Annotated in this window: 53 protein-coding genes (2 of these 53 cut by a window edge); 25 read left to right on the forward strand and 28 right to left on the reverse strand. The window is 29.3% G+C overall.

The features are described 5' to 3' along the window. From AQ1689_RS04105 to AQ1689_RS04125, 5 genes are all read left to right on the forward strand, one after another. Positions 1 to 736 carry the 3' portion of a hypothetical protein gene (locus AQ1689_RS04105; protein WP_058883975.1) on the forward strand. The gene continues 350 nt to the left of window position 1, outside the view, so only the last 736 of its 1,086 coding nucleotides appear in the window; its start codon lies off the left edge, out of view; its stop codon occupies positions 734 to 736. 183 nt (positions 737 to 919) lie between these two features. Next, the gene (locus AQ1689_RS04110) at positions 920 to 1,486 is read left to right on the forward strand and encodes a hypothetical protein (protein ID WP_101955271.1); all 567 of its coding nucleotides are present in this window, start codon (positions 920 to 922) and stop codon (positions 1,484 to 1,486) included. A 161-nt stretch (positions 1,487 to 1,647) separates the two neighbouring features. Next, positions 1,648 to 2,259: a hypothetical protein gene (locus AQ1689_RS04115; RefSeq protein WP_101955272.1), complete on the forward strand. Its 612-nt coding sequence runs from the start codon at positions 1,648 to 1,650 to the stop codon at positions 2,257 to 2,259. A gap of 214 nt (positions 2,260 to 2,473) precedes the next feature. Beyond that, positions 2,474 to 2,767: a type II toxin-antitoxin system HigB family toxin gene (locus AQ1689_RS04120; RefSeq protein ID WP_101955273.1), complete on the forward strand. Its 294-nt coding sequence runs from the start codon at positions 2,474 to 2,476 to the stop codon at positions 2,765 to 2,767. A gap of 2 nt (positions 2,768 to 2,769) precedes the next feature. Then, the gene (locus AQ1689_RS04125; protein WP_101955274.1) at positions 2,770 to 3,135 is read left to right on the forward strand and encodes a helix-turn-helix domain-containing protein; all 366 of its coding nucleotides are present in this window, start codon (positions 2,770 to 2,772) and stop codon (positions 3,133 to 3,135) included. A 23-nt stretch (positions 3,136 to 3,158) separates the two neighbouring features. On the opposite strand, the gene AQ1689_RS04130 is transcribed toward AQ1689_RS04125, so the two are convergent. The 8 genes from AQ1689_RS04130 to AQ1689_RS04165 all read right to left on the reverse strand — a co-directional run bounded on the left by AQ1689_RS04130 (position 3,159) and on the right by AQ1689_RS04165 (position 17,295). Next, on the reverse strand, positions 3,159 to 4,016 hold the full coding sequence (locus AQ1689_RS04130; RefSeq protein ID WP_101955275.1) for a DMT family transporter: 858 nt from the start codon (positions 4,014 to 4,016) through the stop codon (positions 3,159 to 3,161). A 67-nt stretch (positions 4,017 to 4,083) separates the two neighbouring features. Further along, complete coding sequence (gene mfd / locus AQ1689_RS04135; protein ID WP_101955276.1) at positions 4,084 to 7,416, reverse strand: transcription-repair coupling factor; 3,333 nt, start codon at positions 7,414 to 7,416, stop codon at positions 4,084 to 4,086. A 96-nt stretch (positions 7,417 to 7,512) separates the two neighbouring features. Then, positions 7,513 to 9,597, reverse strand: a complete 2,085-nt coding sequence (locus AQ1689_RS04140; protein WP_101955277.1) for a coiled-coil domain-containing protein — start codon at positions 9,595 to 9,597, stop codon at positions 7,513 to 7,515. A 6-nt stretch (positions 9,598 to 9,603) separates the two neighbouring features. After that, positions 9,604 to 10,074, reverse strand: a complete 471-nt coding sequence (locus AQ1689_RS04145; RefSeq protein ID WP_101955278.1) for a hypothetical protein — start codon at positions 10,072 to 10,074, stop codon at positions 9,604 to 9,606. A gap of 2 nt (positions 10,075 to 10,076) precedes the next feature. Next, positions 10,077 to 11,189 carry a serine protease family protein gene (locus tag AQ1689_RS04150; RefSeq protein ID WP_101955279.1) on the reverse strand — a complete coding sequence of 371 codons (1,113 nt, stop codon included), beginning with the start codon at positions 11,187 to 11,189 and terminating at the stop codon, positions 10,077 to 10,079. A gap of 5 nt (positions 11,190 to 11,194) precedes the next feature. Then, positions 11,195 to 12,244 carry a ComEC/Rec2 family competence protein gene (locus AQ1689_RS04155; RefSeq protein ID WP_101955280.1) on the reverse strand — a complete coding sequence of 350 codons (1,050 nt, stop codon included), beginning with the start codon at positions 12,242 to 12,244 and terminating at the stop codon, positions 11,195 to 11,197. Positions 12,245 to 12,416: 172 nt separating this feature from the next. After that, a complete protein-coding gene (locus AQ1689_RS04160) occupies positions 12,417 to 16,070 on the reverse strand; it encodes an AAA family ATPase (RefSeq protein ID WP_101955281.1) in 3,654 nt (1,217 codons plus the stop codon). A 22-nt stretch (positions 16,071 to 16,092) separates the two neighbouring features. Continuing rightward, positions 16,093 to 17,295: an exonuclease SbcCD subunit D C-terminal domain-containing protein gene (locus AQ1689_RS04165; RefSeq protein ID WP_101955282.1), complete on the reverse strand. Its 1,203-nt coding sequence runs from the start codon at positions 17,293 to 17,295 to the stop codon at positions 16,093 to 16,095. A gap of 355 nt (positions 17,296 to 17,650) precedes the next feature. On the opposite strand from AQ1689_RS04165, the gene AQ1689_RS04170 reads away from it, so the two are divergent. After that, positions 17,651 to 18,085 carry a TerB family tellurite resistance protein gene (locus tag AQ1689_RS04170; protein ID WP_101913991.1) on the forward strand — a complete coding sequence of 145 codons (435 nt, stop codon included), beginning with the start codon at positions 17,651 to 17,653 and terminating at the stop codon, positions 18,083 to 18,085. Positions 18,086 to 18,126: 41 nt separating this feature from the next. Further along, positions 18,127 to 18,720, forward strand: a complete 594-nt coding sequence (locus AQ1689_RS04175) for a hypothetical protein (protein ID WP_101955283.1) — start codon at positions 18,127 to 18,129, stop codon at positions 18,718 to 18,720. An 86-nt stretch (positions 18,721 to 18,806) separates the two neighbouring features. On the opposite strand, the gene gltX is transcribed toward AQ1689_RS04175, so the two are convergent. Further along, positions 18,807 to 20,324 carry a glutamate--tRNA ligase gene (gltX, locus tag AQ1689_RS04180; protein WP_101955284.1) on the reverse strand — a complete coding sequence of 506 codons (1,518 nt, stop codon included), beginning with the start codon at positions 20,322 to 20,324 and terminating at the stop codon, positions 18,807 to 18,809. 161 nt (positions 20,325 to 20,485) lie between these two features. Here gltX and AQ1689_RS04185 point away from each other — a divergent pair, with 161 nt between their 5' ends. The 4 genes from AQ1689_RS04185 to AQ1689_RS04200 all read left to right on the forward strand — a co-directional run bounded on the left by AQ1689_RS04185 (position 20,486) and on the right by AQ1689_RS04200 (position 27,185). Further along, entirely contained in the window at positions 20,486 to 23,857 is a 3,372-nt protein-coding gene (locus AQ1689_RS04185) for a DUF4175 family protein (RefSeq protein WP_101955285.1), read from the forward strand. A 36-nt stretch (positions 23,858 to 23,893) separates the two neighbouring features. Further along, a complete protein-coding gene (gene ybeY / locus AQ1689_RS04190; protein ID WP_058883963.1) occupies positions 23,894 to 24,310 on the forward strand; it encodes an rRNA maturation RNase YbeY in 417 nt (138 codons plus the stop codon). Between the two features lie 29 nt (positions 24,311 to 24,339). Next, positions 24,340 to 26,217: a tRNA uridine-5-carboxymethylaminomethyl(34) synthesis enzyme MnmG gene (gene mnmG, locus AQ1689_RS04195; protein ID WP_101955286.1), complete on the forward strand. Its 1,878-nt coding sequence runs from the start codon at positions 24,340 to 24,342 to the stop codon at positions 26,215 to 26,217. 110 nt (positions 26,218 to 26,327) lie between these two features. Continuing rightward, on the forward strand, positions 26,328 to 27,185 hold the full coding sequence (locus AQ1689_RS04200; protein WP_232122521.1) for a class I SAM-dependent methyltransferase: 858 nt from the start codon (positions 26,328 to 26,330) through the stop codon (positions 27,183 to 27,185). Positions 27,186 to 27,364: 179 nt separating this feature from the next. On the opposite strand, the gene AQ1689_RS04205 is transcribed toward AQ1689_RS04200, so the two are convergent. Next, the gene (locus AQ1689_RS04205; protein WP_101913996.1) at positions 27,365 to 27,763 is read right to left on the reverse strand and encodes a DoxX family membrane protein; all 399 of its coding nucleotides are present in this window, start codon (positions 27,761 to 27,763) and stop codon (positions 27,365 to 27,367) included. Between the two features lie 131 nt (positions 27,764 to 27,894). Here AQ1689_RS04205 and AQ1689_RS04210 point away from each other — a divergent pair, with 131 nt between their 5' ends. Together AQ1689_RS04210 and AQ1689_RS04215 are read left to right on the forward strand one after the other, a co-directional pair. Further along, a complete protein-coding gene (locus AQ1689_RS04210) occupies positions 27,895 to 28,824 on the forward strand; it encodes an SPFH domain-containing protein (protein ID WP_101913997.1) in 930 nt (309 codons plus the stop codon). Position 28,825: 1 nt separating this feature from the next. Then, positions 28,826 to 29,143, forward strand: coding sequence for a heavy metal-binding domain-containing protein (locus tag AQ1689_RS04215; RefSeq protein ID WP_101955287.1), 318 nt, complete (start codon positions 28,826 to 28,828; stop codon positions 29,141 to 29,143). 77 nt (positions 29,144 to 29,220) lie between these two features. On the opposite strand, the gene AQ1689_RS04220 is transcribed toward AQ1689_RS04215, so the two are convergent. The 3 genes from AQ1689_RS04220 to rnr all read right to left on the reverse strand — a co-directional run bounded on the left by AQ1689_RS04220 (position 29,221) and on the right by rnr (position 32,464). Continuing rightward, positions 29,221 to 29,445 (reverse strand): Sec-independent protein translocase subunit TatA/TatB, encoded by a 225-nt coding sequence (locus AQ1689_RS04220; protein WP_058883957.1) that lies wholly within the window; start codon positions 29,443 to 29,445, stop codon positions 29,221 to 29,223. Between the two features lie 33 nt (positions 29,446 to 29,478). Further along, complete coding sequence (locus AQ1689_RS04225) at positions 29,479 to 30,159, reverse strand: head GIN domain-containing protein (protein WP_239786126.1); 681 nt, start codon at positions 30,157 to 30,159, stop codon at positions 29,479 to 29,481. An 88-nt stretch (positions 30,160 to 30,247) separates the two neighbouring features. After that, positions 30,248 to 32,464 carry a ribonuclease R gene (gene rnr, locus AQ1689_RS04230; RefSeq protein ID WP_101955289.1) on the reverse strand — a complete coding sequence of 739 codons (2,217 nt, stop codon included), beginning with the start codon at positions 32,462 to 32,464 and terminating at the stop codon, positions 30,248 to 30,250. 1,020 nt (positions 32,465 to 33,484) lie between these two features. Between rnr and rpiB the strand changes: the two genes are divergently transcribed. Then, the gene (gene rpiB / locus AQ1689_RS04235; RefSeq protein WP_101914001.1) at positions 33,485 to 33,925 is read left to right on the forward strand and encodes a ribose 5-phosphate isomerase B; all 441 of its coding nucleotides are present in this window, start codon (positions 33,485 to 33,487) and stop codon (positions 33,923 to 33,925) included. A 31-nt stretch (positions 33,926 to 33,956) separates the two neighbouring features. Next, the gene (locus AQ1689_RS04240) at positions 33,957 to 34,397 is read left to right on the forward strand and encodes a GNAT family N-acetyltransferase (protein ID WP_101955290.1); all 441 of its coding nucleotides are present in this window, start codon (positions 33,957 to 33,959) and stop codon (positions 34,395 to 34,397) included. A gap of 64 nt (positions 34,398 to 34,461) precedes the next feature. Here AQ1689_RS04240 and AQ1689_RS04245 read toward each other — a convergent pair whose 3' ends face one another. The 4 genes from AQ1689_RS04245 to AQ1689_RS04260 form a co-directional block, all read right to left on the reverse strand. Continuing rightward, positions 34,462 to 35,310, reverse strand: a complete 849-nt coding sequence (locus AQ1689_RS04245; protein WP_101914003.1) for an N-acetylglucosamine kinase — start codon at positions 35,308 to 35,310, stop codon at positions 34,462 to 34,464. 15 nt (positions 35,311 to 35,325) lie between these two features. Further along, the gene (locus AQ1689_RS04250) at positions 35,326 to 35,490 is read right to left on the reverse strand and encodes a hypothetical protein (protein WP_180947526.1); all 165 of its coding nucleotides are present in this window, start codon (positions 35,488 to 35,490) and stop codon (positions 35,326 to 35,328) included. 97 nt (positions 35,491 to 35,587) lie between these two features. Next, complete coding sequence (locus AQ1689_RS04255; protein WP_180947527.1) at positions 35,588 to 36,154, reverse strand: pseudouridine synthase; 567 nt, start codon at positions 36,152 to 36,154, stop codon at positions 35,588 to 35,590. A 7-nt stretch (positions 36,155 to 36,161) separates the two neighbouring features. Beyond that, a complete protein-coding gene (locus AQ1689_RS04260) occupies positions 36,162 to 36,953 on the reverse strand; it encodes an aldose epimerase family protein (protein ID WP_101955291.1) in 792 nt (263 codons plus the stop codon). A 137-nt stretch (positions 36,954 to 37,090) separates the two neighbouring features. Here AQ1689_RS04260 and recA point away from each other — a divergent pair, with 137 nt between their 5' ends. After that, positions 37,091 to 38,098 carry a recombinase RecA gene (gene recA / locus AQ1689_RS04265; RefSeq protein ID WP_101955292.1) on the forward strand — a complete coding sequence of 336 codons (1,008 nt, stop codon included), beginning with the start codon at positions 37,091 to 37,093 and terminating at the stop codon, positions 38,096 to 38,098. 176 nt (positions 38,099 to 38,274) lie between these two features. Here the strand turns inward: recA and dut are convergent, their stop codons facing one another. Further along, the gene (dut, locus tag AQ1689_RS04270; RefSeq protein WP_101914006.1) at positions 38,275 to 38,706 is read right to left on the reverse strand and encodes a dUTP diphosphatase; all 432 of its coding nucleotides are present in this window, start codon (positions 38,704 to 38,706) and stop codon (positions 38,275 to 38,277) included. A gap of 99 nt (positions 38,707 to 38,805) precedes the next feature. Between dut and AQ1689_RS04275 the strand changes: the two genes are divergently transcribed. The 3 genes from AQ1689_RS04275 (at position 38,806) to AQ1689_RS04285 (ending at position 41,994) form a co-directional block, all read left to right on the forward strand. After that, entirely contained in the window at positions 38,806 to 39,801 is a 996-nt protein-coding gene (locus AQ1689_RS04275) for an NAD(P)H-dependent glycerol-3-phosphate dehydrogenase (RefSeq protein ID WP_101914007.1), read from the forward strand. A gap of 227 nt (positions 39,802 to 40,028) precedes the next feature. After that, positions 40,029 to 40,688 (forward strand): hypothetical protein, encoded by a 660-nt coding sequence (locus AQ1689_RS04280; RefSeq protein WP_058886187.1) that lies wholly within the window; start codon positions 40,029 to 40,031, stop codon positions 40,686 to 40,688. 25 nt (positions 40,689 to 40,713) lie between these two features. Further along, complete coding sequence (locus AQ1689_RS04285; protein ID WP_101955293.1) at positions 40,714 to 41,994, forward strand: MFS transporter; 1,281 nt, start codon at positions 40,714 to 40,716, stop codon at positions 41,992 to 41,994. A gap of 9 nt (positions 41,995 to 42,003) precedes the next feature. Here the strand turns inward: AQ1689_RS04285 and AQ1689_RS04290 are convergent, their stop codons facing one another. The 5 genes from AQ1689_RS04290 to AQ1689_RS04310 form a co-directional block, all read right to left on the reverse strand. After that, positions 42,004 to 43,650, reverse strand: a complete 1,647-nt coding sequence (locus tag AQ1689_RS04290) for a glycerol-3-phosphate dehydrogenase/oxidase (protein ID WP_101955294.1) — start codon at positions 43,648 to 43,650, stop codon at positions 42,004 to 42,006. Positions 43,651 to 43,834: 184 nt separating this feature from the next. Further along, complete coding sequence (locus AQ1689_RS04295; protein WP_101914010.1) at positions 43,835 to 44,809, reverse strand: LuxE/PaaK family acyltransferase; 975 nt, start codon at positions 44,807 to 44,809, stop codon at positions 43,835 to 43,837. Positions 44,810 to 44,913: 104 nt separating this feature from the next. Continuing rightward, on the reverse strand, positions 44,914 to 45,222 hold the full coding sequence (locus AQ1689_RS04300; RefSeq protein ID WP_101914011.1) for a hypothetical protein: 309 nt from the start codon (positions 45,220 to 45,222) through the stop codon (positions 44,914 to 44,916). Continuing rightward, the gene (locus AQ1689_RS04305; protein ID WP_101914012.1) at positions 45,212 to 45,586 is read right to left on the reverse strand and encodes a hypothetical protein; all 375 of its coding nucleotides are present in this window, start codon (positions 45,584 to 45,586) and stop codon (positions 45,212 to 45,214) included. Before AQ1689_RS04305 ends, AQ1689_RS04300 begins: the two co-directional genes overlap by 11 nt. Before the next feature lie 25 nt (positions 45,587 to 45,611). Continuing rightward, positions 45,612 to 45,941: a roadblock/LC7 domain-containing protein gene (locus tag AQ1689_RS04310; RefSeq protein ID WP_101914013.1), complete on the reverse strand. Its 330-nt coding sequence runs from the start codon at positions 45,939 to 45,941 to the stop codon at positions 45,612 to 45,614. Between the two features lie 318 nt (positions 45,942 to 46,259). On the opposite strand from AQ1689_RS04310, the gene amaB reads away from it, so the two are divergent. From amaB to AQ1689_RS04325, 3 genes are all read left to right on the forward strand, one after another. Continuing rightward, positions 46,260 to 47,801, forward strand: coding sequence for an L-piperidine-6-carboxylate dehydrogenase (gene amaB / locus AQ1689_RS04315; protein WP_101914201.1), 1,542 nt, complete (start codon positions 46,260 to 46,262; stop codon positions 47,799 to 47,801). A 516-nt stretch (positions 47,802 to 48,317) separates the two neighbouring features. Next, positions 48,318 to 48,755: a hypothetical protein gene (locus AQ1689_RS04320; protein WP_144430083.1), complete on the forward strand. Its 438-nt coding sequence runs from the start codon at positions 48,318 to 48,320 to the stop codon at positions 48,753 to 48,755. Positions 48,756 to 48,765: 10 nt separating this feature from the next. After that, positions 48,766 to 49,527 carry a cyclase family protein gene (locus AQ1689_RS04325; RefSeq protein ID WP_101914202.1) on the forward strand — a complete coding sequence of 254 codons (762 nt, stop codon included), beginning with the start codon at positions 48,766 to 48,768 and terminating at the stop codon, positions 49,525 to 49,527. Between the two features lie 85 nt (positions 49,528 to 49,612). On the opposite strand, the gene AQ1689_RS04330 is transcribed toward AQ1689_RS04325, so the two are convergent. Together AQ1689_RS04330 and AQ1689_RS04335 are read right to left on the reverse strand one after the other, a co-directional pair. Beyond that, entirely contained in the window at positions 49,613 to 50,569 is a 957-nt protein-coding gene (locus AQ1689_RS04330; RefSeq protein WP_101955295.1) for a hypothetical protein, read from the reverse strand. A gap of 277 nt (positions 50,570 to 50,846) precedes the next feature. Continuing rightward, positions 50,847 to 51,317 carry a hypothetical protein gene (locus AQ1689_RS04335; RefSeq protein WP_101955296.1) on the reverse strand — a complete coding sequence of 157 codons (471 nt, stop codon included), beginning with the start codon at positions 51,315 to 51,317 and terminating at the stop codon, positions 50,847 to 50,849. Positions 51,318 to 51,393: 76 nt separating this feature from the next. Between AQ1689_RS04335 and AQ1689_RS04340 the strand changes: the two genes are divergently transcribed. After that, positions 51,394 to 52,503 carry an NAD(P)/FAD-dependent oxidoreductase gene (locus AQ1689_RS04340; RefSeq protein WP_101955394.1) on the forward strand — a complete coding sequence of 370 codons (1,110 nt, stop codon included), beginning with the start codon at positions 51,394 to 51,396 and terminating at the stop codon, positions 52,501 to 52,503. A gap of 28 nt (positions 52,504 to 52,531) precedes the next feature. After that, the gene (locus AQ1689_RS04345) at positions 52,532 to 52,990 is read left to right on the forward strand and encodes a GreA/GreB family elongation factor (RefSeq protein ID WP_101955297.1); all 459 of its coding nucleotides are present in this window, start codon (positions 52,532 to 52,534) and stop codon (positions 52,988 to 52,990) included. A gap of 72 nt (positions 52,991 to 53,062) precedes the next feature. Here the strand turns inward: AQ1689_RS04345 and AQ1689_RS04350 are convergent, their stop codons facing one another. From AQ1689_RS04350 to AQ1689_RS04360, 3 genes are all read right to left on the reverse strand, one after another. Then, entirely contained in the window at positions 53,063 to 53,815 is a 753-nt protein-coding gene (locus AQ1689_RS04350; RefSeq protein WP_101955298.1) for a YqjF family protein, read from the reverse strand. 105 nt (positions 53,816 to 53,920) lie between these two features. Next, positions 53,921 to 54,859, reverse strand: coding sequence for an ABC transporter ATP-binding protein (locus AQ1689_RS04355; protein ID WP_101955299.1), 939 nt, complete (start codon positions 54,857 to 54,859; stop codon positions 53,921 to 53,923). Between the two features lie 231 nt (positions 54,860 to 55,090). Further along, positions 55,091 to 57,247: a prolyl oligopeptidase family serine peptidase gene (locus tag AQ1689_RS04360; protein ID WP_101955301.1), complete on the reverse strand. Its 2,157-nt coding sequence runs from the start codon at positions 57,245 to 57,247 to the stop codon at positions 55,091 to 55,093. A gap of 170 nt (positions 57,248 to 57,417) precedes the next feature. Here AQ1689_RS04360 and trxA point away from each other — a divergent pair, with 170 nt between their 5' ends. Continuing rightward, on the forward strand, positions 57,418 to 57,671 hold the 5' portion of the coding sequence (gene trxA, locus AQ1689_RS04365) for a thioredoxin (RefSeq protein ID WP_101914021.1). It continues 106 nt past the right edge of the window; the window shows 254 of its 360 coding nt (coding positions 1-254); its start codon is at positions 57,418 to 57,420; its stop codon lies beyond the right edge, outside the window.

The following is a 57,671-nucleotide window of genomic DNA, read 5'->3' on the forward strand; positions in this document are numbered from 1 at the left end:
TATTTTAAACGATAATTACACCTATTTTTACGTTAAAAAAACCGATGCTTCTCGTATTTACGGCTTAGAATTAGAAGATATTTTATCGCCTTATAACTTAAATTTTTTAGTGTATAAAGACACCTTAATTGAAGAACATATTTCAGGAATTCCTGGGGATATTTTTATCAAAGATTATTTAGACGATTGTTTAGATATTGAAAAAGCGCAAATAGCCAAAGAATTTGTGAAGTTTAACGAGCGTTGTATGATTCGTTTATTGGGTGATATGCGTTCGTATAATTACGTAATTGTACCTACCCACGATTTTGAAAATGTGGTGTATAAAATTAGACCTATAGATTTTGATCAGCAATGTTATGAAGGAAAATTTAAGGTGTATTATCCGCAGTTTTTTAAAGAAAATTTAAAATTTGTAAAATTAGTAGCTCAAAAATTAACCTCCGATTCTATTGAACAATATCAATTAGAAGAACGCTCAATTGTGGCAAAACGTATTTTAGGTTCTCGTTCTCGCTTAAACAGGTTGCTTACCGCAATGAAATCTGACACTATTTCAATCCCAAAAAATATCGAAAAATTAAAAAAAGAAATTTTTGAGTTTACTGGCGATATTAATTTTAGAGATAGCGACGGAATGGGCGAAGTATTATACAATGCCTTAACCTTTATTCGCCGAAATTACGAAGATGTAACGCTTAAAAGTATCATTGAACAACAGCATAAAGGGTATTAGGTTTATTAAATTATGGATGAATTTAATACTAATTATTTCTTTTATTTTTGTAGTTTAGTACCACCTTTAAAAGGTGGTTAATATGCTTTTTATTAGAGGAGTTTAATAGCAAACTAGGTTTTTTTATTCTCTAAAAACGAATTATATGCGAGGAAATGACTATATCTATCAAAAAAACTAAATATGAATTATTCAACAGATTTTGCAACAGTTAACTTAATTCTAAAATCATCACTTGAAACTAGAACTGTTGATGCTTTCACTTTATCATTAATCAAGTCTGAAAAACAAATAAGACGGATTTTTACGTTTTTAATATTTCAACATAACTCATACTCTCTTGAAGATTATATAAGTTTAAGAAAGGCTTTAGCAAAGAATAAAAAAGTATATTTTAATGGTTTTATAAATGGAATAAATTTAATCCTTCCGAAAACTTTAAAAGAAATTTATGGTCAAGATTATGATAAAGACTTTCATTATTTAATTGAATTTACAAAAGATAGAAATAAGATTTTTCACGGACAAATAACCGAAAAAGGATTATCCAGAGAAGATTTGATTAAAAGAATTGAGCATATTAAAAAATGGTGTAAAACCCTTGGGGATAATATAAAGAACGAAATAGGTTATGACGGTTTTAGTGATTCTTTTAAAAAATCATCTTTAGAATTAACTTTGAATAATCTAAATAAATTTGACACAATAGATAATTACAAACTATTTATTAAAAAAGAATTAGAGAGATAGTATAAAAATAATAAAGGTTAAGTACTAAACCGAAAGTTAGCACATATTAATGAACTCCGAAAAGTTTACAATTTGAAGATTTAAAGAAACTAAGTACTAAAATCTGAAAGTAAGTGCATCTTTAATCCCTTACTATTCTTATAAAAACCATCGTAAGTAATATGAAAAAATATTTGTCAGGATTTGTAGAAAGATTAAAAAGACATAGTGATAAATTAGATAATTATGCTTTACTAACAGAACAACCATGGATTACCAAAACTGACGATAATAACGAACGATTTTTAATGATTTTTCGTCAAAAAGAAAATGAACTTTTGATTTCTTTAAACGGTAAAATAGAAAAAGCAAAATGGGATTATATACCATCAATGAATTCATTAGTGATTGAAAGAAATTCAGGTATAACTCTGTATAAACAAGGTTTTTTTGATGATTCAGTAATGATTCTAAAAGTTGATGGAACTGAAGATTATCAATTATTTGTAAATGAAAATAAAATTGATTCAACAATAGAAAAATTACTCGAAGAAACTGAAAATAAATACTTCAAAAAGAAAAAACTTATATTAGAAAAGAAAAAAAGCTATAATCAAATTATAAATAAAACTCTTAAAGATGGTAGGGATTTTAAGATTTATAGCTCTTTAGATTATGGTTATACTATTGGTGATAAAGTTACAATCAATGGAGAATTACCTATTGACGGTGAATATTCATTTGGTTGGTTTGATTCATTGTTAGTCATTGATGGAAAACTGAAAAGACTTTAAAAAATACGAATTATAAGACTATATCTAACTAATCACAAATCCTCACATACTTACCAAAATATGCGAGAATTTTTTATGCTATTTTATTAACTGAATTTAGTACTTAAACCACGTAACAAACTATATACAATATTATTGTAAATAATAAAAAAGCACATAAAAATACCAAAACGGGAACTTTTTGTTATATTTGCAGTATATAAAGAATAAATTTGTGAGAATAATATCAAGAAGAACACTACGAGAATTTTGGGAAAAACACGCTGATAGTGAACAACAATTAAAAGCTTGGTATCGAGAAACAGAAAAAGCATCTTGGAAAAACATCAATGAATTAAAAGTAGAATACCCAAGTGCTAGTGTTTTAAAAGGCAATAAAATAGTTTTCAATATTAAAGGAAATAATTATAGGCTCATTGTTAAAATGAACTTTGAATTTCAAATATCTTGGATTCTATTTATTGGAACTCACGCAGAATACGATAAAATTAATGCTAACAAATTATAATTATGCAAATTAAACCGATAAAAAACGAAACAGATTACCAAGAAGCTCTTCATAGACTTGAATTTATTTTTGATGCAATAAAAGGAACAGAAAAAGGAGATGAACTTGAAATCCTTACCATTCTAATTGATAAATATGAAAATGAAAATTTTCCAATTGAAATGCCTGACCCTATTGAAGCGATTAAATTCAGAATGGAGCAAATGGGAATGAAACAAAAAGACCTTGCAGAACTTGTTGGTTTTAAAAGTAGAGTAAGTGAAATTTTAAATAAAAAACGAAAAATGACTTTAAAAATGATTAGAAAAATTAGTGATTCATTGCATATTCCTACTGATGTTTTAATACAAGAATATGTAGCTGAATAAAACGTTATAAAACAACTTTTCAATCACCTCCTACTCCTCACACTCTCAATAACTACCGTTGCTAAAATTAAAGAACCACCAATAAAAGTATTCCAAGTAGGTATTTCATTTAAAAAGATAAATGCCAAAATAATCCCAAAAATAGGTTGTACGCTACTAATAATACTCGATGTTGAAACCGTAAAAAACTGTAAAGAATGTACCATTAAACTATGCCCAATTGCCGTAGTTAAAAGTGCTAATAATAATACATACGGATATTGGTTTTCAAAGCCTGAAACATCCATAAAAAACAATACAGGAAGCAAACAAACCGTAATAATTAACGTCTGATAAAACATCAACATAGTTCCGTTATATTGAATTACATATTGCTTTAACATCAAAATTCGGATAGCATAAAACAATGCGGAAAGCAATCCGAATAAAATCCCCTGAACATTCGAACTTTCTAAATTAAATTCAGGTGCTAAAATATAAAGCCCTAGCAATACCATACATCCTAAAACAATGTAAATCGGGTTGAATTTCACTTTTAAAAATAAGGGTTCTAAAAAAGCAATTATTACAGGAAAAGTATATAATGATAGCATTCCTATGGCAACATTCGATAATTTTAAGGCATAAAAATAGGTAATCCAATGCCCTGCCATAAAAATTCCGCTGACAATAAACGGAAAAATATGTTTACTTGATTTTATCGTTAAATCTATTTTTTTAAACTTACAGAAAGCCAATAAAATTAGCATCGCAAACACCGAGCGAAACCAAATAATTACTTCTGAAGGCATTGCAATATATCTTCCTAAAACACCTGATGTACTTATAAATAAAGTTGCTAATAATAAACCAGCTAAATTTTTAGTATGATTATTCTCCATTTTATATTTTTTTCAACAAAGGGCTTCAACCCCTTGCCTGACATTTATTTGATTTCACTTGACTTTTTTATATTTCTCGCAACAAGTTTAAAGCTGTTTTTACCGAATCTATTCGAATAAAAGTAACTAATAATCGTTTTCCATTTTTAGTATCTTTCTCTTTCATTACACAGCTTTTCGGATTTTTCTGTACATATTGTAACATCTTTGTAAAGCCTTCGGTTTCATAAAATGAACTTTGTTGATCAGATAAAAAGTAACCTACTAATCGTTTTTGTTTTAATATGATTTTTTCAAGCCCTAATTTTTTTGCTAGCCATTTTATGCGAACGCTGTCTAATAAATCTTGTACTTCTGCTGGATATTCGCCAAACCTATCAACAATTTGTTTTTCAAATGTTAATAACTCTTCTTCTTTTGTTAAATTTCCTAACTCATTGTACAAGCTTAATCTTTCGGTTACCGAATTTACGTAAGCATCAGGAATAAGAATTTCAAAACCTGTTTCAATTTGCACCTCTTTTACATATTCTTTCGGCGTATTTTCATCCGTAGGATATAATTCTTTAAACTCATTTTCTTTAAGTTCTTCAATAGCTTCTTGTAATATTTTCTGATACGTATCAAAGCCAATATCATTGATAAATCCACTTTGTTCACCTCCTAATAAATCTCCTGCTCCACGAATTTCTAAATCTTTCATGGCGATATTTAAACCACTTCCTAATTCTGAAAATAATTCTAAAGCCTCAATACGTTTCTTCGCATCTGTAGTCATCATATGATACGCTGGCGTAATAAAATAACAGAATGCTTTTTTATTTGAACGCCCTACACGACCTCGCATTTGATGCAAATCTGACAATCCGAAATTATTTGCATTGTTGATAAAAATAGTATTCGCATTTGGCACGTCCAATCCACTTTCAATAATAGTGGTTGACACCAATACATCAAATTCACCATTCATAAAAGCAAGCATTAATTCTTCTAGCTTCTTGCCTTCCATTTGCCCATGACCGATACAAATTTTAGCATTTGGAACTAAACGTTGAATTAAACCTGCTACCTCCTTAATATTTTCAATTCTATTATGGATAAAAAACACCTGTCCTCCACGAGAAATTTCATAAGAAATAGCATCTCTAATGGTTTCTTCGCTAAAGCGAATTACATTGGTTTCAATAGGATGACGGTTTGGTGGCGCTGTTTTTATGACTGATAAATCTCTTGCCGCCATCAGACTAAATTGCAAGGTTCTTGGTATTGGCGTGGCGGTTAATGTTAGCGTATCTACATTTTCTTTGATGATTTTTAGCTTGTCTTTTATAGCAACTCCGAATTTTTGTTCTTCATCAATAATTAGCAAACCTAAATCTTTAAATTGTATTTTTTTATTGGTTAATTGATGCGTTCCGATTACAATATCTACACTTCCATTTGCTACTCCTTCTAAAACAGTGTTTCGTTGTTTTGTAGTTCTGAAACGATTCAAATAATCAACCGTAACAGGAAAATCTTTTAAACGCTCGGTAAAAGTTTTAAAATGTTGAAACGCTAAAATAGTTGTAGGTACTAAAATTGCTACTTGTTTTCCGTTATCGACAGCTTTAAAAGCCGCACGAATAGCGACTTCTGTTTTTCCAAAACCAACATCACCACAAACCAATCTGTCCATGGGTTGGGCTTTTTCCATATCAGTTTTTACATCTTGCGTTGATGTAAATTGGTCAGGTGTATCTTCATAAATAAAACTAGCTTCCAACTCGTGTTGCATGTGCGTATCAGGAGCAAAAGCGTAGCCTTTTTGTAATTTTCTTTTGGCGTATAATTGAATTAAATTAAACGCAATATGCTTCACTCGAGCCTTGGTTTTCTGCTTTACTTTTTTCCAAGCACCCGAACCTAATTTATATATTTTAGGTGGTTTTCCGTCTTTTCCGCTAAACTTTGAAATTTTATGTAACGAGTGAATACTTACATATAAAATATCACGATCGCCATAAATTAATTTAATTGCTTCTTGTTTTTTTCCTTCTACATCAATTTTCTGAAGCCCTCCAAATTTTCCAATTCCATGATCGATATGTGTTACATAATCGCCAATTTCTAATCTGGTAAGTTCTTGTAAAGTGATGGATTGCTTTTTTTCATACCCATTTTTTAAACGAAATTTATAATAACGCTCAAATATTTGATGGTCAGTATAACAAACAATTTTATTTTGAATATCTACAAATCCCTGATACAAAGGAAAAACAATAGTTTCATAGGATACTTCGGCTTCATTATCATCAAAAATATCATGAAAACGTTGTGCTTGTTTATCATTAGAACAAAAAATATAATTGGTAAATCCTTTTGCTGAAAATTCGTTAAAATTCTGAATTAATAAATCGAATTTTTTATTAAAAGAAGGTTGTGCGTGTGTATCAAAAGTAATATTTGTTAGATTTTTGATACTAGATTTACTCATATTTACCGTAGTAAATCGTTGTAATTCTTGTTGAATTAAAGCACCATCACAAAATAACTCCGATGGTTTTGAATGTTTTATTTCTGTCGATAATTCATCAAATGAATCAGTTGCTTTTTTAAAAAATGTATCTAAATTTGTTGTAATTGTAGCTATATCTTTTACAAAAATTGCTGTTTTAGCCGATATATATTTTAAAAAACTTTCTCTATTTTCTTGTAGCCCTTTGTTTTCAACATTAGGCATAATACTTACTTTCTGTTGTTTTTCTTTTGATAACTGTGTTTCTACATCAAAAGTTCGGATGCTTTCTACTTCATCGCCAAAAAACTCCATTCGGTAAGGTTCATCATTCGAAAATGAAAAAACGTCAATAATTCCACCACGAACTGAAAAATCACCAGGTTCAGTAACAAAATCAACCCGATTAAACTGATATTCGAACAATACTTCGTTTACAAAATCTGGAGATAAATTTTCTCCAACTTTAATTTTCAAAGTATTTTTATCGAGTTCTTTTTTGGTGACTACTTTTTCAAATAAAGCCGTCGGATACGTTACAATAATTGCAGGTTTTCTTCTCGAATTAATCCGATTTAAAACCTCTGAACGCAATAAAACATTGGCGTTATCAGTTTCTTCAATCTGATACGGTCGGCGATACGAACCTGGATAAAACAACACATTTTTATCGCCTAATAATTGTTCTAGATCGTTTAAATAATAGGCTGCTTCTTCCTTATCATTAAAAATTAATAAGTAAGGTTTTTCGGCTTTTTTAAAGGTTTCAGATAGGACAAAAGACAACGAAGAACCAACCAAATTCGATATTTGAAAGTGGTTTTGTTCTTGTTGAAGCTCTTTAACAATCTGTTTGATAGTATCAGATTTTTGGTAATGGTTTACAATCAATTGTTTGCTCAACGTACAAGTATTTTATACAAATATACGTGGTTTATTTTTTTGGGGTGGAATGCTTTTTAAAAATATAGACTTACATTCGATGAATTGCTTTATTTACTATTTTGTAAGTTTTTGTATTACTTTATTTGTTTTATCTAATTCAATTAAATGATAATTCTCACTATTTAAATCTTCTGTCAATATTTTAATTTCTAATTTTTCTTTATCATTAATTTCTTTATCTATTGAAGTGAAAATAATTATTTGTTTATTTTTTATCTCTGAAGACTCTTTAAATAAAGATTTCAAACTACTAATATTAGTTCTATGCTGACCAGGTTCATCAAAAATAACTAAACCAGGATGATTACTTCCTACTTCAAGTAATGATAAGGTATAAGCCCAAATATTCCTTACAAAATCAGAAGCAGAAGAATTTATCCTAATTGATTGAGGTATTTCTGATTTATAAGCTCTATAAACAGGAAAGTATTTAAATGGTTCTTTTCTATTTATAGATATTTTCCATTGATCAGAATTACTGTCGTAACCAAATTTATAAAGCAAGTTTTTATATTTTTTCTCAAAATTAATTAATTTATTTTCATCTTCAATTTCAGAATCATTTAAATTTTCATACGCATTTTTATTATTTATATATTTATTTAATAAGTCAATTAATTCATTTTTTAATTCTGTAATCTTTAGTTCTAAAAATAAAAGATTTTCAATTTCTTTTTCTAGTTGTAATTTTTTTAAAATTTCAGCTTCTGAAAATGTTCTATCATCTGCAATTAAATCTCTTGATAGTGATTTTATTAAAGATTCTTTTTGTCTTAAATTTTCTTTAAAATACTGTAATAGTAATTTTTTTTCTGATGTCGAAACCTCTAATGATTTTGAAGATGTTTCAATCATTTTTTTTTGCCCTTTTAAGAAAGCTATAGTTTCTTCAATACTTAATATTGGTATCTCAATATCTGTATTTGAAAGTAAATCTGTTGATACAGTTTGAGAACATGTTGGACAATGATTTCCTTTTTTATTTAGAATGTTTTTACTAAATACTTTTTTTAAATTATTTTGATCTAGAATTTCTTTAGTTATTCTTTGAAACTGTTTCTTTAAATTACTTAACTGAATATTTTCAATAGCCAATTTACCTGCAAAATCCTTAATGTATTCTTTTAATTTAAAATATTCTTTCTCTTTTTCTTGATACTTTACAAGTAGTTCTTTTTTATTCTTTCCGATTTTAGATATCGGTTTATTTTTTAAAGTATTAAATGTGTTTTTTTGAGATTTTAAATATTTATCTAGTGAAATTTTTTCAGTTTCTGAAACTGAAAATAAAATATGTATATCATCAATTTTAGACCTATCTACCGTCAAATTATTTGGCAGTTCATTAAACGATCCATTAAATTGTTTAGATATAATATCGAAAGATTTAATCGTTTTAATCCATTTTTCTGATAGTTTTTTCTCTTCTTTTGATAAAACATCTTTTTTAGTTGAAAGCTCTAATTCATTAAGGTTTAATAAAAACTCAACATTTTTTTGTTTAGCACTTGGTATACCAAAAAAAGGCATTGTTGCAAAAAAATCAGACCAGCCTTTTGTTTGTTCAATAAACATTGTAGAAAAAATAATCTGTAAATAAAGAGGACTGTAATCATTCACTTTTGATGTATTACTTACAGTTGGTCTATTAATATTACAAAAATTAGCTAACCAGACATAAAATCCATTTTCACTTTCATTATTACCTGTACCATTAACAAAATAGTTCTCAGAAATAGTAGATTCCTCTGATATTTTAATATTAATTAGATTAGGTTTTAACTTTTCTTCACCAGCCTTAATATTTCGAGTTAAAATTGCAATTACTCCATTGTTCTCAATTTCTAAAATAACTCTAGAACGAATTATTTTATGATTTATATCTTCGGCTTTTTCTGATTTAATTGTAAATTCATCTTTGAGAGCTTTATCTAAAGCTTTTTCATTATGACCTCCTAATAACTCTTCCATTCCTAAGGCATAATAAATACAAGAATTTATTGTCGTTTTTCCTTTCGAATTATGTCCAGCAACTATATTTAACCCTATATTAAATTTATAATCAAATCCATAAATTTCTTTGGGATAACTTTTTTCATTAGATAAAATTTCAGCTCTTAATCTATTTATTTTTATCATATTTAGTTAAATAAGTGTCCATTTTTTATTTGCATTAATAATTCTACTTTTAGGAATTTTACCTAATTCTTTAATTTTTATTATATCTTTTCTAAATAAATTAAAATCATCTATTTTTTTTAAAATATCCTCTCCTTCATTCGTTATATTTATTTCTAAACTGTCGGAGTATTTACCATTCATTATAATTGATTTTTTACAAAAATTATTTATATAACAAAGTGCTAATATTTTATCAATTCCAATTTCAAAAGACCAAGGTGTAATAGTTTGTCTTCTTTTTTTAGAAAAATCATATAAAACTTGATAATTCCTGTTAGTTCTTAAACTCCAAAAAACTAAATGAATTAATTGTATTGATGCTTTTTTTCCATTAGCACAATACTTAACTATTGCGAGTAATATTATTAATTTATAATAAGCATTATGTCTTATTGGTTCAAAAATAGCTTTTGAAGTTAATTTAATATCAATCATTATTATCTATTTGTGAAGTTTAATGAACAATCCAACAACCATTTAATCACTTGAAAATCAGCTAAATCTATTTCTATATCATTAGGTATAATTTTTTCAAGTTCATATTTCAAATGATTTCTTAAATCTATTTTTGTGTTTTTTGCTTCATTATTATTTGTTACTGATTTAGAATAATCATCTTCAACTGCATCCTGAAATTTGTTTACAATATTTATAAATTTATTGTGTAAATGAGGATTATTAAAGCTTAGTTGGTCAATATTTTCTTGTAAAGAAAGATATTTTAAAAGTTGTTTTTGTGTATTTTTATTTGCTATTTCTTCTGTGTCATAAATTACTTTATTTTTTCTTTCTAGATACTTAAAATTCTTATTATTTAATAATCTATAATTTTCTAAATCTTTTATCGTCTTTTTCTTTTCTAAATTTTCTTCCCATTGCTTTAAAAAATATATATCAGACATATTATGAAAATGTTTAAATACCTTAGATAAGTTTTTTATCGAACAACAATTAATATCATCATTCCAAGCTGTTTCTGTATTAACAGCATTTAGTATTCCTATTAGAAAAAGTTCCTTGTTTTTTATTATATACACTCCACTACCCGAAAGTCCTTGAGCAACAAACTGACCCTCATTACCCCCTTGATCAAATGTGCCATCAATATTAATTTGAAAATTTAATTTATCATTTGATATTTGTAAAATCTTTCCTTCAAATGGTCTAAATTGATTTTTATAAATCCCTTGATAACCATAAAAAATAATATTTTCTTTTTTAATAAAACCATAGCCTAATTTGACTGCTTTTAAATTATTTACTTCTTCAATAAAATCAATTTCTAATAGAACCCAATCCTTATCCTTTTTAGGACTATTATCTACTATTGAAAGAACATCAATATTTTTAAATTCAGAATTATAACCATCTTGAGTTTCAATATAAATGTCATTTATATTCGGTAAAGAATCACCAAGACAATGAAATGCGGTTAGTACATAATAATTATTGTCATTAACTATAATTACACCACTTCCTTGATTTATATTTTTACCTTTTTTTTTTATAGTTATTCTAACACACGATTTTTCTAAAATATCAGTTATCATATTTTTTAGAATTTATTTTTATATTCAATTTTCCAATTGCCTTTTTCTAAATCGACTTCTGTTATAAAATCACCTATTTTATTTTTAATATCTTCTAAAGAATAGTTTGTAAAAATAGAAACTTCATTATCAAAATTTCTAGCTGAATTATAAACAATTCTAGCAATTGTTTCTCTTGATGGATGTTTATGATTACTCGAACCACCATTAGTAGATATAATAAAATTTGAACAATTAATTAATTCTAATAAACTACTAGAAGTATTGTTTTTACTACCATGATGAGATATTTTTACATAATCACAATTTAGTTTATTAGTGACTGTGTAATTTAACGCCTTTAATTCTTCTTCAATTATTTCAGCTCTTGAATCAGCAAGGAATAATATTTTTTTATCTAAACAATCTAAAATGAAAGAAATTGAAGAAGCATTTACAATATCACTTTTTATAGGACTATTAGGTTTAAAACTTGTTTTACTCAACTCTTCTAAGCAAATATTATAAGAATCTGTAATATTTTTAGATGATATATTTTCTTTTTGTTGTTGATTATTAGGTTTTAACTGCTCCCATTTATCATATAGTGAACTTAATATTTCTTTTGTAGGAGATAGAATTTTGAATTTTATTCCCTGTAAATTAATTTCCTTATCCTCATTTGTTATATTTCTAACTCTGACTTTTGGTTTTTTCTCTAAAATGAGTTTCTTTAAATCACTCCCTTGTTTAAAACTAATTAATTCACCTGCATTTATATCAAAAAGTTCTGGATGATTTACCCATATTTCTTCTATTTCTATTTTATCAATAATAGAATTTTTGAATAATTTTATTAAACCACCTATATGGTCAGAATCAATATGAGTCAGGATTAATAAATCAATTTTAGTAATACTTTTTAATTCTTGTTTTAAAAAATATTTAAATGTAGAAGATGTTCCTCCATCTAACAAAATAATAAACTCATTGTTATCAGAAGTATACGTTTTGATTAAAATACAATCTCCGTTATATGCTTTTAAAACTGAGAATTCTGTGATTTTTCTTTTCATTCTAATTTTTTTATAAAAACATACTATTATATAATTTATTAAGAGTATCTCTATTTTTTAACTATACATCCCACCATTAAACAATGGAAAACACATAGTAAATGAAGAGTTTTCCCTTTTTCAATTTTTCACCTATAAAACTACACAATTATTTAGATAAACCACCAACCACTTACACAACATCCAAAACACTAACCCCGTTACTTTTTTTGGTTATTTGTATTTGCGTCGGAATACGTTCTTTCAGGTTTTCGACGTGCGATATAATTCCAATCATTTTTCCTTGTGCTTGTAAAGTTTCTAAGGTTGAAATTACCGTTTCAAGCGTATTGCTGTCTAAAGTTCCGAAACCTTCATCAATAAAAAGCGAATCAATTTTCACATTTTTACTCGCCAAATCCGATAATCCTAATGCCAAGGCAAGACTAATAATAAACTTTTCGCCACCACTCGAAGTATCTACCAAACGAGCTTGATCGGTTTGATAATGGTCTATTAAATTAAAATTAAGCTCCTCTTTTGGCTTGTATAAATCCTCCATTTTCAAGGAATAACGCTTGTTTAATTTGTACAAATGCACGTTGGCGAGGTCTAATAAATGCTTTAAAGTCAAACGTTGTACATAGATATTAAACGCATCTTTTGAGTTCCCGATAATTTTAAATAACTCTTTCCAAACGTTACAAATAGCGGTTTGAGCATCAATTTTTTGACAAATATCCTGGTTTCTATCCTGTATTTCTTTGTCCTTTCTAAAAGCTTCTGAAATTTCTCCTTTTTCAGTTAAAAAATCTTTGTTTTTTTGTTGAAAATCAGCTAATTTCAGTTTGCTATCTTCCTCTGAAACTTCAAAATTTCTAGCAGTATTTAAAACTTCTTTTGCTTTTATATTCTCTTCTTTTAGTGTTTTTAATTCAACTTGTTTTTTGTTGATTTTCTCTTTATTCTCGCTAAATTTTAAAATATTTTCTTTCGATAACAACCCATTTTCAATTGCTTCTTTCGATTCAAAATCACTATTTTTTAGTTGCTTATTAAATTCAATTTCTAAACTTTTTATTTCTTCGGTTAAACCTTTTAAATCTTGATTATTTTTAACTTTTAACGCTTCTTTTACCGATTTAACATCTGATAATTTTTGACTATTTTTTTTACTAGCTTCTAGTTTTTCAAAAATATCTTTACGTGCTAATTGTAAATTTTCACGTTTATTTTCAACGGTAATTTCAGAGGGTAAAATACTATTTCGTTGTTCTTTTAAAAGCTTCGTATTATTTTCAGATGCTGACTTTTTTTGAAGAAACTCATTTTGCGTTTTTGTATAATTTTCTACTTGTTTTTTAGTGTTCTCTAAATCAAGGTTATTTACTTTTTCTTCGGATTTTAAAGCCTCTAAATTTTGTTGAATTTTTGAATATTCAGCAACAGATTTTTCAATAGTTTCAATAAACAAATCCGCCTGATTTATAGCTGGTAATTCATACTTAAATTCAGTCAACTTCGTTTTTAAAGTGTTTTCTAACTTGCTATAAGTAATCGTTAATTCATCCGTTATTTTTTCTTTGGATGTTATTTCAGTAGTGGCATTTTTATTTTTCTCGGTAAGTGTGGCAACGGCTGTTTTAAGTGTATTTATCTCGTTTTTCTTAAGTTCAATTATTTTAGATAAACGGTCTTTATCAATTTGTAATTCTTGTGCTATTTTCAGGTTTTTATCAAGTACTTTTAGTTCTTCCGATATTGAATTTAACGCTATATTAATTTCAGTAATATTTGTTAAATCAGAAGAAATTGGCAGTTCAGAAGCTTTTATTTTCAGTTTTTTTACATCTTCTAAAATTGAATTTAGTTGAGTTTCTAAAGCTTCAATATTGGTATTTAATTGTGTTTCTTTTATCTTTAAAGCTACTTTTGATTCTTCTAAATATTTTAAACTATTTTTTCTTTCGACAAGTATTTTTTCAGATTCTGAAATCCCAATAACTTCCAAATTTTCTGCAAACGGATGTTCTTCTGAACCACATAAACCACAAGGTTCACCTTTTTTTAATTTTTTACGGTCAGCTTCATAATTAGCGATACTTTTTTCTAAATTCAGAATTTTCTCGGCATCTTTAACTGCTATTTCTTGTTTTGAAATAGCTGCTTCAAACTTTTCAATTTCTAATTTACAATTGATTAATTCCGTTGATAAAGTTGCTTTTTGAGCTATTTTTTCAGTTTGTTCTTTATCATTTTTTGCAATTTCTTCGGATAAATTTTTAAATTCTTTCCAATTATTTTCTGATGTAGCAAGTTGTTTTTGTTTTGCAAATAAATCAGTACTATTATTTTTTGATAAGGTGGTGTTTACAGCTAAAATTTCTTTCTCAAGCTTTTCAATTTCGATATTTTCTTTAGATAAAAAATCAGTTTTTTCTTTTAAAGAAATCGTTGTTATTTTTACTTCTTCATTTTTATCAGCAATAAAAACAGCATTTTCTTTTAAGATTTTTTTATTTGATTTTAAAGTAATTAAATCTGAATTCCAACTAGAAATATGATTTTTAACTTCTAATAAAAAGTTGTTTTCAGTTAGATTTTTTTCATCAATTTTAATAGTTCCTTTTAATTTCTCTAAATTTATTTTTAGCTTATTTTCTTTAGTTTCAAAATTTGTAATTTCTACTTTTAAGTCTTTTAATTTTTCAGATGATTGAAAAGTAATATCAATTTCATTTTTTAATTGCGCATCTAACTTTGTAATTTTATCAAATTTCGGCAACCAAATAGCAAACTCTTTATCTGTATTTTCTAAAGCTGTTGTTTCATTTTTAACTTGATTTTTGAAGCTTTCAATTTGAGGATTCAACGCTTTTAATTCAACTTCTAAAACTTTTTCTTGATTAGTTTTATCAAGAATATTTTTCTCATTTCTTTTAAAATTTTGAATCAACTCTATAAAAGGAGCTGCTTTTTCATGTAAAGATAACAAGCTTAATTCTTGTTTATAATTATCAACAAAGAGAGAAAGTTTTTCAGTTTCTTTTTCGAGAGTTACCTCTTTATCAAGTAATTTTTGATAATTTATATACCAATTAATAACAGCTGTAATTTTTGTTATTTCTGCTTCATTTTTAGCAATATCGGTTACTAAAATTGCTGATTTTTCTAATAATGCTTCTTTTTCTTCTTTCGATAAAATATCATCCGCATTGATTTTTGCTTTAATTGTTGCTAATTTTTTTTCTTCGGATGATTTTCTATTTAAAATTTCTTCGCCAATTTTTTTATAGATTTGTTCGCCTGTAATTTGCTCTAATAATTTTCCTTTATCAGGTCCTTTTGCTGATAAAAAAGATGCAAATTCACCTTGCGCCAATAATACAGAACGTAAAAATTGGTCGTAATTTAATTGGGTTACTTTTTGAACCTCTTCAATATATTTTCTTTTTTGAGTGGCGATTATTTTATCCGTAGATAAATTTTTTAAGCTCACCTCTTCTTTTGGATTTGTATATTTTTTACCTGCTTTGTTTGCAAGTTGGATTCCCCAATATCCTTCATAAATAAAATTATTATTTTCGAAAGTAATGCGGGTAAAAGCATTATTTGCACCATGACTTACTACATCAATTAAAGATCCTTTTGTATCCTTAAAACGAGGGACTTTTTGATATAAAGCGATTGTAATGGCATCTAAAATAGTCGTTTTTCCTGCGCCTGTAACACCTGTTATGGCATATAAACCAACGTCTTTAAAGTTTTCATTTTCAAAATCGATAACAATTGGCGTTTCTGATTTTAACGAATTTATATTTTGTAATGCTATCTTTAAAATTTTCATAACGAATAAAGAATATTAATTTTTATTGATTTTTAACTGCTTGTAAAACTTCATTAAAAGCGTCCCAAACTTGCTGATTTTGGTCTAAATCAAAATCCATTTCTTCGCATTTTAATTTAAAAACTTCGGTAGGAACTAATTCTTTTATGGAGGTTGCATCGGCTAATAACTCTTCAATTCCTTTAATTTTTCGTTGATTTTTTAAGGTGATTTTTAATATTTCAAAATCGTATGCTAATGAAGTATCTTTTAACTCATCAGTTTGTATCGTATTATCTTGATCTAAAACAATTTCTACCCAAGGTTTTAATTGATACGAATTTGAAATAATACTCGGAAATTTAGCGATACACGCTTCCATACTTCCTTTTAATTTGTAAAATTCTCTAAAATTAGGAACGATAACATCCTCAATATTGCTGATTTTATTTGCTGATATTTCTAAAACAATGATTTTTTTATCATAATTAAGTTCACTGAAACTTAAAATATTTGGAGAACCTGAATATCTGATTTTATCATTTTCGCCAACTATTTGCGGTCTGTGTAAATGCCCTAAAGCCACATAATCAAAATACGTTGGAAAATCAGATGCGCCAATATGCCCTAAAGTTCCTACATAAATATTTTGCTCGCTATCAGAAACCGAACCACCGGTAGCAAATAAATGTCCCATAGCAATAACGGGCGCATTGCTGCTATTTATTTTTTCAGATTCAATAGCGATTTCTTGATAATGATTGATTAAAGCTTTTTTATATTTATCGGTTAAATCATCAAAAGATTCGCCTGCAACGGCACGCCTAATATCGCCATCACGCAAATACGGAACAGCGCCAATAAGTACTTTTTCATCATTTATATTTATTTCAAAAACTTCATCAGCAATCTTTTCGGTGGCTTTACCCACTACTTTTATTGATAAGGCATTTAATAATTCTTTGGGAGCATTTAAAGTTCCTGGCGAATCGTGATTTCCGCCTGTAATAATGATGTTTTTACACGAAGTTTTCTGGAGTTTTACCAAAAAATTATAATACATCGTTAAACTTTGGTTCGAGGGCGAACTGGTGTCAAAAATATCGCCTGAAATTAAAAGCAAATCTATTTTTTCATTGCTGATATAATTTTCTATCCACGCTAAAAACAACATTTGTTCTTCTAATTGCGAGTGCTCATGTAATCGATGTCCTAAATGCCAATCGGCAGTGTGAAGTATTTTCATGTGTTTTTTTAAGCGTATGTTATTTTTATAAATAAATGGTAAAATCACTATTTTTATACTAAAAGAAGTAATAAACAGGTTAATTTTAGCTGTTTTATATAAAAAGGTTAAAATAGCAGCGGTTTATTTTTTAAGGCTAAAAGTACACAATTGTTAAAATAAAAACAACAGATAAAAGAATAGTATGTGAGTATTTTATCAATAATATTTATCATTTAATTAAAACGGATAAAAAAATTCAATAGAAAATTATTCATATATTTCTTAACTTACATAAATTGTTTTTCGTGACTTTTTTTTCATCTTTGTATCCTAAATAATGAGTACCTAATTTTAATTATTAAAAAATAAAAAAATGTCAATATCAGATTTATATTCTACAGGAAAACACAAACAAGAAATAGGACACTTTGCAAGTATTGTAAAAATTGCAAAAACTGATGGCACTATTTCAGAAAAAGAGCAACAATTATTAGAAAGAGTTGCAAAAAGGTTAAACATTGACCAAACAGAATACACAGCAGTTTTAAAAAGCCCTGAAAAGTATCCTGTAAATCCTCCTGTAAGTTATGACGAGCGTATTGAGCGTTTATATCGTTTAACAAAAATGGTTTTTGCCGATGAGCATGTAGACAAAAAAGAAGTAACTCTTATGCGAAAAATTGCTGTTGCTTTACAATTTCCTACCGACAACGTAGAAAAAGTTTGCGATGAAGCAATTTACTTGGTAATGAACGATAATGATTTAGATAATTTTACAGCTGCAGTTAAAAAAGTAAACGCTGTTTAATGGTATTATAATTAATTTTTTTTAACAAATCCCCTCTTTAAATGATATATAAAATTATACTTGCTACACTGCTTTGTTTTTCGATCAATTTATGTTCACAAAATTTAAACGATTCGTGGCAAGTAGGTATTGGTATGGGTATTACACATTTTAATGAGTCGAATGCGGCTTTTATTGGTGATACCAATATGTTTCAAGTACCAGTACTTAATTTAACCGCGCCAATTAGTGAGCGTTTATCAGTTAATGGAGCGATGTCAGTAAATACGATTGACAATGTGGGTTTTATGGAAAATAGCGTTAAATATTTTTCTATGGATGCTTCATTGCGTTATAATTTTAATGCAATTTTTGATAAGTTTAGCCCCTATATTTTTACAGGTGGAAGTATTGTTGATGCTGAATTAAAAGCAACTCCTACCTTAAATATTGGAGCGGGTGGTATTTATTGGTTTACCGACAGAATTGGTTTAAATCCGCAACTATATTACAAGCATTCTTTTGATGGTTATCAAAGTATGCGTTCGCATATTCAGACTACTTTATCGGTTGTGTTTAACCTTAATTGGAACGCCAATAACCGTAATCGTAATGGGTCGCAATCAAGACCTGACTGTTATCACAATAAATATTAAGGATCAATATTAAGAACTATTTTTATACTAAAAAACGCCACTTTATTACAAAGTGGCGTTTTCTACCTATTTATTTTGATGTTTTTTTAAGACAATTTATCTATTGCATTTTTAATTCTTGCAATCGTATTTTCTTTTCCAATCATTGTCATGATATCAAATAAATCAGGACCTGCTAATTTACCTACTAAACTTAAACGAAGCGGTTGCATTACTTTACCAAAACCAATTTCTTTTGATGTTATCCATCCTTTAATTTCAGTTTGAGCGTTTTCTATGGTAAAATCTTCAATGCTAGAAATTACGGTAATTAATTCTTGCATTAATTCGCTAGTAGTTTCTTTCCATTGTTTTTTGGTTGCTTTTTCATCATATGCTGATGGGTTTTCAAAGAAAAAACTTGATAACTCCCAAAAATCAGCAACAAACGTAGCACGTTCTTTTATTAATGATACTATTTTTTGAGTGAAATTTTCATCCGCAGTAATTCCTTTTTCTTCAAGAATAGGAATATATAAAGCGGTTAATTCTTCATCAGATTTTGTCTGTAAATATTGCTGATTAAACCACTTTGTTTTGTCTGGGCTAAATTTAGCACCCGATTTACTAACTCTACTTAAATCAAAAGCTTCAACTAATTCTTCTAATGAAAAAATTTCTTGCTCCGTACCAGGATTCCATCCTAATAAAGCTAACATATTTATAAAAGCATCGTTAAAATAACCGTCTTCTTTATATCCTCTAGAAACATCACCAGTTTGCTCATTGGTATACTCTAAAGGAAATACAGGAAATCCTAATTTATCACCATCACGTTTACTTAATTTTCCTTTTCCTACAGGTTTTAAGATTAACGGTAAATGTGCAAATTTTGGAGCTTTCCAATCAAAAGCACGATATAATAAAATATGTAATGCCATTGATGGTAACCACTCTTCACCACGAATAACGTGCGAAATTTCCATTAAATGGTCATCAACAATATTTGCTAAATGATAAGTTGGCATTCCGTCCGATTTAAATAATACCTTATCATCTAAAACATTGGTATCAATTTTAATTTTCCCACGGATTTCATCCTCAAGTATTAAAGTTTCATCTTGTGGCGTTTTAAAACGAACGACGTATTTATCACCTGCAGCTAATTTAGCTTCAACTTCTTCAGATGAAAGTGCTAATGAACTGTTTAATTTTTGACGATTATGCCAATTATAAGTAAACGTTTTTCCGTTTTCTTCATGATTTTTACGATGAGCATCTAACTCTTCTGCAGTATCAAAAGCATAATATGCCCATCCTTTTTCTAATAAGATATTAGCATATTTTTGATATAATTCTTTACGTTCTGACTGACGATAAGGTCCGAATTTTTCATTATTATTTGGTCCTTCATCAAAAGGTATATTACACCATTCTAAAGCATCAACTATATATTGTTCGGCATTTTTAACATAACGAGTTTGGTCAGTATCTTCAATACGTAACACAAAAGTTCCGTTATATTTTTTAGCGAATAAATAGTTAAATAAAGCAGTTCTTACACCACCAATATGTAAAGGTCCTGTTGGGCTAGGAGCAAAGCGTACTCTTACGTTATCAGTCATTTTTTGTTGATTTGAAGCTACAAATATAGTTTTATGTTAACAGAATAAGAAAGAGAATAAAATAAAAAATTGTTTGATTATTTTATAGTCAAGAACTAAAAAATTTTACAAGAATATTTCAGTAAATTTTCTTTTTAAAAATAGTACTTTTATAAACTGATATGGAGAATTTTAGCAAAATAGAACAAAAATTACAACAGTTTAGTAAAAAATACTATACAAGCGAATTAATAAAAGGAAGTATTTTATTTATCTCATTAGGTTTATTATACCTACTATTTACTTTATTTATAGAGCATTTTTTATGGCTTAAACCCAATGCCCGAACTTTATTATTCTGGTTATTTATAATTGTACAATTATTTTTATTGATACGTTTTATCTGTTTTCCTATATTCAAAATTATAGGATTAAAACAAGGAATTTCTTTTGAAGAAGCATCAAAAATAATAGGAAATCATTTTCCTGAAGTACAAGATAAACTTTTAAACCTGCTTCAATTAAAACAAAATGATACTAAATCTGATTTATTAATAGCTAGTATTAATCAAAAATCAGAAGAAATACAGCCAATTTCTTTTAACAAAGCAATCGATTTTAAAACTAATATTCGCTATTTAAAATATGCTTTAATTCCGCTAATTATTTGGGGATTATTTTTTTTAACAGGTACTTCTAAACAATTATCTGAAAGTTTTAATAGAGTGGTAAATCATTCGGTTGTTTATAAAGCGCCTGCCGATTTTTACTTTAATATCACGGCAAAAAATTTGACTGTTATAAAAGGAAAAGATATTACTGTCTATATACAAACAACAGGAAAAGCTGTTCCTGAACAAGCAAAAATTCATTTTAATGAACAACAATATTTCTTCAAAAATGAAGGAAATGGTTTATTTTCTTACACTTTTACACAAGTACAAAAACCTGTTGATTTTTATGCAAGTGCAAATGCTATTACTTCGGATGTATTTAAAATAGCAGTCATAAATACGCCTTCGATTCAAAATATTTCAGTGCATTTAACCTATCCGAAGTATATCAAAAAGAAAAATGAAATCATTAAAAACACAGGAAACATAATTGTTCCACAAGGAACTCTTGTAAAATGGGCTGTTAAAACAAGTCAAACAGATAGTGTTCATTTTATTTCAAATAACAAACGATTTGCTTTTTTAAAAGATACTAAAAATAAATTTCAATTTAAAAAACAAGTAAAAAAAGCACTCAATTATCAAATTTCTACGAGTAATAAAAACTTAAAAGAGTACGAAAAATTACAATTTTCGATTGGAGTTACTAAAGATGAACATCCGACAATTCATGTAAAATCTAATATTGATAGCATATCACGAGGAAATGCACAGTTTGTAGGTCAAATTGCTGATGATTATGGTTTCAAAAAATTAGAATTGGTTTATTATGATAAAAATAATAGCCAACAAAATAAGCAATTCAAAAAAATTAAACTAACTAAAAACACCTTACAAACCTTCTTTTTTGAATTTCCTGATAGCTTGAATTTACAAAAAGGCATCGATTACGAACTCTATTTTCAAGTGTTTGATAACGATATTATAAACGGTAGTAAAAAGACTAAAAGTCAGAAATTTTCGTATCGACAAAAAACAAAAAATGAAATTGATACCGAACTTTTACAAGAACAACGTAATCATATTCAACATTTAGAAAATTCATTGAACAAGCAAGAACAACAGAAAAAATCATTAGAAAAAATTCAGTTTGAGCTTCAAAACAAGAAAAATGTAAGTTGGAATGATCAGAAAAAAATTAAAAATTTAATTAAGCGTCAAAATCAATATAAAAAAATGATGCAACGGCAAACTGATAATTTAAAGCAAAATTTCTCGGAGAAAAAAGAGAAAAATGAAGCCTTGCAACAAAAGAAAATCGACTTAAAAAAACGTATTGAAGAGCTTAAAAAATTAGACAAACAACAAAAATTATTAGACGAACTTAAAAAGTTAGCCGAAAAATTAAATAGAGAAGATTTACTCAAAAAAACCAAAGAATTAGCCGAACAAAACAAACAGCAAGAAAAAAGTTTAGAGCGTATTTTAGAAATGACCAAGCGTTTTTATATGGAACAAAAAATGCAAAAGCTTGCTGATAATTTAAAGGATTTATCTAAAAAACAAAAAGATTTAAGTGAAAAAGAATCGCCTAAAGAAGCTGATAAAAAAGCTTCCGAAGAAAAAATAAAAGAAGAACAACAAAAAATAAACAACGGTTTTCAGAAAGTTAAAAAAGAATTAAACGATCTTAAAAAAGATAATAAAAGTTTAAAATCTCCGATGAAAATTCCTGCTATGGATACTTTAGCGAAAAAAACGCAAGAAGAATTAAACAAAGCTGAAGAAAATTTAGAAAAGAAAAACGAACCTGAATCGAAAAAAAATCAGAAAAAAGCTTCTGATAAAATGCAAGAAATGTCTCAAAAAATGCAAAAATCAATGCAACAAATGAGCGCCGAAAATGACCAAGAAAACATGGAAGGTTTGCGTCAGGTTTTAGAAAATTTAATTATGTTTTCTTTTAACCAAGAAGCCTTAATGACTGTGTTTTCAAAAAGTAATTCTTCGCACCCGAACTTTGGTAAAAACTTGCAAAAACAGCATCATTTAAAAACTTATTTTGAACATATTGACGATAGTTTATTTGTTTTATCGATAAAAAACCCAAAAATAACTTCAAAAATTCAAGATCAACTTTCATTGGCACATTATAATTTAAACGAATCTCTAGAAAGTTTTGCCGATAATAAATTTCAACAAGGTATTACAAGTCAGCGCTATATTATGACTGCCGCAAATACCTTAGCCGATATGCTAAGCAACGCGCTTGACGCCATGAAAAACCCAAAACCTGGCAGCGGAAAAGGGAAGGGAAAAGGAAAATCTTTTAGCCTGCCCGACATCATTAAAAAACAAAGCGAGTTAATGAAAAAGATGCAAGACGGAATGAAAAAAGGAGGAAAACCTAAAGATGGAAAAGGAGGCAAAAAGAAAGGAAATAAACCTGGAGAAAAAGAAGGTGGAAATAAAAAAGGCGAAGGACAAGGTGAAAAATTAAATGGAGAATTATATCAAATTTATAAAGAACAAGCCCAATTAAGACAGCAATTAGAAAAGGCGCTTCAAGAACAGAAAAAACAAGGAGCAGGGCATGGAAAAGGTAAAAATAAAAGTGCTGAAAAAGCCATAAAAAAAATGGAACAGCTAGAAAACGACATTTTAGAAAAAGGTTTTACCCAAAAAAATATTGACAGAATGCAGCAATTAAAGTATCAATTACTAAAATTAGATAAGGCTACTTTTGAACAAAATAAAGATAAAAAACGAAAATCTGATGCTAATCTAAAGGAGTTTCATAGCAAAAATATTAAAAAATTAAAGTTTCAAAAGTTGTTTTATAAGCAGACAGAAATATTAAATAGACAATCATTACCTTTGCAACCTGATTATAAGAAGAAGGTACAAGAATATTTTAGCCTTCCTAAAAGCAACAAATAATACTTAAAAAACATTATTTTAAACAACTAAAATAGCATGATTGAATTTAATTACGAAACCGATTTTCAACTAAAAAATGAAGAAAAAACGGCACAATGGGTTTTAAATTGTATCGAAAAAGAAGGTTTTGAATTAGGAGAAATAAACTATGTTTTTTGTGATGACACCTATTTACATAAAATGAATGTAGAGTTTTTACAACATGATACCTTAACAGATATTATTAGTTTCGATTATACCTTAGGAAAATTAGTTGGTGGAGATATTTTTATTTCGATTGAAAGAGTCAAAGAAAATGCAAAGGAGTTTGATGTATTATTTGAAAACGAATTGCACCGCGTTATTATTCATGGCGTATTACACTACATGAAATACAAAGATAAAACGGATCAAGAAAAACAACTAATGCGTACTAAAGAAAATGATTCTTTAAAACTTTTAAATTTAAACTAAAACCGTTCCTTGTAGAACAGCCATAAAAAATGAGTTTATTTAATACAACATACGATGTAATTGTAGTAGGTGGTGGTCATGCCGGTAGTGAAGCTGCCGCAGCAAGTGCCAACATGGGCGCACATACATTACTAATAACAATGAACCTTCAAAATATTGCTCAAATGAGCTGTAACCCTGCCATGGGTGGTATTGCGAAAGGACAAATAGTACGAGAAATTGATGCTTTAGGTGGTTACAGCGCCATTGTAACCGATAAAACGGCGATTCAATTTAAGATGCTTAACAAATCAAAAGGACCTGCAATGTGGAGTCCTAGAGCGCAATCTGACAGAATGCAATTTGCAGAATGTTGGAGAAATATGCTTGAAAAAACCGATAATTTAGATTTTTATCAAGATGCCGTAAACGGATTAATTTTTGATGAAAATAAAATTGTTGGCGTAAAAACAGCCTTAGGTTTAGAAATAAAAGCCAAAACCGTAATTATTACGGCGGGTACTTTTTTAAATGGATTAATCCATATTGGTGAAAAAACATTTGGTGGTGGTAGAGCTGGTGAAGGTGCTTCAACAGGAATTACTGAAGCTTTAGTTGAAAAAGGTTTTGAAGCTGGAAGGATGAAAACTGGGACTCCACCAAGAGTTGATGCAAGGTCTTTAGATTTTTCTAAAATGACTGAACAACCTGGTGATGAAAATCCTGAAAAATTTTCTTACTTACCAATTACCAAAAAATTAACCACACAGCGTTCTTGTTATTTAACCTATACAAATCAAAAAGTACACGATATTTTACGTGAAGGTTTTGATCGTTCGCCAATGTTTAATGGTAGAATTAAATCGACAGGACCAAGATATTGCCCATCTGTAGAAGATAAAATTGATCGTTTTGCTGATAAAGATCGTCATCAAATTTTTGTTGAACCTGAAGGATGGAATACCGTAGAAATTTATGTAAACGGATTTTCTACCTCATTACCTGAAGATATTCAAGACAAAGCAATTCGACATATTGCAGGTTTTGAAAATGTGAAATTCTTGCGTTTTGGATATGCTATTGAATATGATTTCTTTCAGCCAACGCAATTAAAACACAACTTAGAAACTAAGTTAATTGAAAATTTATTTTTCGCGGGGCAGATTAACGGAACTACTGGTTACGAAGAAGCAGCTGCACAAGGTTTAATGGCTGGTGTAAATGCAGCTTTAAAAACTCAGAATAAAGAACCTTTTATCTTAAAAAGAAGTGAAGCTTATATTGGTGTTTTAATTGATGATTTAATTACCAAAGGAACAGAAGAACCTTACAGAATGTTTACTTCTCGTGCCGAATATAGAACGTTATTACGACAAGATAATGCTGACTTACGTTTAACAGAAATAGCTTATAATCTTGGTTTAGCTTCTAAAGAAAGATTAGATAGAGTTACTAATAAAAGAATTAAAACAGCCGCTCTTGTTAAATTTGTAGAAAATTTAAGCGTTAAACAAGAAGAGATAAATCCTATTTTAGAAAGCAAAGGACTTAGTTTAATTAATCAATCGGTAAAATTATTTAAAATTGCTACAAGGCCACAATTATCATTTAATGATTTTAGAGTTATTGAAAAACTAGAAAATTATTTACAAGAAAATGATATGGATCAAGAAATTATTGAGCAAGTAGAAATTCACTTGAAATATTCTGGTTATATTGAAAAGGAAAAAAATAATGCCGACAAATTAAACCGATTAGAAAACGTTAAAATTCCTGCTAAATTCGATTTTAATAAAGTTCATTCATTATCGCATGAAGCTAGAGAAAAATTAAACAAAATTCAACCAACTTCAATATCGCAAGCTAGTAGAATAAGTGGTGTATCACCAAGTGATATTTCCGTTTTATTAGTTTACATGGGACGATAATAAAATTTATTTTAATACAAAAAACGTTCCGTATGGAGCGTTTTTTTTTACGTATTATTGCAATAATAAAGCATCAATATTTAGCTTAGAACATCATAAAAAATAAAAAATTGGAAACAACAAAAGAGCTTTACAAAAATCTTACACCATTACTAAATTGTATCGATCATACGGTTTCTGATGAAAGTTACGAAGTAATGTATAACAAGAAATATGATATGCTTGTTACTTCGCCTGTTCCTGTAAATTTAGAAAATTACTATGTAAGTGAAGCGTATATTTCGCATACTGATAGTAAAAAAACGCTGTTTGATAAAGCCTATCAATTAGTAAAAAATCATACTTTAAAGCAAAAATTAAATTTGATAAATTCTTTTAAATCCGAAGAAAAAACAATTTTAGATGTTGGTGCTGGTACTGGTGATTTTTTAAAAGTTTGTAAAGAAAATAATTGGAAAGTATCAGGAGTTGAACCTTCGGAAAAAGCTAGAAGTTTTGCTTCAAAAAAAAATATTGAGCTTCAAGAAGATATTTCTAACTATAAAGGAAAACAATTTGATGTTATTTCGCTGTGGCATGTTTTAGAACATATTCCTAATTTAATTGAATATACAAATCAATTAAAAAAATTATTAAAACCAAATGGTGTTTTAATTATTGCCGTGCCAAATTATAAAAGTTACGATGCTAAAAAGTATAAAGAATTTTGGGCTGCTTATGATGTGCCAAGACATTTATGGCATTTCTCGCAAACAGCGATAAAAAAAATATTTGCAACGACTGATATGAAAGTTGTAAAAATACTTCCAATGAAATTTGATGCTTTTTATGTTTCTTTATTATCAGAAAAATATAAAAATAATACATCAAAACCAATTAGTGCTTTTTTTACAGGATTAACATCAAATATTAAAGCAAAAAAAACAGGCGAGTATTCTTCTTTAATTTATTTGATAAAAAACAATTAAAATCATTTTAAACTATTTTAAAGTATTTTTTATCAATCAAAATAAATAAAACATGTAATTTATCTAAAAAAAACAAAACACCTCTTAAATAACTGTTTTAAGAGGTGTTTTTTATCAATAAAAATTATTGCTATTTATTTTATCATCAAAAAAAACAATGATAATTTAAATAATCAAGCTTAATTACTTAGTAAATGCATTCCTAAAACTGTTACGATAAAATAAACTGCTAACGACATTGCTCCAGCATAATCTTTAGCCAATCGCTGTCCTATTAAAAGAAAAATTAAACAGAGTGCCGAAATTTGAACTCCTAATAATGCTAAATTAGCATCGTTCATTGTTATCAAATTAAAAATTCCGATAAACATAAAAGCTCCTGCAATTAATTCCATCACTAAAATTACCATCAATAAAAGTGGTACTGAATTTTTTAAAGGCGAATCTTTAAAATGTTCTTTGATAAAAGCAACATTTCCACTCCAATCAGAAACCTTATCAATACCCGATTGTAAAAAAGTAACGATTAAAAAAAGTAAAATTAAAATAGCTGTTCCGTGTTGTTGAATAATTTCCATATAATTGATTTTTAAATTATTTTTGAATAAAAAATTTGTAACAAAACTAAAGAAAAACCTCCTATAAGTATCTATTATAAATAGTATCTTTAACCAATGCTTAAAAATTACTAACTAAAAAAATTAAAACTATGTTTAATTATTTGTATCCAATAATAATTATTGGACTATTTATTTTCTTCAAATCATTTTTTACCGTCAAACAACAATCTGCGGCAATCCTTGAACGTTTTGGTAAATTTCACAGAATTTGTCAATCAGGTTTGCATTTAAAAATTCCTTTAGTTGATAAAATTTCAGGAAAACTAAGTTTAAAAATTCAGCAATTAGATGTAATTATTGAAACAAAAACCTTAGATAATGTTTTTGTAAAACTAAAAGTATCTGTTCAATATAAGGTTATAAAAGAAAAAGTCTATGATTCATTTTATAAATTAGATTATCCTCACGATCAAATTACTTCGTATGTATTTGATGTAGTTCGTGCCGAAGTTCCTAAAATGATTTTAGACGATGTTTTCTTAAAAAAAGATGATATAGCCATTGCTGTAAAATCAGAATTAAATGAAGCAATGATGACTTACGGATATGATATCATTAAAACATTAGTTACCGATATTGATCCTGATGCGCAAGTAAAAGAAGCTATGAACCGTATTAATGCTGCTGATAGAGAAAAAACAGCTGCTCAATATGAAGGAGATGCACAACGTATTTTAATTGTTGAAAGAGCCAAAGCAGAAGCAGAAAGCAAGCGTTTACAAGGTAAAGGTATTGCAGATCAGCGTAGAGAAATTGCACGTGGTTTAGAAGAATCCGTAGAGGTTTTAAATAGAGCAGGAATTAACTCGCAAGAAGCATCGGCATTAATTGTAATTACCCAACATTACGATACCTTACAATCTATTGGTGCCGATACAAATAGTAACCTGATTTTACTTCCAAACAACCCGAATGCAGCAAGTTCTATGTTAAATGATATGGTCGCTAGTTTTGCTGCTACAAATCAAATAGGCGAAAGTATGAAGGAAAGTAAAAACCTTAAAAAAGACGCATCATAGTATGATTGTAACTACAACACCCACTATTGAAAATAAACCAGCAACAGCCTATTTAGGAATTGTTACTGGTGAAACAATTATTGGGGCAAATTTTATTAAAGATTTTTTTGCAGGAATTAGAGATATTGTTGGCGGACGTTCAGGTTCTTATGAAAAAGTATTGCGCAAAGCAAAAGATACCTCTTTAAAAGAAATGCAAGAAAGAGCTGAAGCATTAGGTGCCGATGCTATTGTTGGAGTAGATTTAGATTATGAAACCTTAGGAGCTAAAGGCGGAATGATCATGGTAACAACCTCAGGGACGGCTATTAAATTTTAAAAATTATATTTTACTCTATAAACGAAAAAAACCGAAGCAAATGCTTCGGTTTTTTTTTAGCTATGATACTGCTGTTTTTATTTTTTATCGTTAGAAGAAGTTTTTATTTCTTCTGTTTTTTCACCTTTTTCGTCTACTTCTTCCTCGGCTTTAGTGGCATCTTTAAACTCTTTGATTCCTGTACCTAAACCTTTCATTAATTCTGGAATTTTCTTTCCTCCAAACATTAATAATGCTAATCCAACTACCAAGGCTATTTGCAATGGTCCAATCATTCCTAAAAATATACTAAGTGAAATCATCTTTATTAAATTTTACAGTACAAAGATACTAAATTAAATTCGCTGTTCAATTACTCCACCGATTACTTTTTTTGCTTTCAAAATTTCGGGAGTTCCTTTGTAAAAAATAGAACCTCCAAAAGAAACTTTAGCATCTAATGTTTCGCCAGCATTTACTTCAACTTTAGCTCCTGAACCTACTCGAACGTAATTTAAATCGGTTACCTTTAAATTATATCCATGATACATGCCACCTAAATTAGCCGCTACATTTTGGTTTTTAGTTGACCCTGAGAGTTTAATAACTGCTCCCGATGAACTTTTAACCGTTAAATGTTTCACTTTAACAACCATATTAATAAAAGCGCCTTCTTGTGCTTTTATTTCAATAGCTGGCTGTTCCATTATTTTTGCGGTAATTGTAGCACCTTCATTCGCATCAATTATATCTAATTCTGACTGGTAATAAAGCGTTATTTTAACCGTACCATCGGCAGTTGTTTCAGGGAATTTCAACGATAATTTTAACCTGTTATTTTTACTTTTAACCGTTACTTTATCTGCTTTATCTCCTGTTATAACTACTTTATTTTCTGTAGATTTCACTAAAAATACATCAATACCGTTAAATACTTTTACCTGGGTAAATTCACCGAGTTTTTTTGTAATCGTTGTTTGAGCAGCTGCTAAAAATGGCATCAAAATCAAACTTAAAAAGATTATTTTTTTAATCATAATAATTAATTAGTTACTTGATACATTCAATAATTGTACCAACACTATAAAGTCAAATACTGGTTTTTATTGCAGTAGTGACTATAAATTAATGAGATACTAAATGAAAATCTAAATGTTTACGTTCTAAATCGGTATTTTTTACTTTTACAACAACCGTGTCTCCTAATTGAATTTCATTATTAGACGATTGCCCAACCACAGCATATTTTTTCTCATCAAAAACATAATAATCATCTTTTATGTCTCTAATTCGCACCATTCCTTCACACTTATTTGCGCTAATTTCAACATAAATTCCCCATTCAGTAACCCCTGAAATAACCCCTTCAAATTCTTCATCTTGATGGTCTTTCATGTACTTTATTTGCATATATTTTATGCTAGAACGTTCCGCTTTTGCAGCTAATTCTTCCATTTGTGAAGAGTGCTTACATTTTACTTCATATTCAGCTGATTTAGGAGATGTTCCGCCATCTAAATAATGTTGTAATAAACGGTGTGTCATTACATCAGGATAACGACGAATTGGTGATGTAAAATGCGAATAATAATCAAAAGCCAAACCATAATGTCCAATATTTTGAGTTGTATAAGCTGCTTTACTCATCGAACGAATCGTTAAAGTTTCTACCATATTGGCTTCACCTTTCCCTTGAACATCGGCTAATAATTTATTTAACGATTGCGATGTTTTTTCTTTAGTTTCGGTATCTATTTTATACCCAAACTTGTTGATAATGTTCTGTAAAGAAGCTAATTTATCAATATTTGGTTCATCGTGTGTACGATATATAAACGTGTTTTTTGTTTCTTTTCCTTTAGAAAAACCAATAAATTCGGCTACTTTTCTATTGGCTAATAACATAAATTCTTCGATTAATTTATTAGCATCTTTCGATTCTTTAAAGAAAACTCCCACAGGATTTGCATCTTCATCTAAATCAAACTTCACTTCTACTCTATCAAATGAAATTGCGCCTGCTTTCATACGTTTTTTACGTAATTTTTTGGCTAATTCATCTAATTTTAAGGTCGCTTCAACTATTTCTGGAATTACTTGATAACTTTCATCCGTAATTGAAATATCCGCAGGCATTTCGTAGGCTTTAATTTCTTCGGATAATGTACAGTTTTCAATAATTGACTGCGCTTCTTCGTAAGCAAAACGCTGATCAGAATAAGTTACTGTTCTACCAAACCACTGGTTTACAATTTGTGTTTTTTCATTCATTTCAAAAACTGCCGAAAAAGTTAATTTTTCTTCGTTTGGGCGTAATGAACAAACTCCGTTACTTAACATTTCAGGTAACATTGGCACTACTCTATCAACCAAATAAACCGATGTTGCTCTGTCATAAGCTTCATCATCTAAACTCGTTTTTGGCTGTAAATAATGCGAAACATCGGCAATATGAATTCCGATTTCGTAGTTTCCATTTTCTAATTTTGTAAATGATAAGGCATCATCAAAATCTTTAGCATCCTTAGGATCAATGGTAAATGTTAAATCTTTACGCATATCACGACGCTTTGAAATTTCAGCTTCGGTAATTTCTAATGGTAAATTTTCAGCTTCTTTTTCAATTTCTTCTGGAAATTCATACGGCAATCCATATTCTAATAAAATAGAATGAATTTCAGTTTCATGTTCACCAGGTTTTCCTAAAACTTGTGTAATTTTTCCGAATGGATTTTTAGAATTTTCTGGCCAATCTGTCATTTGCACGACTACTTTATCGCCATCTTCTGCGCCGTTTAATTTATTTTGAGAAACAAATAAATCTACCGACATTTTTTGACTGTCTGGCAATACAAAACCAAAACTTTTATTCATTTGTAAAATACCAACAAATTCAGTCTTTTTACGTTCGATTATTTCAACAACTTCGGCTTCTAATTTCGAAGATCGTCTTTTGTTATAAACAAAAACTTTTACGGTATCTTGATGCAATCCTTTTCCTAAATTAATAGCGGGCATAAAGATGTCTTTTTCAAAATCATCTGACATAAAATACCCATTTCCATTCGCTGTTAAATCTAAAGTACCGATATGATATTTACGATCTTGATTTATTTGATATTTTCCGCGATCTATTTCTTTAATTTTTTTTGTTTCGTGTAATTCTACTAATTTTTTAAGTACTTGGCTTTTTCCATCAGAATCAGAAATATCCATTTTACTGGCAATCTGTTTATAATTATATGTTTTAGAAGTGTCTTCTTTTAATATTTTGAAAATTTTTAAGGTTAAGTCTTTAATTACTTTTCCCTTTTTTTTATATATTTTTTTCTTTCGAGTCATTAATCTTTCGTCTTTTGTTAATTATCACCAAAATACAATTTATTTTACGACACTTTTTATTAAATAAGTGTTACCAATTTATTGTTTTGGGCTAATTTTTACATTATTATTTATGATATCATCATGATTTTTAAAACTCAATATATTTTATCTAAAAAATCCTTCCTAAAAATCAAGAAGAAATTGAGCAATTTTTACACCATAAAAATAGTTAGTTGTTTTGCTTTTAAGGCTATTCCTATAATTTTATTAAATATTTAGATAGGCTATTTAATAAGGCTGTAGCAATTAAATTTCTGTTAGTGGAGAAGTAACTACATTATGTAATTTAACAGTGTTATACCGCAAATATATATAAAAATAGCTAATAGTATCTGTGACGGTTATTTTTTGCTTGTTATACTTCTTTTTTTAGAAGAATTTTAAACAAGCTTTAAAGCTAATTAATACGGTTATTAGTTATTTCTAATTTTTTTGAATTGTTATTTCTTTATAAGGTTATTAACATTTATTATATTATATATATTTTCTCTTTAAATTTTTAAAAAAAGATGTTTGTTATTATAGTGTGTTAATAAGTACAATAAGTATTTGCTATTATTTTTGGTAATATGACTTATTAAATATTATCAACAGGTTATCATGTATTTAACTTGTTGGTTTTTAGCACTTAAACAAAGTTATCAACAGCTGTTAATAACTGTTAACAACTAATAATTCTTAATAACTTTAGCTAGTTTGATTGTTAACAAGAGGTTAATTTAGTGTTGATAAATGTTTATTAAATTCTAATAAAAAAAGTTGCATATGTTAAAATTGTTTTTGTATTGTAAAAATAATTGGAATAAACAAAAAAAGTTTTAAAAAGATACGCTTACTTATTAACATTTGCCCGGTATTTCTAAATCGTTGATTTTTAGTTATTTATTGCTTATCCTTAAAAAAGCATTGTTAATTACTGTTGATAACCCTGATTTGCTGTATTTTTGTAGTACACAACTAAATTAAAATCAACAAATTATGACAATAGCCATTGGAAATGACCATGCCGGTACCGAGTATAAATTCGAAATTATAAAACTCTTAGAAAAACTAGGGCATAAGGTGATTAATTTTGGAACAAATGATACTAATAGTATGGATTATCCAGACGCTATTCACCCAACCGCTGAAGCTGTAGAAACGCAGCAAGCTGAAATGGGAATTATTTTATGCGGAAGCGGTAATGGTGCACAAATGACAGCAAATAAACACCAAGGTGTACGTGCAGCTTTATGTTGGAATAATGAATTAGTACAATTAACACGTCAACATAATAATGCCAATATTTTAACAATTCCAGCTCGTTTTGTATCATTACAACAAGCTTTAGGTTTTGTAACTATATTTTTAAATACCGAATTTGAAGGTGGAAGACATGCCGATAGAGTTCATAAAATAGCTTGTGATTGTTTATCATAGTTTATAATGATTATAAATTAAAATATTTTAAATGAATTTTTTAATCAAAAAATTTACAGAATTAACAACATCAGAATTGTATCAAATATTACAATTGCGCTCTGAAGTTTTTGTTGTTGAACAAAAATGTGTGTATCAAGATCTTGATAATAAAGACCAATATGCCTTGCATGTTTTAGGAATAAAGCAAGATAAAATTATAGCGTACACACGTTTATTTAATAGCGGTGAATATTTTGAAACGCCAAGTATTGGTAGGGTACTTGTTAAAAAGAAGGAGCGTGCACATGGCTACGGTCATTTTTTAATAGAAGCTTCTAAACAAGCTGTTTACGATACTTATAATTCTACTAAAATTACTATTTCAGCTCAAAAATATTTAATAAAATTTTATGAATCTCATGGGTTTATTAAAGAAGGAAAAGAATATTTAGAAGATGAAATACCACATGTTAAAATGAAAACAGTATAAAAAATATCATTATTTCCTGCTATTTTTAGAGAAGTAATTATTTAATAATAGCAGGAAATTTTCTTTAAAATTTTTGATGATATTTTATTAAATTACCAATAGGCTTGTTAATAACTTCGGTAATTTTAATCTTATTTTTGAAGGCAACTTCTTCTAAAATATCTTTAAAATAAAATGCGATAGAACCGATAAAATACACCGGAGTATCTTTGTTTTTACGATACGCTAAAACATGATATTTAAAAAATTGCTGAAATCCTTTTTTCACTAATTTTTGAATATATGGCGTTTCTTTATAAGAAAACATAAATTTAGCAAAAGTTGCTAAATATCTATTTGGACTTTGGTTTTGATATAAATTTTGTTTTATAAAATCAGGATCTAAATTAAATTCTTTTTCAAAATTATGTGCTATTTCAGCAGGCATTTTTTTATAGAAAAAATCTCTAAGTAATTTTTTACCAAAATAATTTCCACTTGCTTCATCCATCACTAAATAGCCCAAAGATGCTGAAATATAAGTGATATTTTTACCGTCAAAATAACAACTATTTGCACCTGTTCCTAAAATACAAACAATGGCTTTTTTATTTTTTGAAGTAGCATATACCGCTCCTAAAATATCTTCTTGAACAGAAACATTTGTTGTTGCCGAAAAAAAATCAATTAAAACTTCGGTTAAAATATTTTTAGGGGTATCTGTACCACAGCCAGCGCCATAAAAATAAATTTTTTTAATAGCTTTTTGATATTTTTTTAAATCGGCACAGTTTTCAAGAATTGTTAATAACTTTTTTTTAGATAAAATATTGGGGTTTAAACCCAGTGTTTGCACTCTAAAAACTTCTTTTTTGCTACTATTTAAAGCAACCCAATCTACCTTTGTAGAGCCACCATCTGCAATTAATATCATGCTGTTTTTTATTTGTTAGTTTTTTTTATCATTTTCAGCATTTTTCAATTCTTTTTCATCCTCTTTTTGGGAAGCTGGTTTTTTAGTCATTTTATAAATTAAATAACCAAAACCAACCAAAAAATGCAGTATAATAATACTGGCTATTATATAAATAAAAGTGTTTGAATTATCTCTCATAGTGTAAAATTTAATGTGAAATATTAGTAATAACACTGTAAATTTACATAAAATACTACGTTAAAAAAACACAAATAGTTACATCAATTTAGATTGCTTATAATAAGGTTTGGGTTTCAATTACAGCTCCCGATTCCATATCATTTAAAAGAATATTTCCAATACGAACCCTAATTAAACGCAATGTTGGAAAGCCCACAGCGGCGGTCATTTTACGAACTTGCCTAAATTTCCCTTCACAAATTACAATACTAACCCAGCTTGTAGGACCATGACGATCATCTCTTATTTTTTGAGATCTATTAGGAAAATTAGGTGTTTTTAAGGTAGAAGCTTTCCCTGGAAGTGTGGTATATTTTTGACCATCAACCCCAATTTCTACGCCTTTTTGTAGTTTTTCGAGTGCTACTGGCGTTATGATTCCATCTACCTGTACGTAATATTCTTTTTCTACTTTTTTACTGCGAACCTCGGCGCTTACTTTTCCATCGGTAGTTAAAAATAAAAGTCCTTCGGATGCAAAATCTAAACGACCAATTGCCATTGTTTTTTCAGGAAAATCAAATAATTCGCCTAGCATTTTTTTCTTTCTTTTGGTTTCGTTGGTAATAAATTGAGAAAGATAACCATAAGGTTTATGAATAATAAAATGACGGTGTATCATAAGGTATTTATAGGGTGCTAATTGTTACTGAAAAGAAATCGTTACCGCTACTTATTCTGCTGTTTTTTATCGAATTTTCAGCAGCTTCTGCTAACGGATATTGTGTAATAGGTTCTATGCAAACCATATTTTTAACAGGAGTCCATAACATAAAATTATCAAAATTTTTGCTGCTAATTTTTATACTACTCCCCTCTTTTTTTATCAAATTAATTTCGTTGGTATTTAAAACTTTATAAGCTGCCGAACCTACATTTAAAATTTCCGATATGCTAATTTCTTTATTTTTTGTTTTTATAATTTCATCAGCAAAACCAGACAGTTTAAAACTCGGATGATAGCCAAACATATAAGGCATTTTTTTATCACTAATAATTTCAAAAGCTATTTTTATAGCTGATTTTTCAAGCGAAATAATTTTTCTAAAGATAAAATCATAGGTCCAAAATAAATGTTCTTGTGTCGATTTTTCAGGAAATTTAGAATTTTTTATCAGCGTGTTTTTTTTATATTTTTTTTCAAAAACTGCCGAAGTTTTATCGCTAGAAATAAGCTTGTAATTAAGTTCTCTTAATAAACCATGTTGGTCTTGTTTGGCAATTCCATTAGGCGTATCAACAGAAAAGTCATTTAATTTTGTAGGACCAATAATCGGAAACATTTCAATATCCGAAGCATTCCAACCAGGTGAATCTTTCGAATGTATTAGTTCTTCATTATTAATGATAAAACTAATTAGCTCACCTTTATATATAGTTGCTAAACTATGGCTGTTTTTTAAAAGAATACTCGCACTCATTTTTATTGAAAATTAAAAAAACAATATTACAAAATGTAGCATTAAAAAGATGCCAAAAAAGCTGCTAAGATAAAAGTAGTTTTTCATAACTTAGCCACTATTACTTTAATATAAATAGCAAAAAAACAGCACGATTTATGGCAGCAGATAAAGAAAAAGAAGCGAAATTAAAAGCGCTTCAACTTACCTTAGATAAGTTAGATAAAACTTACGGAAAAGGAGCAGTAATGAAATTAGGCGACACTAAGGTAGAGGAAATGGAAGTCATTTCATCAGGATCTTTAGGATTAGATTTAGCTTTAGGCGTTGGTGGATACCCTCGTGGAAGAGTTATTGAAATTTACGGACCAGAATCATCAGGAAAAACAACCTTAACATTGCACGCTATTGCAGAGGCTCAAAAAGCTGGTGGTATTGCCGCTTTTATTGATGCAGAACATGCTTTTGACCGCTTTTATGCTGAAAATTTAGGTGTTGATACCGATAATTTAATTATTTCTCAACCAGATCATGGGGAGCAAGCCTTAGAAATTACCGAAAATTTAATCCGTTCAGGAGCTGTTGATATTGTAGTGGTTGATTCTGTTGCAGCATTAACACCAAAATCGGAGATTGAAGGTGAAATGGGAGATTCTAAAATGGGATTACATGCCCGTTTAATGTCGCAAGCATTGCGTAAATTAACTGGTACAATTAGTAAAACAAAATGTACGGTTATTTTTATCAACCAATTACGTGAAAAAATTGGGGTAATGTTCGGAAATCCTGAAACAACTACAGGGGGAAATGCTTTAAAGTTTTATGCTTCTGTACGTTTAGATATCCGTCGTAGAACACAAATTAAAGATGGCGATAAAGTTATTGGAAACAGTACGAAAGTTAAAATTGTAAAAAATAAAGTAGCGCCACCATTTCAAATTGCAGAATTTGATATTATGTATGGTAAAGGAATTTCAAAAGTTGGTGAAATTTTAGATATTGGTGTAGAATATGGTATCATTAAAAAAAGTGGTTCATGGTTTAGCTACGGCGAAACAAAGCTAGGACAGGGTAGAGATGCTGTAAAAGGTTTAATTAAAGATAATCCTGAATTGGCAGAAGAATTAGAAACTAAAATAAAGGCGGCGATTGAAAATCAAGAATAATCAAAATAATTTTGATATTTTAAATAGCTAAAAAAACCTGTTGTAATATTTTTGCAACAGGTTTTTGTTTTTTTAGAAGCAATTTCCCGCTTTCTGCACTCGCTTTTTTTTGAAGATAAAATCAAAAAAAGAGCTCAAACAAATGCTTCAATCGGGGCTAAAAATTTAGATACCAATTAAACACCAGTACTACCAAAACCATTTTCGCCACGTTCGGTTTCATTTAAAATTGTTACTTCTTGCCAAACTGCACGTTCGTGTTTTGCAATAATTAATTGCGCAATACGTTCACCGTCATTTACAGTAAAATCTTGGTTAGATAAATTCACCAAAATAACACCAATTTCACCACGATAATCAGCATCAATAGTACCTGGAGCATTTAAAACAGTAACCCCTTTTTTAGCTGCCAACCCGCTTCTTGGGCGTACTTGCGCTTCAAAACCAATAGGCAATGCGATAAATAATCCTGTTTTTATAATGGCTCTTTCCAGGGGTTTTAAAACCACGGGCTCATTTAAATTTGCACGTAAATCCATCCCTGCAGCAGCTTGGCTTTCGTAAGCTGGTGTTTGATGTTTCGACTTATTTATTAGTTGTATATTCATATTTTTTTATAAAAAGTTTTCAAAATTCAAATATAATACTCATAACTTTTACTAGAAGGGTATAGATTTATTAATTTAGCGCATTAATCAAACTATACTATGAATAAGCAAACTAAAATAGCGGTTTTAGGCGGCGGAAGTTGGGCTACAGCCATTGTAAAAATGTTATCTGAAAACCTAGAAACTATCGGTTGGTATATGCGAAGTGCCTATGCTATCGAGCATATAAAAAGAAACAAACACAACCCTAGTTATTTAAGCTCCGCAGAATTTAATACCGAACAGTTAGATTTGTCTGACGATATGAACTATATCGCTGAAAATTATGACGTTTTAATTTTTGCAATTCCTTCGGCGTTTTTAAAAACAGCATTAGACAAATTATCCGTTTCATTACAAGATAAAATAGTTTTTTCCGCTATTAAAGGTATTGTGCCAGAAACAGGCTTAATTGTAGGGGAACACTTTCATAAAAACTTTAATATTCCCTACCAAAATATAGGAGTTCTTACAGGTCCTTGCCATGCAGAAGAAGTTGCTATGGAGCGTTTATCATACTTAACAATTGCGTGTCAAGATCGAAAAAAGGCAGAACATTTAAGTCAATTTATTGCCAGCCGTTATATTAAAATAAAAATTTCTGATGATATTATCGGTACAGAATACGCCGCAATGTTAAAAAACATTTATGCTATAGCAGCAGGTATTGCACATGGATTAGGCTATGGAGATAATTTTCAGGCAGTATTAATGAGTAATGGTATTCGTGAAATGAAACGCTTTATTGAAAAAGTAGATCAAATGAATCGCAATATTAACGATTCGGCTTATTTAGGTGATTTATTAGTTACAGGATACTCAGTTTTTAGTAGAAATAGAATGTTTGGTAATATGATTGGTAAAGGCTACACGGTAAAATCGGCACAAATGGAAATGAGCATGGTTGCCGAAGGATATTACGCTACAAAAAGTGCCTACGAAATCAATCAAAAAATTGATGCCAATGCCCCTATTATAAAAGCGGTATATAACGTGTTATACGGAAAAAAAGAAGCGAAAGATGAATTTTTGAAGTTAACAAATAGATTAGATTAGTTGTTTGCATTTAATAAAATAATCTCTCTTAATAAAAAGAATAAAATTCATCAATCACCGCAGTTTTTGTTATTTGATTAATAAATAATTAATACAAAATAAGAAACAAACATAACTTAAAAATCTGATTAACACCTGTTTTGTATTAAAAATAAACAATTTAAATGTTTTAGATAAATTTTACTATTGGTTATATTTTAAGTATTTTTGTTTAAAATTAAACAAAAATGAAAACAATTCAAGAAGCTGTTGAAATTACTATAAGAAAAACACCTTTTATAGAAGAAGCTTTAAATGAAAAATTGATAAACGTATCTTCTTTAGCAAGGGTTGTATTGCCAGAGGTGTCTAAATTGCTTAAAAAAGATGTAAAAGTAGGCGCTGTTATGATGGCAATTAATAGGTTATCACCAGCAAATGAATTAAGAGTACGTAAAAACATTAAAAAATTAGCCCTTAATTTAGGCGATGTAATTGTTCGGTCAGACTTGTGTGATTTTACCTTTAAAAACACGTCTTCTTTATTAAGAGAAATCGCTAAAATATTAAGTAAATCGGCCGATAGTAATGATTATTTTTTAACAGTTTCACAGGGTATTTTTGAAACGAATATTGTTACAAGTAAAAATTTACGAACCTATGTTGAAGAAATTTTTAAACGAGAAACCTTAATAAATAACGTAAACGATTTAGCGTCTATAACCATTAAGTTACCAAAAGATAATTTAGAGCAATCAGGTATTTATTATTTTATTTTAAAGCAATTTGCTTGGGCAAATATTGCCGTACAAGAAATAATTTCAACCACACATGAAATGACCATTGTAGTAAAAGAAGAAGATGTTAACGAAACTTTTGCTATTTTGATGGATTTAAAACTAAATTAATAGCCGAGTATAAAAACATCAAAAAATGTCAATAAATCAGCAAAAAAACGATCCTTACGCTTCGTTAAGAATTAAAGAATTTAACCTATTTCTTTTAGTGCGTTTTGCGTTAGTTTTTGGCTGGTCGATGCAATTTATAATCATAGAGTGGCAGGTTTATAGCATTACTAAAAACCCATTATCATTAGGTATTATAGGTTTAATGGAAGTAATTCCAGCAGTATCGATGGCATTATTTGCAGGGCATATTGTTGATCAGAAAGAAAAACGGAATTTACTAGCACTTTGTATCGGTATTTTTTCATTGATAAGTTTGGGCTTGTTTTTTTTAACACTTCCTAGTTTTGTAGCGGATTGGCAACAAAACACCATTTTATATGCCATTTACGGCTTGGTTTTTTTCGGAGGACTTTTACGTTCTTTTTTTGGTCCTACAATCTTTTCGTTAATCGGTTTAATTGTGCCTAAAAAATTATATCCAAACGCCGCCACTTGGAGCAGTTCTACATGGCAAATGGCATCGGTTTTAGGGCCTGCTTTTGCTGGGTTTACTATTTCATGGATAGGTGTTCACTGGTCACTTTGTATTGTTTTTAGCTTGGTGTTATTTTCATTTTTGATGGTCTTTTTTATCCCTAAAAAACCTATTTTAAACCCTAAAATAGGCGAACCAATCTTAAAAAGTTTACAAGAAGGAATTCATTTCGTCTTTAAAACAAAAGCCATTTTAGGAGCCATCACTTTAGATATGATTTCGGTATTATTTGGCGGCGCGGTGGCATTATTACCTATTTATGCACAAGATATTTTAAAAGTAGGACCAGAAGGTTTTGGCGCATTGCGAGCCGCCCCAGCAATTGGCGCTTTTTTAACCATGTTGGTCACCGCTTATATTCCGATAAGTAAAAATGCAGGACTAAAATTATTAGCCGCAATTTTTGGTTTTGGAACCTGTATTATAGTTTTCGGGCTGTCTTCTATTTTTTGGATATCAATTGTAGCATTATTTTTCAGTGGCGTTACCGATGGAGTTTCCATGGTTATTCGTCAAACCATTTTACAGCTAAAAACACCCGACCATATGCGTGGTCGAGTTGCTTCGGTTAATTCTATGTTTGTAGGCTCATCCAACGAATTAGGCGCTTTTGAAAGTGGCGTAACCGCAAAATTAATGGGTACAGTAACCGCTGTTGTTTTTGGTGGAACCATGACATTAATTACGGTAATTACCACAGGGATTTTAAATCCTACTTTGCGTAAATTAGACCTGACTAAAGATTTAGAAGCACATCAAAAAATGGAATAATATTATTATTTAGGTAAAATTTAAAGTCATTTTTATGTTCGATTCTAACTCTTTTCGATGTTTTTCTACGGATGAAATATCCCAATTAAAATACGTTGTAAATTCATTTAAAACAGCTTCTTTGTAGGTGTTTACACTTGGTTTATCAAAAAATAAACGCCCTGTTCTACGCATAAAAAAATCAGTAGGTGTACAGGTCATTTCATATTGAATAGTAAACCAAATTTCGGCTTTTAATAGGCGAAGTATGGTGTTTTTTTCATCAATTTCATTAAATTTTTCTAAAATAACATTTGTTTGTTTCCCATAATTATGTACTAAATAAGTAGCCTCTTTTTTAGTGAAATTATGTTCTTTTAAAATGCTATAAACTTTTTTTGTATAAGTTTCTACCGCTTTGTAATTTTTAAAATTTCCGCCTGTTAATAAAATTTTTTCTGTTTTTATAGCGTCAAATTTTAGGTCAAAACGTCGAATCATTTTTTTGGCGATTAAATTAACAATACGTTCCGCCATTTTACGATATCCTGTTAATTTACCACCAGCGATAGAAATTAATTTGGTATCAGAAACAAAAATTTCATCTTTCCTAGAAAGTTCCGATGCAGCTTTTCCTTGTTCATGAATTAGCGGACGCAAACCTGCCCACGACGATTGAATATCAGCAATGCTTAAGTGAATATCTGTAAACATATTATTTACCGCTTCAATTAGATAGGTTGCATCAGCAATATCTATTGATAGAGTCTCTTTATTCTGTTGAAAATTAGTATCTGTAGTCCCAAAATAGGTGATTTTCCCACGAGGAATGGCAAACATCATGCGCCCATCAGGAACATCAAAATAAACCGATTGTTTTATCGGGAATTTTTCGTGAGCTACTACCAAATGAACGCCTTTGGTTAAATGTAGTCTTTTACCTGTTTTTGAATGATTAAGTTGACGTAATTCATCGACCCACGGCCCTGCAGCATTTACTACATATTTTGCCTTGATATTATAGCTTTGATTATTAAAAACATCGGTAACTGTTGCACCAACTACCCTATTTTTTTCGTAAATAAAGGCATTTGCCTTGGTATAATTAAGTATTTCAGCTCCGTATGTGGTTGCTGTTTTTAATATTTCGATGGTTAAACGAGCATCATCTGTACGATATTCGGCATAATAACCAGCGCCTTTTAAAATATTTTTGGGTAATAATGGTTCTATTTCAAGCGCTTCTTTTTTATCAAGCATTTTACGTTTGTCATCTCCTTCTACGGCAGCCAATACATCGTAAATTTTTAAGCCGATAGCGGTAAGCCAAGCACCATAAGTACCTCCTTCAATTAAGGGTAAAATCATTTTTTCGGGAACCACTAAATGTGGGGCTATTTTATGTACAATAGCACGTTCAGAACCAACTTCTTTGACTAGCCAAAAATCGAATTGTTTTAAATAGCGTAAACCACCGTGTATTAATTTGGTTGATTTACTTGAAGTACCTGAAGCAAAATCATTTTTTTCAACCAGTGCAACTTTCATTCCTCTAGATGCTGCATCTAAAGCAATTCCAGCACCGGTAATACCGCCACCAATAATTAAAATATCAAATGTTGTTTCTTGTAATTGTTCTTGAATATTTTTTCGATTGAAAAAAGAAAATTTAGTCATAGCTACCTTTTATTACAAAAGTACATATAAAAATAGATACTATAAGTTAAAAGTAATCACCTGTTAATTAGTAAGTTATTTGGAGCTATTTCCCGCTTTCCGCACTCGCTCTTTTTTGAAAAAAATCAAAAAAGGAGCTCAAACAATTGCTTCAATCGGGGCTAAAAATTAAAAAATAGCGTTTTTATAACACCATTAAGTTACATCCTCGAATATCGGAATTATCAAAACGTCCAATAATTTCAAAGCTAGTATCTGTGTGTACTTTTCCTAAATCTTGCGTAGCAATAAAAGAGCAAGAATTGTAGTTTGCTAAATCAATAATATTAACGCCACCATTTTTTTGATTGGGTAAAATAGTCAAAGCATCTTCGGTATCTCTAATTAAAACACGCATCCAAGGAGGGCAGTTAAAAATACCATTTCCTTTCGAATATCCTTGGCTTAATAATTCGGTCATACCATACTCTGAATGAATATGTTGTACGCCAAATCCACTACTTAAAACTTGATGTAATTCAGTACGAATAAGTTCTTTTCTTCGTCCTTTCATACCGCCAGTTTCCATAATAATGGTATTTTTTAGGGTAAATTGTTGTTTTTCTATTAGGTCTAATAAGGCAAAAGAAACGCCAATAAGCAGTGTTTTTTGTCCTTTTTTATCTAATTCGATGAGTTTTTTTGCTAATTCATCTAAATTATTTAGGTAAAAACCACTTTCAGGCTGTGCCGATTTTTCAATTAAATCAGCAACCATATATACTAACGAAGAACCTTTTCGCTCTAAATAATTAGGCAATAACGCTAAAACCACATAATCTTTTATATCGCCATAAAAATAATCAAAACCTTTTAAATAACTTGTTTCATACCACGATAAATCGGTTACTAAGTGCTTGCTGCTAATACTACCGGTAGTACCAGAACTGCTAAAAGTTTCTTTAATTTTATCTGAAGAAGAAAGTATTTTTTTTGTTTTAAAAAATTCAATAGGTAAAAAAGGAATTTCTTCAATTTCAGAAATACTAGAAGGGTGAATATATAGTAAATCACAAAAAGATCGGTAAACCTTATTGTTTTTAAATTGATGATTAAAAACCGCCAAAGCAGCTTGCTTAAAATCGAATGCTGATTGTATATTAAAAACTTGTTGTTTCATAAAGTTTTACAAAAATAGTAGTTATAACAGTAGTATTATATAATTGCACTGTTTTTTTTGTAAAACACTAAACTAAATAGTTATTAAGTTTAAAAAAGAACAGATTAGACTGCTTTTTTAGAAAACATTGTTAACATATTATCAAATTTAGGTTCAAAAAGAAAATCAAAAATAACTTCAGATATCTTTTTCCCTTCTTCTACTTCCACTTCGATTTCGACATTTTTAGTTTCTGTATCTTTGACTTCTACTATTTTTGTAGTTGTTGTTACAGGGCTTATCTCGTTATTTATTTGGTCGTTTATCAATTCAATACCTAGTATTTTTTGATATTCTTGCTGTCCTAATTTTAAAATAGACGCAACTCTCGCGTCTATTTTAAAATTAGATAAATCTAATGGCTTATATGGCATTGTTTAAATCTGCTTTATATTTGTTAAGTAATGTTTTTGTAATAGCAATATTTGCTTTAGCTGAATCAATAGCTAAATAAATAAAATATCCACCATTAGGTGCAATATTTATAATATGAATCTGATCGGTTAAAGTAATGGTGATATCTTTAACTTCTTCATTTAATCCTAAAACACTGATTGCTTTTAGTTTAGCGTTTACTACTTCTAAATTATACGCAGAAGCCAAGTCAATATCAAAATCAGCTTTAACTGAATCTGAAACTAAAGTTTCTCCAGACTCTATTTCGGTTACACTTAATGCTATATATCCAGGGATATTTTCACTTACGTTTTTAATTAAATCATTTAAAATGTCTGTCATTACTACTTTTTTTAGATGTTATTTATTATTTGTCATTGTCTTTTTTTAAAGAAAGACTAATTAAACTTCTATTCATTACCCCGTCCGATAAGACACATAGTACATGGTCATCGTCACATTTTTTTATATAAAAATTTTGATCAGTATTTTTTATAATTATTTCAGTTAACGGTGTCGTTTCTAGAACATCAGTAAAAAAATTATCAATTATATTGATAACAACTTTAGTTACCGCCGAAAAATCTTCAGGGTTTTCATAAGTAATTTTACTGTGCGCTTCTACAATTTTTCCTTCTTTATCAAATAGAAGGATTGCTTTAGATTTTGTACTGTGGTACAACTCTTTTAAATTCATAAAAAAAAATATTAGATCTAAAAAATACTATGAAGGGTGTAATATGGTGTAAAAAGTTTCACCGCTACAAATATATTAAATATTTGTTAAAAAAAAAATAAATATTTATTTTTTAAGAAAAAAAGGGTAATATAGAATTGATATAAGTAAGTAAAGTATCAATTTATAATAGTTTATTTGAATATTACCTCAGATAAAAAATACTACATTAAATATGTTTAAAATTAAACAAAACTAACACTTTTTGTTTAATTTATAATGTGTAAAATTATTCGTATTTTCGTAGTTCAATTTAAACAACTTAAATTTAAAAGCAAAATGGCAGATTTCGGAATCAAAGAAGCTTTAGCGCAATTAGGCGTAAAAGATATTAATGATGGAACTTCTACAGGTTCTGTAAATTTCTCTAATGGAGAAATTATTGAAAGTTATTCACCTGTTGATGGTAAATTAATAGGAAAAGTAAAAGCGACGACCAAAGAAGATTACGAAAAAGTAATGGAAACGGCTACAACTGCATATAAATCTTTCAGAAATATGCCAGCGCCACAAAGAGGTGAAATTGTACGTCAATTTGGTAATAAATTAAGAGAAAAGAAAGAAGCTCTTGGTAAACTAGTTTCTTATGAAATGGGGAAAAGTTACCAAGAAGGTTTAGGAGAGGTTCAAGAAATGATTGATATCTGTGATTTTGCCGTAGGGTTATCACGTCAATTAAACGGGCAAACAATTCCTTCGGAACGTCCAGGACACGTAATGAGAGAGCAATGGCATCCAATTGGAGTTGTTGGAATTATTTCTGCATTTAATTTTCCTGTGGCTGTTTGGGCTTGGAATACTGCTTTAGCGTGGATTTGTGGTGATGTTTGTGTTTGGAAAGGTTCTGAAAAAGCGCCTTTATGTTCAATCGCTTGTCAAAATATTATTGCTGATGTTTTAAAAGAAAACAACTTACCAGAAGGAATTTCTTCTATCATCAATGGAGATTATAAAGTTGGTGAAATGATGACTACGGATACTCGTATTCCTTTAGTTTCTGCTACAGGATCTACCAGAATGGGACGTATTGTTGGTGCAACAGTAGCTGGGCGTTTCGGAAAATCATTATTAGAATTAGGAGGAAACAACGCAATTATTATTACTCCAACTGCCGATTTAAAAGTAGTTGTTCCTGGTGCCGTATTCGGAGCTGTAGGAACTTGTGGACAACGTTGTACTTCTACTCGTAGATTAATTATTCATGAGTCTGTTTATGACAAAGTAAGAGATGCTATTGTTGGTGCTTATGGGCAGTTAACCATTGGAAATCCTTTAGATGAAACAAATCATATCGGGCCATTAATTGACAAAGATTCGGTAAACACGTATTTAGCTGCTATTGAAAAAGCAAAAGCTGAAGGTGGAAACGTATTAGTTGAAGGTGGTGTTTTAGAAGGTGAAGGTTACGAAAGCGGATGTTACGTAAAACCAGCCATTATTGAAGCTGAAAATCATTTTGAAATAGTGCAACATGAAACTTTTGCTCCTATTTTATATTTAATGAAATATTCTGGTGATGTTGAAAATGCTATTGAAAAGCAAAACGGTGTTGCGCAAGGATTATCATCAGCAATTATGACAAATGAATTAAAAGAAGCTGAAAAGTTTTTATCATACGCAGGTTCTGATTGTGGTATTGCAAATGTAAACATCGGAACTTCTGGTGCTGAAATTGGTGGTGCTTTTGGTGGTGAAAAAGAAACTGGTGGTGGACGTGAGTCTGGTTCTGATGCTTGGAAAGTATATATGAGACGTCAAACAAATACGATAAATTATTCTGATGAATTGCCTTTAGCGCAAGGAATTAAATTTGATTTATAGGTCTTATATAATATAAAAACTTAACCTAAACTTAATAAAATAGCCTTCTAATGTTTCTTAATTGTTATTAAAAAGCTGTTTTAGTATTAAATTAGTGTTAAATAAATGTTAAAAACATGAAAGTTGCATCGAAAGGTGTGACTTTTTTTGTTTTTTTGCATCATATAGTTGTAAGTTATATTTTGAACCAATTTATAAATAGATTAAAATCAGGTGATTACACTTACGCTATAAGTATCACTTTAAATACTTATTTACCATATCAATATAAAGCATCAATTCTTCTGCAGTAGCTTCAGGTAAATTTGAAAACTAAAACTGATTGATTAAAAAAATTAGTTGCTTAATTTAATATTTTTCATAAGTATCTAATAAAAATTCTTGCTATTTGAAAAGAATCAATTTTAATCTTTTTTAGAAGAACAAGACTCCATTATAATCCTTTTTTGAAACGCTTTTTTATCAGAAGATAAAAGCTTCAAAAAACATCAATACGAACCCTTAAAAAATAATAATATGATTTTATCAATAATATTTTGGCTTATTCTAGCAGTAATAATAATAATGAGTGTTTACAGTCTTTTTAAATACCAATTACCGATGTTTTTTGGGTATTTAAATAAAAAAGTAGCCTCAAATAGCCAGCACACACCACAAAACGAAAATTTAGTAAGCGCTCAAAATATATTTTCTAAAAGAGTTAAAGAAAACGATTTGAAAATTGTGGCAGGAATTAATCCAAAAATTGAAGGGTTATTTCATGCTTTTGGAATTAAAACTTGGGAAGATTTAGCAGGAACTTCTGTTGAGAAATGTCAAGAAATTTTAAAAAGTGTTGGAAATAAATATAAAATTCAAAAACCTAAAACTTGGCCACAACAAGCAAAATTAGCAAATCAAGGTAAATGGAAAGAATTACAAGAATGTCAAGGCAATTTAATTAGTGAAAAATAATATTTTAAGTATGAAAATAATTGATTTATCAAAACCGATTCAATATAACAAGGAAGATCCTTGGTTTATGAAAGTTAAAGTAAAACATAAATCACATAAAAAATCAAAATTATTAATTAGATTATTGGGCTTGCCTTTTAAATTATTTCCTAAAAATTTTACAGGTTGGGCAGATGATACAATTCAAAAAATGGGCGTACATGCAACTACTCATATTGATGCTCCTTGGCATTATTCACCAACTGTAAATGGCGAAAAGGCAAAAACAATTGATGAAGTTCCATTAGAATGGTGTTTTGGAGAAGGAATTGTTATCGATATGAAACATAAAGCCGATTTTGATCCTATTACTGTGGCAGATATTCAGCAGTTTTTAAAGGTAAATTCATTAGAAATTAAACCTAAAATGATTGTACTAATAAAAACAGGACGTGATATATTTAATGGAACAAAAGACTTTCATGAAAAAGGAACAGGTGTTAGCGCACAAGCTACAGAATGGCTTATCGATAAAGGAATAAAAGTAATGGGAATAGATGCTTGGGGCTGGGATTTACCATTGCCTTATATGATTAAAAAAGCAAAAGAAACTAATAACTCAGAATTATTTTGGGAAGCTCATTTAGTAGGACAAAACAAAGAATACTGCCATATGGAACAATTAGTAAATTTAGATGCTTTACCTTTTTCAGGATTTAAAATAGCTGTTTTTCCATTGAAAATTGTAGGTGCTTCAGCTGCTCCAGCAAGAGTTGTAGCAATGTTAGATTAATTCATTATAAAACCGCACTATTGCTAGCGCGGTTTACTTTAGTTGACTACTACCCCAACTAAAAATCAACTAACCAAACATCATTCTAATTTTGTTTATCAACAATTTTACGTTGTATTTTAGTGCGTTTTCTACTGTTTTTTCTCACAGAATTCTTTGCTGTATTTACCGTGTTTTTAGTGCTACTTCTTAAATGCTGTATAAATCCTTTACCTAAAAAAGTATAGGTAGTTTTCGAACTTATATGATATAATGAAATTGTTTGATCGTTAATAATCTTTAATTCAAATTTTTCAACCGAATCAATAGCATTCGTATTATAATTAAGTGTTAAAAGTAGCAGATCATTATAGCCTTTAATTGTTGCTATTTCATAAGATCCAATATAATCCCATTTAATAAAATCAATATTTGTACCAAGAAAATCGTGCGATGAATAAAATGTTACATCATTTTCAGGCGTAAACTGTAAGAAATTTTCGGTATCAAAAGGATTTTCATATCCGCCATTTTCATCAATTTTTTCCCAAGCAACATATTCTTGTAAAAGATATTCTATATTTTCATAAAATAATTTATCATAATCAAAATTATCTCTTTGATAACCAGTTAAAAAGTAACTTATATTTTGATGTAAATCATCAATTCTAATTTCATTTTCAGACAATTGAATTACCTCAAAATCATGCTGATTATCAAGCGTATGATTGGTTTGTAAAACACTGCCGTTTGCCTGGTAATTACCAACCAAAACCCCCAAACCATTGCCTGTTTTACCAATATCAACAATATTATTATTGGCGTATATATTTCCATTTAAGAACGAAACGGTAAATGCTTTTGATAAAAAAGGAATTTCGTTAGTGCCTATTGTACTATTATAATCGACATACCATAAATCATAACTAGAAACATATTGATTTAGTGAAAAAGGCGTATTTTCAGTATAATCAATATGGTCAATTACCTCGTTTTGAACCACACAAGAAGATATCATTACACTTGTTGTAATGTATAAAAAAAGTAGTTTTAAAGGTTTCATAGACGGTAATTTAATCGTTATATGGTACTAACTTTCAAATTACGTGCCAAAATTAAAAATCGATAATTAGTTTATTATGTTTACTAATTGTTTACTGTTTTTTTGAAGCAATTTCCCGCTTTCCGCACTCGCTCTTTTTTGAAAAAAAATCAAAAAAGGAGCTCAAACAATTGCTTCAATCGGGGCTAGGCATTTTTACACAAAACCACATCGGTCATGCTAACCTTATTTCAGTATCACATCCTGATTTGCCTTAATTTTTCAGTATAAAAACCAATTATCGAATAAGAATATTGGTTGTTTTTATCATATTTTCAATTTTATAGGTCAGTATTTTATCGCCTATTTTATAAGTAACAACCGCTTGATTATCTTTTAAATTAAACGGAAATTTTTCTGTAATTTTAGGGAGTGAATTACCATATTCTTTTTCCGAATCGGCGTTTAAAATAAGTTTATTAACTACAGGAATAATACGGTTTTTATACCGAGCAACAATAATATTTTTCCCATTTTCATGTTCAATAAGAGTATTAATAATGGTGTTTTGAAAATATACTTTTTGAAAATCAATCGGTTTATCTGACGTAAAAATAATATTTAAACAAGGCGATTTATTTGTTGATAAATGATTAAAATCATCGGTATATAGTGCTTTTTTTATCTTAAAAGGAGGCGTAGCAGTTTGCTTAATATTGGCACACTGAATAAAAATAATTGCGAATATTAAGAATCCAAATAATTTCATAATAGTACTTTTTAGAGTTTAATTTTATACATTACAACTAATATACCAAGGTACAAAAATATAATAGTATAAGATGTTGAATTACAGTTATTGGGAGTTAAAAGAATGGTTCACTAATGTTGATTTTACCATTGTAGGTAGCGGAATTGTAGGATTAAATTGCGCATTGGCATTAAAAGAAAAACATCCGAAGGCTAAAATAATTATTTTAGAAAAAGGAATATTACCACAAGGAGCAAGTACTAAAAATGCTGGTTTTGCCTGTTTTGGAAGCATATCAGAATTAATAGACGACTTAAAAAAACATACCGAACAAGAAGTGTATAACTTAGTTGAAAAACGCTGGCAAGGTTTGCAATTATTACGAAAAAATTTAGGGGATAAAAATATAAAATATCAACAAAATAAAGGCTACGAATTATTTGAAGATACCGAGTTTTATGAAACTTGTTTATCAGAAAAATACAGCCTTAACACTTTATTAAAACCGTTATTTAAAGCGCCTGTTTTTTCAGTTGATACCAATAAATTTAAGTTTCAAAACATTCATCAAAATTATATAACCAATCAGTTTGAAGGGCAAATTGATACAGGTAAAATGGCCGTGAAATTGCTTGAATTAGTACAAAAATCGGGCATAAAAATAGTCAATAGTATTTTGGTAGAAAGTTATTGTGAAAACAATGAAAATGTTTTGATTAAAACAAATCAGATAGAATTTTCAACCAAAAAATTATGTATTGCCACCAATGGGTTTGCAAATAAATTGCTGAACGAAAATGTAAAACCTGCCAGAGCGCAAGTTTTAATAACAAAACCGATTAAAAACTTAGCTATAAAAGGAACATTTCATTTAGAAAAAGGCTATTATTATTTTAGAAATATTGACGATAGAATTTTATTAGGCGGTGGACGAAACCTTGATTTTAAAACCGAAGAAACCACAGTTTTTGGGCAAACAATATTGGTTCAAAATAAATTAGAAGAAATTTTAAAAACCACTATTTTACCAAACATTAATTTTGAAATAGCCCATCGATGGAGTGGAATAATGGGGGTTGGAAATCAGAAAAAAGCCATTGTAAAACAGTTATCAAACAATGTGTTTTGTGGTGTTCGTTTAGGAGGAATGGGCGTAGCAATTGGTAGTTTGGTAGGTAAAGAATTAGCCGATTTAGTGCAATAAAATAGTGTTCAAAGCAGTAAAATAATAGATGAATCAGAAAAAAATAAAAGAAGAATTATACAATCAATGTGTAATTTTTGTAGAAAAACGCTTAAAAACAGTCGAAGAAATAATTTCATCGAACCAAAAAGCCTTGCAATCAGAAACTAAAAGTTCGGCAGGCGACAAGCACGAAACAGGGCGGGCAATGTTGCAATTAGAAATGGAAAAAGCAGGGCAACAGCTTAGTGGAATTATCAAAATGAAAGAAACGCTTTCTAAAATAAATAGTCAAAATACGGCTACTATCGGCTGTTTAGGAAGTGTTGTTAAAACAACCAAAAATTCGTTTTATTTGAGTATTAGTTCAGGGCAATTAACAATTGATAATCAGCCTTATTTTGCCGTTTCTGTATCTTCGCCAATTGGTCGTATTTTATTAGGAAAAAAACAAGGTGATAGTTTTGTTTTTAATAATTTGGAACAAAAAATTGTGGAAATTTTTTAGGCATTTTAAAAGACTAAACAAGAGGATCAACCTCTTGTTTTAAAGCTAAAAAAAATCAAATAAGCTGCTTATTTATTTTGAGATATGTTTTTTAGTATAGCTAGTTTTTTCTTTTTTAATCTTTCCCCAAGCAACAACTTTTACTCCTTTTGAGTATTGAATTTTGTTAGGTTCTTTATTTAGGAGCTTACTAAATTTGGGGTAATCGACCGTAATTTTTTTTATTTCAATGTTATTTATAGGCCATTCTAAATGATGAATTTCAAATTCGTTAATTGATTTTTTGGTATCTTGAAAAAGCGCATATCTTTCGGTTAGCCAGTTGTCTAATATTGATTTTTCTGTTAATTTTTCGCCGATTTTAAATTCAATATTTAAGTGGTCATTAAATACTGAATTACTTGATTGATATCGGTTTTTACTTCTGTTGATTTTTGAAAATCGGTATGGAAGTTCAGAGATTCCTTTTGCAATTTTACAGGCTATTTTTTTTCCGCCTTCAATACTCAAAAAGTAAACACCAGTTTTATTATTAGATTTTACGTAGGTTCTAATATTAATTTCATCAAAATTAGAAATAGGAGCGAAAGAAGGTAGGTTTTTTGGACGGATTTTTTCCATGGTAAACGCCACAACAGAAACCCAAGCTTTTCCTTCAAATAAGTCAATTTCTAATTCTTCAGGCACAAATTTTCTTAATTCGCTAAGCTCTACTTGCCAATGAAGAAATATCGCATTGTTCCATTCTTGATAAAATTTCCAGGTATCAGTAGGCATTTCCCAGGGTCTGTGTGCTGTGCTATTTAATATTTCTGGTATTGTCATTTTTTTAATTGACTAAATTTTCTTTGGAAATAAATGTACCTGTTTTTTATAAATCATCAAAAAAAATTACGGTAAATAAGGATGTGAAACTGAACTAAACCAACCCTATACATCAAACTTCAAACAAACTATTTCATCAATTTCAAGTTTTGAAGGATGCTTTAAAAAGACAAATCGGCTGTTGTAGATTACTTTTATCAGCCAATGAGAACCTTTAAAATAGACTTCTTTTACCACGGCTTTACGTGCCGAATTTGCTACAACTTCTATTTGATGTGGATATAATAAAACAGTTTTTTCTACTTCTTTTTGATCGATAACAATTTCATTAACAGTATCGAATAAAGAGGCAACGTATTTTATTTTTGGGTTTTTATATAAGTGTTCAGGTGTATCGTTAGCAATTATTTGACCATTTTTAAGAATAATAACATGATCGGCAAACGATAAAGCGTCTGTTCCTTGATGGGTGGCTGTAATACAGGTAATTTTATTTTTTTTCAGATAATTAAACAGGTTTCTACGCAGTGAGTTTTTTTTGAAATTATCAATCTGACTAAAAGGCTCGTCTAGTAGTAGTAATTTTGGCTGTTTTGCTAAGGCTTTTGCGATTGCAACACGTTGTTTTTGCCCGCCGCTTAGGTTTTCTACTTTTGTATTGGCGAAATCGGTCATTTCAATAATATTCAAGAGCTCGTTGGTTCTTCTTTGAGCTTCTTCGGGATCAAAACGTGATAGGAATTTTTTAATGTTTTCGCTTACGGAAGTAAAGGGCATTAAGTCGAAATCTTGGGCTACGTATTTGAAAAAATCTACGCCAGGAACTAAATAATATTCAGGTCCTAGAATTTGAAAATCGTCATAAAAAATTGTTCCGCTTTTTAAATCTAATAATCCGTAAAGGGCTTTTAATAAAGTTGATTTTCCGCAACCACTTGCGCCCATTATACATAAATGTTCTCCTTTTTGAAGGGAGAAATTGATGTTTTTTAGTGTTGTTTTTTCTTTAGAATATCCGAAGGTAATATTGTTTACTTGTAGCATAGAAGCAAAAATATAATTTCTATTTTAAAATAGTGTTACTGTTGTGTTTATCTTTTTGTTTTAAGTTAAAATGCTTGCGTTAGCGATTGAAGCAATTGTTTGAGCTCTTTTTTTGATTTTTCTTCAAAAAAAAGCGAGTGCGGAAAGCGCGACCCTTGTGGTAACGCCCAAATTATAAGCACAAAAAAACCGACACTTTCGCATCGGTTTTTTATGATTTTTATTGATGTTTTACTTTTTATCTTGATAAGGTAATTTTTCAAATCCCATGTTATATAATGTGAATCCGAAAATATCGGCATATTGTTCGATGGTTTTAGCTACGGGAGTTCCAGCGCCATGACCAGCATTTGTTTCAATACGAATTAACACAGGATTTTCGCCTTGTTGCTTGTCTTGTAATTCAGCAGCAAACTTAAAACTATGCGCAGGAACTACACGATCATCATGATCGCCAGTGGTTACCATAGTTGCAGGATACGCCACTTTTTGAACGTTGTGCACAGGAGAATATCCGTTTAAATAATCGAACATTTCTTTGTTATCGGCAGCTGTTCCGTAATCATACGCCCAACCTGCACCCGCAGTAAACGTGTGATAACGTAACATATCTAAAACGCCAACGGCAGGCAAAGCGACTTTCATTAAATCGGGACGCTGTGTCATTGTTGCACCAACCAATAATCCACCGTTTGAACCTCCACGGATTGCTAAATAATCCGAAGAAGTATATTTTTGATTGATTAAATATTCGGCAGCAGCGATAAAATCGTCAAAGACATTTTGTTTTTTTAATTGTGTTCCTGCATCGTGCCATTTTTTACCATATTCGCCTCCACCACGTAAATTAGGAACGGCATATATTCCGCCTTGTTCCATCCAAACGGCATTTGCAATGCTAAAAGCAGGTGTTAAACTGACATTAAATCCGCCGTAACCGTATAAAATAGTTGGATTTTTACCGTTTAATTCTAAGCCTTTTTTATAGGTAATTATCATTGGAACTTTTGTTCCATCTTTTGATGTATAAAAAATTTGTTTACTTTCATACCCATTAGCATTGAAAGAAATTTCAGGTTTCCAAGATAAAACATAGGTTCCATCTTCAGGATTAAATTTATAAGATGAACTTGGTGTATTGTAGTTTGTAAATGAAAAATAGATTTCTTTGGCTTTTGTTTTTCCGCCAAAACCACCAGCAGAACCAACGCCTGGAAGTGTTACTTCACGGATTAATTTTCCATCAAAATCGTATTGTAAAACTTTAGAAACTGCATCGACCATATATTCTGTGAAAAAATATCCTGCTCCTGTTGATGGCGATAATACGTTTTTAGTTTCGGCAATAAAATCTTTCCAATTTTCTGGCGTTGGATTTTTAGCATTTACCGTTACTATTTTTTTATTTGGCGCATTTAAGTTGGTTACTAAATATAATTTGTCACCACGGCTGTCAATTACATAGGTGTCGCTATCGTAAGTATCGGTAATGGTAACTAACTTACTATTTGGAGTTGTTAAATCTTTTAAAAATAATTTATTTCCTGATGTTGAGGTTGCCGCAGAAATAAGTAAATACTTGTTATCTTGGGTTAAAGAACCGCCAACATACCTGTTTTTTTCTTCGGATGTTGCTCCAAAAATAACTTTGTCGGTTTTTTGTGGCGTATTTAAAGCATGATAATATAATTTATGCTGGTCTGTTTTTGCTGATAATTCGCTTCCTTGTGGTTTATCGTAGCTAGAATAGTAAAAACCTTCGTTGCCTTTCCAAGCAATTCCTGAAAACTTTACATCTATTAAAGTATCGCCAATTACTTCTTTAGTTTGGGTATTTAAAACAATGATTTTTCGCCAATCGCTTCCGCCTTCAGAAATTGAATAGGCAACAATACTTCCATCTTTAGTAAAACTTACCGAGCCTAATGAGGTTGTTCCATCTTCAGAAAAAGTATTTGGATTTAAGAAAACCTCTTCTTTTCCTTGGGCATCTTTTCTGTATAAAACAGATTGATTTTGTAAACCGTTATTTTTATAAAAATAGGTATAATCACCTTCTTTAAAAGGGGTTCCTAATTTTTCGTAATTCCATAATTCTGATAACCTATTTTTTAGTTGCTCACGATATGGAATTTTACTTAAATAATTAAAAGTAACGTCATTTTCGGCTTTTACCCAATTTTCGGTTTCAGTACTTTTATCATCTTCTAACCAACGATAATTATCGGTTATTTTTGTTCCAAAATAATCATCTACAATTGGTTTTTTAGCGGTTTTAGGATAGTTCAATGTGGTGTTTTTTTGAGTATTTTTTTCAGATTGATTTTCTTTTTTACAAGACACTAAAACAGTACTCGCACAAAGAATTGAAAAAAGGATTTTTTTCATAATAATGAGGTTTTTTAATAATTTCAAAGTTAGCTGAAAAAAGAACGAAAATATTCTTTTTAAGATGTTTTTAACACTAAATGACGGTCGTTGTTCTCTTTGAAAAATAAAATAACTATCTTTATACTTGAATTTTTGAAGCACAGAAGTAGTAATATAATAACAGTATCATGACAGAAAATTTAACAAAAGAAACTTTTTTAAAAAAGGTATTTAATTTTGAAGAAAATAAAGAGTGGAATTTTGAAGGTGATAAACCAGCATTAATTGATTTTTATGCCGATTGGTGTGGTCCTTGTAAATCGTTGGCGCCAATTTTAGAAGAATTGAGTGAACAATATGAAGGAAAAATAGATATTTATAAAATTAATACTGAAACTGAACCAGAATTAGCGGCTGCTTTTGATGTTCGTAGCATTCCTTC

The sequence above is a fragment of the Tenacibaculum finnmarkense genome (assembly GCF_900239185.1).
GTDB lineage: Bacteria > Bacteroidota > Bacteroidia > Flavobacteriales > Flavobacteriaceae > Polaribacter > Polaribacter finnmarkensis.

Bases quoted from the DNA above. Each gene is read 5' to 3' on its own strand.
- AQ1689_RS04110 (WP_101955271.1), top strand. From the start codon at position 920: ATGAATTATTCAACAGATTTTGCAACAGTTAACTTAATTCTAAAATCA.
- AQ1689_RS04115 (WP_101955272.1), top strand. From the start codon at position 1,648: ATGAAAAAATATTTGTCAGGATTTGTAGAAAGATTAAAAAGACATAGT.
- AQ1689_RS04125 (WP_101955274.1), top strand. From the start codon at position 2,770: ATGCAAATTAAACCGATAAAAAACGAAACAGATTACCAAGAAGCTCTT.
- AQ1689_RS04130 (WP_101955275.1), bottom strand. From the start codon at position 4,016: ATGGAGAATAATCATACTAAAAATTTAGCTGGTTTATTATTAGCAACT.
- AQ1689_RS04140 (WP_101955277.1), bottom strand. From the start codon at position 9,597: ATGATAAAAATAAATAGATTAAGAGCTGAAATTTTATCTAATGAAAAA.
- AQ1689_RS04145 (WP_101955278.1), bottom strand. From the start codon at position 10,074: ATGATTGATATTAAATTAACTTCAAAAGCTATTTTTGAACCAATAAGA.
- AQ1689_RS04150 (WP_101955279.1), bottom strand. From the start codon at position 11,189: ATGATAACTGATATTTTAGAAAAATCGTGTGTTAGAATAACTATAAAA.
- AQ1689_RS04155 (WP_101955280.1), bottom strand. From the start codon at position 12,244: ATGAAAAGAAAAATCACAGAATTCTCAGTTTTAAAAGCATATAACGGA.
- AQ1689_RS04160 (WP_101955281.1), bottom strand. From the start codon at position 16,070: ATGAAAATTTTAAAGATAGCATTACAAAATATAAATTCGTTAAAATCA.
- AQ1689_RS04165 (WP_101955282.1), bottom strand. From the start codon at position 17,295: ATGAAAATACTTCACACTGCCGATTGGCATTTAGGACATCGATTACAT.
- AQ1689_RS04170 (WP_101913991.1), top strand. From the start codon at position 17,651: ATGTCAATATCAGATTTATATTCTACAGGAAAACACAAACAAGAAATA.
- AQ1689_RS04175 (WP_101955283.1), top strand. From the start codon at position 18,127: ATGATATATAAAATTATACTTGCTACACTGCTTTGTTTTTCGATCAAT.
- gltX (WP_101955284.1), bottom strand. From the start codon at position 20,324: ATGACTGATAACGTAAGAGTACGCTTTGCTCCTAGCCCAACAGGACCT.
- AQ1689_RS04185 (WP_101955285.1), top strand. From the start codon at position 20,486: ATGGAGAATTTTAGCAAAATAGAACAAAAATTACAACAGTTTAGTAAA.
- ybeY (WP_058883963.1), top strand. From the start codon at position 23,894: ATGATTGAATTTAATTACGAAACCGATTTTCAACTAAAAAATGAAGAA.
- mnmG (WP_101955286.1), top strand. From the start codon at position 24,340: ATGAGTTTATTTAATACAACATACGATGTAATTGTAGTAGGTGGTGGT.
- AQ1689_RS04205 (WP_101913996.1), bottom strand. From the start codon at position 27,763: ATGGAAATTATTCAACAACACGGAACAGCTATTTTAATTTTACTTTTT.
- AQ1689_RS04210 (WP_101913997.1), top strand. From the start codon at position 27,895: ATGTTTAATTATTTGTATCCAATAATAATTATTGGACTATTTATTTTC.
- AQ1689_RS04215 (WP_101955287.1), top strand. From the start codon at position 28,826: ATGATTGTAACTACAACACCCACTATTGAAAATAAACCAGCAACAGCC.
- AQ1689_RS04220 (WP_058883957.1), bottom strand. From the start codon at position 29,445: ATGATTTCACTTAGTATATTTTTAGGAATGATTGGACCATTGCAAATA.
- AQ1689_RS04225 (WP_239786126.1), bottom strand. From the start codon at position 30,159: ATGATTAAAAAAATAATCTTTTTAAGTTTGATTTTGATGCCATTTTTA.
- rnr (WP_101955289.1), bottom strand. From the start codon at position 32,464: ATGACTCGAAAGAAAAAAATATATAAAAAAAAGGGAAAAGTAATTAAA.
- rpiB (WP_101914001.1), top strand. From the start codon at position 33,485: ATGACAATAGCCATTGGAAATGACCATGCCGGTACCGAGTATAAATTC.
- AQ1689_RS04240 (WP_101955290.1), top strand. From the start codon at position 33,957: ATGAATTTTTTAATCAAAAAATTTACAGAATTAACAACATCAGAATTG.
- AQ1689_RS04245 (WP_101914003.1), bottom strand. From the start codon at position 35,310: ATGATATTAATTGCAGATGGTGGCTCTACAAAGGTAGATTGGGTTGCT.
- AQ1689_RS04250 (WP_180947526.1), bottom strand. From the start codon at position 35,490: ATGAGAGATAATTCAAACACTTTTATTTATATAATAGCCAGTATTATT.
- AQ1689_RS04255 (WP_180947527.1), bottom strand. From the start codon at position 36,154: ATGATACACCGTCATTTTATTATTCATAAACCTTATGGTTATCTTTCT.
- AQ1689_RS04260 (WP_101955291.1), bottom strand. From the start codon at position 36,953: ATGAGTGCGAGTATTCTTTTAAAAAACAGCCATAGTTTAGCAACTATA.
- recA (WP_101955292.1), top strand. From the start codon at position 37,091: ATGGCAGCAGATAAAGAAAAAGAAGCGAAATTAAAAGCGCTTCAACTT.
- dut (WP_101914006.1), bottom strand. From the start codon at position 38,706: ATGAATATACAACTAATAAATAAGTCGAAACATCAAACACCAGCTTAC.
- AQ1689_RS04275 (WP_101914007.1), top strand. From the start codon at position 38,806: ATGAATAAGCAAACTAAAATAGCGGTTTTAGGCGGCGGAAGTTGGGCT.
- AQ1689_RS04280 (WP_058886187.1), top strand. From the start codon at position 40,029: ATGAAAACAATTCAAGAAGCTGTTGAAATTACTATAAGAAAAACACCT.
- AQ1689_RS04285 (WP_101955293.1), top strand. From the start codon at position 40,714: ATGTCAATAAATCAGCAAAAAAACGATCCTTACGCTTCGTTAAGAATT.
- AQ1689_RS04290 (WP_101955294.1), bottom strand. From the start codon at position 43,650: ATGACTAAATTTTCTTTTTTCAATCGAAAAAATATTCAAGAACAATTA.
- AQ1689_RS04295 (WP_101914010.1), bottom strand. From the start codon at position 44,809: ATGAAACAACAAGTTTTTAATATACAATCAGCATTCGATTTTAAGCAA.
- AQ1689_RS04300 (WP_101914011.1), bottom strand. From the start codon at position 45,222: ATGCCATATAAGCCATTAGATTTATCTAATTTTAAAATAGACGCGAGA.
- AQ1689_RS04305 (WP_101914012.1), bottom strand. From the start codon at position 45,586: ATGACAGACATTTTAAATGATTTAATTAAAAACGTAAGTGAAAATATC.
- AQ1689_RS04310 (WP_101914013.1), bottom strand. From the start codon at position 45,941: ATGAATTTAAAAGAGTTGTACCACAGTACAAAATCTAAAGCAATCCTT.
- amaB (WP_101914201.1), top strand. From the start codon at position 46,260: ATGGCAGATTTCGGAATCAAAGAAGCTTTAGCGCAATTAGGCGTAAAA.
- AQ1689_RS04320 (WP_144430083.1), top strand. From the start codon at position 48,318: ATGATTTTATCAATAATATTTTGGCTTATTCTAGCAGTAATAATAATA.
- AQ1689_RS04325 (WP_101914202.1), top strand. From the start codon at position 48,766: ATGAAAATAATTGATTTATCAAAACCGATTCAATATAACAAGGAAGAT.
- AQ1689_RS04330 (WP_101955295.1), bottom strand. From the start codon at position 50,569: ATGAAACCTTTAAAACTACTTTTTTTATACATTACAACAAGTGTAATG.
- AQ1689_RS04335 (WP_101955296.1), bottom strand. From the start codon at position 51,317: ATGAAATTATTTGGATTCTTAATATTCGCAATTATTTTTATTCAGTGT.
- AQ1689_RS04345 (WP_101955297.1), top strand. From the start codon at position 52,532: ATGAATCAGAAAAAAATAAAAGAAGAATTATACAATCAATGTGTAATT.
- AQ1689_RS04350 (WP_101955298.1), bottom strand. From the start codon at position 53,815: ATGACAATACCAGAAATATTAAATAGCACAGCACACAGACCCTGGGAA.
- AQ1689_RS04355 (WP_101955299.1), bottom strand. From the start codon at position 54,859: ATGCTACAAGTAAACAATATTACCTTCGGATATTCTAAAGAAAAAACA.
- AQ1689_RS04360 (WP_101955301.1), bottom strand. From the start codon at position 57,247: ATGAAAAAAATCCTTTTTTCAATTCTTTGTGCGAGTACTGTTTTAGTG.